The organism is Methylococcus capsulatus str. Texas = ATCC 19069, assembly GCF_000424685.1.
GTDB classification, from domain to species: Bacteria; Pseudomonadota; Gammaproteobacteria; order Methylococcales; family Methylococcaceae; genus Methylococcus; species Methylococcus capsulatus.
In genome coordinates this window covers 1-57671 of record NZ_KE384225.1, presented here as the reverse complement: position 1 = coordinate 57671, position 57671 = coordinate 1, and the positions used below count along the sequence as shown (strand labels likewise).

Here is a 57671-nt window from a genome sequence, read left to right as displayed (position 1 = left end):
ACAAGCCGACATGCCCGGTCAAAATGTTTGATTTAGCACAGTCCATGGGATTCCTTATGGGCATCAAAAACCTTATCCTCGGCTCTTTCTCAAGCAACTCGAAGAGTTCAACACCACTCGACCGGATATGATTCGATATCCGCAAAGAGTCCTTCCAGAACAAGCTCTCGATATTTTCTTTCACTAGACCAAGAGCAGCTTCCCTGAAAAGGGTTGACGTATTGTATTTCTCATCAAAGGCATACGAGTGAACTATGGACCCGCCATACTGCCCTCGCCTCCCGCCTTTCGATATATAGATAGAGTAACGCAAGAAATTCTCGAACACCTTGTCATCATAATGCGCAATCCAGTCTAGCCTGCTATCACCAAATACTCTCTGGCCACCATGATTCAGCACCTGACATTTAGGATGGAGAAATAGAACTGATGCGGTCAACGTCGTCAGATTGCGGTAAGGACCCAAGACCATACATACCGTCCGCACCGAATCCGTATTGATCGCTCTTGATCTCACCAAATCCCATTCCTTGCGAAATCTTTCTACCAAAAACCCAAAGTCAATCACCATAAAAAAAACCCAAGTCAGTATGAAGACTAAAATTTCATTATCACCGCATTCAGGACACCACGCCAATGCCTTAAGATCTGCGAAACGCTGCGTATCTCAAAAATACCTTTAGTCAGACCCAAGCCGCCGCAGGCCGAGCAGAGTCGAAGCTGGCGACAGATCGCTTCGCCCCCCATCAACTTCGTTCAGGGCTAGCCGCTCGGCGGACAGCACAACTTGACGGGATCGTGGGACAGCCTCCATTATCAAAACGCAGTTCCTAAGCCTGCTACGGTTCCACTCTCTCCTCGGACCGAAAATATGCCGAACCGATCGAATCAGCATCAAAGCGGCTTGTCGCGCCCTAAAAGCAAGCCGCTCGAACGATCCGACACCCATTCCGACGAGCCCGGCGCCTAGGCGTGGTCTCCTCATCTTCGATCCATACGCTGCCGCGCATGCGGTAATCAGCGAATCTTGGACGCCCCTCGGCATTTGCTGGTAAAATTTGCTTCCGATAGACGCCTGCGATGCCGCATCCAGAGCGCAAGGGCGTGGTGGCGAGGCACAACGGGTATCATCGGCACGTCCCGCAGGTTACACACTGGTACGTTACCGTTGATTTCATCCTCATTATATTACGATCAGGAATCATCAGCACCAGAAAAATAGCAACAATCACCGAAATCAGATCACCAGAAACACCCCAGCTTAAAGACGCGCAAAAACTTTACGTTCACTACGAATCCAATCTCCGTGCCCAGCCATCCAGAAATCATCATAGAAGCAGGAAAAAGCGAACACCATTACTGGAGAGATGTCTGGCGTTACCGTGAGCTGTTTTATTTTCTGGCCTGGCGCGACATTCTGGTCAGGTACAAACAGACGGCGATCGGTCTGGCCTGGGCGCTCGTCCGGCCCCTGTTCACCATCATCGTGTTCACCCTGATTTTCGGGCGTTTGGCGCGGCTTCCCTCAGAGGGAGCACCCTATTCAGCACTGGTATTGGTCGGCATGATCCCCTGGCAGTTTTTCGCAAGCGCCGTCAATGAGGCGAGCCTCGGTCTCGCCAACAAGGAGAACATCATCACCAAGGTCTACTTTCCGCGCATCATCATTCCGATCAGCGGGGTCATCGTCAACTTGGTCGAACTCGCCGTCGGACTGGCCATGCTGGCCGTGTTGCTGGCCTGGCAGCAGGTCGCCGTGACCCTGAACATGCTTTTCCTCCCGCTCATCCTTCTGCCGGCCCTGCTGCTGACTTTCGGCTGCGCCGTGTGGGTTTCCGCATTGAGCGTACGCTTCCGCGATTTCCGCCAGGTCGTGCCGTTCGCCTTGCAGATGGGCCTCTATATTTCGCCCATCGCCTACAGCGCAGCGATCATCCCCGAGCGCTGGCGCGTGTGGTACGCGCTCAACCCTTTCACCGGGATCATCGAGGGACTGCGCTGGTCGGTCTTTGCCAGTTCGCCGACGCCGCCGCTCCAGGAGCTCGCGATATCGCTGGGCATCGCCACCCTCGCCACCGCCAGCGGCATCGCCTATTTCCGCAGCATCGAAAAGCGTTTCGCCGAACTGCTCTGAACATGTCTTACGCCATTCAGGCCGAATCCGTCGGCAAGTCCTTCATCCTCCACCATCAGCGCAACCGCCCCAACGACAGTCTACGGGACGCCCTGGCCGGCTCGTTGTCTCACCTCGGCCGGTCGCTCCTCCGTCGGGAGGAGACCGACCAGACGGAAGAATTCTGGGCACTGAAAGACATCTCTTTTGAAATCCGCCCAGGCGAGAGAATCGGGCTCCTGGGCCGGAACGGCGCGGGCAAATCGACCCTCCTCAAAATCCTCTCCCGCACGCTGGAACCTTCCACCGGAAGGATCAGAATCCGGGGACGCATCGCCAGCCTGCTCGAGGTGGGCACCGGCTTCCATCCGGAATTGACAGGGCGGGAAAACATCTACTTCAATGGCGCCATGCTGGGCATGTCGAAGGCCGAAATCGGCAGGAAATTCGACGAAATCGTCGACTTCGCCGAGGTCGAACAGTTCCTCGATACCCCGGTCAAGCATTACTCGTCCGGCATGTATGTCCGCCTCGGTTTTGCCGTCGCGGCCCATATCGATCCCGAGATTTTGATCGTCGACGAAGTCCTCGCCGTTGGCGATGCCCGCTTTCAGAAAAAATGCATTGGAAAGATGCATGAAATCAGTGAGGAAGGACGAACCTTGCTGTTCGTCAGCCATAACATGCACTCCATCATGCAATTGACACAGCGGGCACTGGTGCTCGACCGGGGCCAAATGGTTTGTGATGCAGATACTCGCGATGCCGTCACCAAATATTTGAGCGCCGACGCCGGAGAAGATATCAGTTTGCCACTGAGAGCCAAGGTAGACTGGATTGACGATGTAAATTTCCGTTGGTTACGCCAGGAAACCGATATCGGCTTCAACAAGCCGCTCAATTTCCAATTTTGCTTCACCACTGAACAGCACACCTCACGGCTCGTTGTCACTATCGGCTTCATCAATACCATTGGAGCGCTGGTATTGACTTGCAAAGCCGAACTGGACCATCTCCAAGCTGGACCACAACAATTCAGACTCAGCATCAGCGACCACCACCTGACACCAGGAACCTATTTCGTCCGACTGGATTTATGGGGTTCGGACGAACATCTCCTAGAGCAGGATAACGTTTGTACAGTCGATCTGTTTTCAGCAAGTACGGACGATCGTCTTATCCAGCGCATCGCGCGCCGCAGGGGTGACAAATTCGGATGCTACGCCCCCATTACGCTTCAAATTCTCCACGCGTCAGAAAGCCATCAACACGATTAACGAATAGCCATGCGATTGCCCCGTGTTATTTTTACACGTCTTTCGGTAGATACTCGCTATCCATTCGAAGGCCAACTGCCTCTTTCGGACAGCATGCCACGCCCGGCCAGAGCATCTTTGCGTAATATAGAAACAAATGTTTCGCTCACCGAAAATACCGGTAACATGCTTATCGGCGAGTCATTAAGTCGAATCCTGGAACTCAACCGACCCCGTTCCTGCCATCTGAATCTCACACGGCTACTGGCGCTAGGATGGAGTGCCGAACGCATACGGGATGAAATCCACAAACACTTCGATTTAGTTGTGTTTCTGATGGCAAATGCTATCAGGAAGGATTTCGACCTAGGCAACCTTGCCGATGCTGTAAGCGCGCTCGAAACCGACTTCATGGTTTTCGGTATAGGCATGCAGGATTCTTTACCCCCTACCCTCTCGACCTTACCCGAAGGTTCGCAGCGACTGTTACGCATGTTTGATCAAAAGGCGCTCATCTTCGGTGTACGAGGAAAAGAAACGGAAAACTGGCTTCACCAGGTCGGATTGAACCGTGCAAAGGCACTTGGATGCCCCAGCCTTTATGTATATCCACAGAACCTGCTCGCTGTCTCTCCTCCCTCAGGAGGAAGCAACGCCATGGCAATTGCTTCTGGACATCTCACCAACCCGTCGATAAGGAGCCAGAAACTCATATCACTGTTTCGCGACGCGGATAGCCATTACATCATGCAGGATGAATTCCTAGCTATTGCCAGAACCTGCAAGGATGACGAAAGATTATATAATGATGCGACTGGTAGAGTCCGGACTGAGCTTTGCAGACCGATATTCGAACGCATTCTGGGCAGCAGGATTCCATTCAAAAATTTCTGGTATTTTCAGAATCTCGACGCCTGGCGAGTTTTCTGCGCCCAAGCAGATTTCTATCTGGGAGACCGGTTCCACGGCGGCATTGTCGCCATGCAGGCCGGTATACCAAGTATCTTTATCTGGAACGATCAACGTGCTCGCGAATTGACCGATTTTTTTGCACTCCCGAACATCTCAGTCGCCGACATCGGCGACGCCAAAGCGCACGATCTGGTCGACAGTTTGCTCACCAAGCAGGCATTCACGGAGTTCCGAGACACCTATCGGCAACGGCTGGATGTCTTCGTACGCACTCTCGGCGAACATGGAATACGCCTGGATATTGATAGCCAATACTACACATCAAAGAGGGAGGATATGCGGCAAATCGTCTATAAGACGTACAGGAAATTTTTCCGCGGATTCAATTGAATTCCGCATCCACCTCCATTCCCATAGACCCCAGAAAGCAGTATGGCTTTTCATAAAAATTTGACCCGCGTTGAACGTGCTCGGCTCGCGGCCACCAAACTCATCTGCCCGATAACCCGCGACGCCCTGCGCGTGATCCCGCTCACGGATTTCATTTTTGGAATTTATATTTCGAGCCGCTATCGCTACGTATACATAGACAACCCGAAGACGGGCTGCACCTCGCTGAAATCCGCCATGGCCGAATTGGAACTTCGGGGGAGGAAGAGTGACCTCGATCCGCTGAACCTCGAAGTCATTCACTATGACTCCTCCCCCCTCAAATCTTTCGTGCCGATCTTTCCAAAGCCGACCCTAAGCAACCTGATCAAGAATAACTACCGCTTCGTAACTTTCGTCAGAAACCCTTATCAGCGCTTGCTATCCTGTTACCTCAACAAATTCGACAACAGTACCGCAAAGGATAACCCCCAAGCTCGAAGAATGCCCCGCGGTGCGGCTCCCGGCAGTTTTTCGGAGTTCATCGATGCCATCATAGGCCAGACCGACCACGACATGGATCCGCATTGGCGGAGCCAGTCCATCAACATTCATTACAGCAGGGTTCCATATGCCTACATCGGTCGATTTGAAAACTATGCGGCAGACTATGTGACTACGTTTCATAAACTGGGTATCCCAGCAGATGAAATCCCGACGCTGCGGCATCTCAACAAGACGGGAGCCGGACGCGCCAGCCTCCATGAATTCTATGACAAGAAGAGCCAGGATGCAGTTTACGCCAGATATCAGGATGATTTCGTGAACTTCGGCTATCCCTACGAACTTCCGGATTAGCCCGCCGTGGCATACAACACGATCGAATCAATCGATTCCGGCCGCAAACTCCAAAGTCGTGACAACTCCCGCACCCGTGCCAAGAATTACCGTCTTGTTGCCGGTATATAACGGTGAACAGTATCTGCGCGAAGCGCTGGACAGTCTTCTGACGCAGACCTACCGTAATTTCTCACTGCTCGCGGTCGATGATGGTTCGACGGATTCCAGCTTGGAGATCCTTCGATCCATCAAGGACCCTCGGCTTTCCGTGAAGGTCAACCCCAGGAACCGAGGGCTGATCAATACCTTGAATGAAAGCCTGGATCTCATTCAGTCCGAGTATGTCGCCCGCATGGATGCAGACGACATCGCGACACCTTATCGGCTGGAAGAGCAATTGGCGTTCATGGATGCCCACCCGGACGTCGGTTTATGCGGGGGGTACTACGAGCGCTTCACGGATACAGAAAGCATCGTGGTGCGCCCTCCAACCACTCATGAAGACATCAGTTACGCGCTGATTTTCGACAACGTGATGGCTCACAATACCGTCATGTTCAGGCGCAGCGTGCTGGAGCGTTACCGGCTCAGATACGATCCGGCATTCGCCTACGCCGAGGATTATGAATTATGGGTCCGTTTCGCGCGCTACAGCCGTCTAGCCAACCTGCCCCGCGTGCTGGTCCGGTACCGCTTTCATCCGGCCAATACCAGTTCCCGCTTCAGGCACGAGCAGCAGATCGCCGCGGCGAAGATAAGGCATATCCACCGGACCAATCTCGGACTCGAGCCCCGGCCCGGCGATGCCGCATTGCATCGCCAGTTGTTCGACATGCGCTTCGAGGGGGATTTACCGGAGCTGACGGCGGCAGGCATCTGGCTTTCGAAACTCTATCGTGTCGGCGTCCGGCGTTGCCGCCAGAATCCCGTGAGCACCTTCCTCGAATTCAACAAACTGTGGTATTCAGCCTGCGGCAGGCTTGCCGATCACGGACTGAAAGTATTCGCTCAGTTCCTGCGGCAGCCCTTCGGTTTTCTGGGAAATCCGGCCTATACACTCAAGTTGGCCTACCGTTGCTGGAGACGTATCAGGATCGCGTGAGACACGAAGGCGCCAACTTGGTATCCTTAGCTTCACCCGCAGCAATGGCATTGTTTGGTTGCCGGTTTCACAGTGCATAGTGGCCCCCACCATGTCCCTCACCGCGACATGACACATCATTCCCGCCCTCCCGGCCACGCCCCGCGCGTGACCATCCTCATGCCGGTCTATAACGGCGAGAAGTATCTCGCCGCTGCCATGGAGAGCATTCTCGACCAGACCTTTCGGGATTTCATCCTGCTGATCATCGACGACGGATCGAGCGATTCCAGCCTCGCCATCGCCCGGTCCTTCGGCGATCCCCGTGTGCAGGTGGAGCGAAATCCAAAGAACCTGGGACTGGTGAAGACGCTGAACCGGGGGCTCGACCTGGTGCAGACCGAGTTCGTGGCCCGGATGGATTGCGACGACATCGCACTTCCAGACCGTCTCGAGAAGCAGATCGCTTTCCTGGACGAGAATCCCGACATCGGCATGTGTGGAACCGCCTATGAGCTGTTCCACGAATCGCTCCGGCAAACGATCCGGCCGCCATGCCGGCACGAGGAGATCGTCTACGGGCTGCTCGACGACAACGTCTTCCTTCACAGTTCGGTGATCGTCCGTATGGAAGTGCTGAACCGGCACGGCCTCCGCTACCGGGAGGACTACAGGCTTGCGGAAGACTACGAGCTCTGGGCAAGGCTCGCCCGCTATACGCACATCGGCAACCTGCCCCAAGTCCTGGTGCGTTACCGCTCCCATCCCGAGAACGTCAGCAACACCAACAAGGGAGAACAGATAGCCACCCGCGACCGGGTCAGGCTCGAACATCTGGAATCATTCGGATTGGCGCCTGCCGCCGACCAAAAGACGCTCCACATCGACCTGTTTTCCCTCGCCTTTCAGGGCTCCCCGGACCAGCTGGCCGACGCCCGCCGCTGGCTGGAAGCGCTGGCACGGGCGGTGTCCACCCGATGCGGCCTTCCGCTGGGACGGCTCCATCGCGATTTCGCCCTGCTGTGGTATTCAGCCTGCGGACGCTCCGCTCACCATGGCCTCACCGTCCTGTTCTCCTATCTGAAGTCGGCGATGGCCTGGAAAGGCCCCAAAAGCTATATACTCAAGCTGCTTTTTCGCTGCCTGATGCGTGACCCCATCCCGGCCGTCACGAAGTAGCCCGATTCCCTCTTTATCGCCCCCCGATGCGTACCGTCCGTTTCCGGATCAACCCGACGATCCCTCGCCATACCCTGCTGCCAGGATTCCTGACGCGCTCGCGCGTGGTGAAAACCTTGCGCTATACCGCGCTGTCGGTGTTCGGCCTGCCGTTCATTCCCGTCTATCGGCACCCGCTGGGACACGCCTTGAAGCGCGCGCTTGGCATGCTGCTGGCCGGGGAAATCAAAAAGGCGGCCATGCTGCTCCTGGGTACCTTGAATCACACGGTGTTTTACGCCCTTTGGGTCCGGCATCCCTGGGGCGAGGCGAAGATCCGTTCCAAGGTGGAGACCTCTCACCTCCACACACTGGACATCGCGTTCGTCGTCGGGTCCACCGGTTCGGCGTCTCCGGACGACATCGAGGTGACGCTGGAATCGATCCGCACCCAGGATTTCCAGGGGCTCGTCAGCCATGTCGCCGTCATGGAGCCGGACTTGCCTCCGCTCAGCTTCCGGCCGGTCGTGCCGGAAGGCTCGGAATTCGTGTGTTTCCTGCAGGCGGGAGACAGACTGACCCCCGATGCGATCAGCCGGGTCGCGGCGTGCATCGACGGCTATCCGAAATTCAAGCTGATCTACAGCGATCACGATTACTTGATCAAAGGGAAGCACCGCTGTTTCGCCGAGTTCAAACCGGACTGGAACTACGAGCTTTCACTGGCCCGGTTCTATCTCCAGACGCCGGTTTTCTTCAGTGCCGCCAGTCTGGAAAAGCTCGGCTTCTCGGCGCTTTCCGGGAACTGCGCTCTCCCCGATGTCATATTCAAGATTTACGAAAACCATGGCAGCGAGAGTATCGCCCACATTCCGGCGATCCTCTGCCATCGCCCGTATTCTCGCCGCGAGGATTGCGGGGAGGAGCTCGAAATCTACGGCAGGGCGGTCGCGGCCCATCTGGGGCGGCGGGGGGAGCCTGCCAGGATCGAACGTAGCCGGGAAGCGACCCGCGGCCTCTCGGTCCATTTCCCACCGGCCCCGGAACGTCCCCTGGTCTCCATCATCATCCCCACCCGGAACCGGGCCGACCTTCTGCGCAATTGCATCGAAAGCATCGAAGCGCGCACGGCGTACGACCACTACGAGATCCTGGTCATCGACAACGGCAGCGACGAAGCGCAGACGCTGGACTATTTCCGCGAGATCGCAGCCCGGGGGGTGCGGGTGATTCCAGACCCCTCCCCGTTCAATTTTTCGGCCATCAACAACCGGGCGGCCGAGCATGCCCGGGGGCAGTATCTGGCCTTCCTGAACAACGACATCGAGGTGATCACCCCCGACTGGCTGGGCGAGATGCTCGGCCTCGCGGCCCGGCCCGGCATCGGCGCCGTGGGCGCGCGTCTGTGGTATACAAACGACCGCCTGCAGCATGCCGGCGTGATCCTGGTTGGCGGGGTGGCCGGACATGCCCACAAGTTCCTGCCGCGCGGCTTGCCCGGCTACTGCGACCGGGCGGTGCTGCTGCAGGAGTTCTCCGCCGTCACCGCCGCCTGCATGGTGATCCGCAAAGCGAGCTTCGTGGACGTCGGCGGCTTCGACCCGGACCTGGCCGTGGCATTCAACGATGTGGACCTCTGCCTGCGCCTGAAAGCCGCCGGCTACCGGAACGTCTGGACGCCCGCCGCGGAACTCTACCATCACGAGTCCTTGAGCCGCGGCAACGACACCGCGCCGGACAAGATCGAACGATTCCGTCGGGAATGCGCCTACATGCGCGAGCGCTGGGGCGATTTCCTGCGCAACGACCCGGCCTACAGTCCCAACCTGGCCTGGGACAACTACGACTTCTCGCTGAGCTGGGAACGGCCGAAGTTCTGAACGCCCACCGCCCTCCGCAAGACTTCGAACATGCCAGGCATCGACATCGTCATCGTCAACTGGAATTCCGGAAACCAGCTCCGCGAATGCCTGCGGTCGATCGGAAATCTCGTCGGCGAGGCGGAACCACTCACGGTGACCGTGGTCGACAACACATCCTGCGACGGCTCGGCGGACGGTTTGCCGGAGCCGTCCTGCCCTTTGCGCGTGATCCGCAATCGGGCCAACCTCGGCTTCGGCCGGGCCAGCAATCTCGGCGCCCGCGAAGGAAGCGCCGACTATCTGCTGTTCCTGAACCCGGACACCCGGCTCCATCCGGGCGCCCTGAGCACCCCTCTAGGGTTCATGGAATCGGAAACGGGAAGGCACGTTGGCATCTGCGGCGTCCAGTGTCTGGACGAGACCGGCGGCGTCGCCCGCTGCTGCGCCCGCTTCCCCACCGCCTGGCGGCTCGTCGGCCAGGCGCTCGGGCTGGACCGCCTGTTTCCGCGCTGGATCCCTCCCCACTTCCTCGGCGAATGGCCCCACGACAGCGACCGTGACGTCGACCAGGTGATCGGCGCCTTCTTTTTCGTGCGGCGTGCCGTGTTCGAGCAACTCGGCGGTTTCGACGAACGCTTCTTCGTCTATTACGAAGATCTGGACTTCGCCCTGCGCGCCCGCCGGGCTGGCTGGGGCAGCCGCTATCTGGCGGGAGCCAGGATATTCCACCGGGGCGGCGGCGTGTCCCGTCAGATCAGCGCGCGCCGGCTCCATTACCTCACTCACAGCAAACTGCGCTACGCCCGGAAGCACTTTGCCGGGATCGATGCCTTTCTGGTCTCGGCCGCCGTATTGCTGCTGGAACCACTGGCACGTTCGGCCTATGCCTTGGGGCGGGGCAGGCCGGGCGAGTTTGCCGATACCTGGAAGGCTTTCGGCGGGCTTTACGCCTCGCTCTGCCGGCCCGGGGAAAACGGCCGATGAGGATTCTCGCTCTCACCCGTTACGATACGCTGGGTGCCAGCAGCCGCGTGCGGTTTTATCAGTATTTCCCGTATCTGGCCGAAGACGGTATCGAAATCGAGACTTCTGCCTTCCTGTCCAACGCCTACCTGGTGACCCTGTACGAACGGCATGACCGCCAGCTTCGCCACATCGTCCCGGCCTATTTCCGCCGCCTGCAAGCGCTCGTCGGGGTTCGGCATTTCGACCTGCTGTGGATCGAAAAGGAACTGTTCCCCTGGCTCCCGGCGGCGGCGGAAGCCGTGCTGAAATGGCTGGGCATCCCGTACGTGGCCGATTACGACGATGCCGTTTTCCACAACTACGACGGGCACCGGAATCCGCTGTTCCGGACCTTGCTGGGCCGCAAGATCGACGAGGTGATGCGCAATGCCGGGGTCGTGGTCGCCGGCAACCCCTATCTGGCAGAGCGGGCGCGGCAGGCGGGCGCGGCGAAGGTGGAAATCGTTCCCAGCGTCATCGATCTCAACCGCTATCCCGAACCTGAAACCGCCCGGCCGCGGGACCCGGCCAGGCCAGTCCGGATCGGCTGGATCGGTACGCCCTCGACCGCACCTTTTCTCCGGCGCGTGCGCATGCCTTTGCAGCGGGTCGCCGATGCGCCGGATCTGCGCCTGGTCCTCATCGGCACGGGCGACACGGATGTCGGGATTTCCGGGGCCGAGCGCCTCGCCTGGTCCGAGGAGCGGGAATACGAGCTGCTGGAGACGCTGGACATCGGCATCATGCCCCTGGCCGATCTCCCCTGGGAACGCGGGAAATGCGGCTACAAGCTGATCCAGTACATGGCCTGCGGCAAACCCGTCATCGCGTCCCCCGTGGGCGTGAACGCCGAGATCGTCGAACACGGCGTCAATGGATTCCTCGCCTCCAGCGACGGCGAATGGACGGAGGCCATCACGGCGCTGGCCAATGATGCCGCGCTGCGGGAGCGCATGGGCAGGGCCGCCCGCGAAAAGGTCGTGCGCACCTATTCCGTCCAGAGCCAGCTACCCCGGATGCGGGAGATACTGGCATCTGCCTGCCGGCCCCCGGGCTGCCGAAGGAGCCATTCATGAACCCGGACCACGGCGGATTCACGCGAGCCGGGCTCTCCGAGTGTCGCAAACCTCAGCCAGATCGGCCGCCATCATCCCTGGCGAAACACCACCGGCAAGCGCCATGCCCTCACCGCAATCTGGAAACCGCCGACATACTGGACCCCGCCATCACTTCGCCCGGGAACCGATGGGGCAGATCGCCACCCCTGCGGGCCAGGAAAACCGCCAGCCATACCTTCGTGAGTCGGGAATCAAATCCTGCCGGGCAATGAAGCGGGCTGGATTCACCGGGCCACCGGTGGTTCCGGCCGAAACCGCCTGCGACGAGTGCTCCGGTTTTTCGAGTCCTATTCCGGCATATCTGGACACCATACCCATGCGATGGAAGCGGCCATCGCCACGCGGCATTGTGACTTCCCATCGAGCCGGTTTCTGCATCCCTTTTCCAAAAAAAAGCTCTCCTGCCTGGACCGCGCCTTCGCCCCCCAAAGCGATGGACCATGCCGCGTCTGCATCAAGTTTCTGGCGTGGTTTTCCGCCCAAGGGATCCGGGCGCTCATTTCGGCCCACCGCCTCGACGACGCGCCGATGCCCCGAAGACCGGGTGATCCCGGTCGATTCCTTCGACTCGCCGCGGACGATCGCCTTGCTCCGCCATTTCGTCCCCGGGGTCGTCGTCAACGGCACGCGAATCTTCACGCACGAAAATTCCCGGTGCGATCGATGCGCCCTTCATCGACACACCCATCTCCGTGACCGGGGCAGGCACGGGATCCTGGGGCGATTGCGACCGACGCCAACGAAAACTGCGGCGTGCCCCCCGCTGAGATCGGCATTGGAAGACCTGCGTACACACCCCTTCTGGACCGTCGCGCCCGCGACACCATCCGACTCCGGCGGCAAAAAGCTGCGGACACGGTCACCGCGCCGCCATCTTTTTCATCTCTCCCGAGATGACTTCGCCCAGGACCCGATACCCTTTCGTACTGACATGGGTATCGTCCGGCAGATAGAAATCGACTTCTTTTTCCGCATGCCCACGGAACGGCGCCAACATATCGACTGTGGCCACTCCCGCATCACCCAGCCTCCGGATCACGGTGGTATACCGGTCCGCATCCGGTCTGCCGACGATGAAACGGGCGTAGACACTCGACTTGTTTGGCACCAGCACGAAAATAAACCGCCCCTCCGCCGCCTCGATACGGCGCTGGATGGCTGATATAGAGTAGACGGCTTTGCCGATCTGCTCATCGCTCCAGCTGCCCTCCGCATCGTCTTCGTAGTAATAAAGAATCCGGTCCGAACGACGGTTGGAAAAAAGATCGCGGGACGTCAGCGGCGCGTTGACTGCCACGCCATGGATCGTGGCGTCACTGCCCAGCAATGCCTCCAAAACAGCGTTCTTGAGCACTTTGAGCAAGTACACGACGTCGGTAGGGATTTCTCCCCCTGTTCTCCTGGAGGTTGGAATCTCGCCATGAGTAAAAGCCTCGAACGGCTTCACCGCCGATTTGTCTCGGGACTTCGATTTGCGGCAGGTTCCGATATTCCCGAAACGGCTGGGAAAGAAACGCTCCAGGCTCTCCACGATGACCGTCCTGCCGGCCAGAACGCCGTTCGACTCCAGCATTTCCAGCCACTGCTCGATGCAGACGAATTGCTCATAGTTGTGCGATGCAACGTTCAAACCCCGCTCCCGCCCGACCATGGTCTGCCAGATGTTGGCTAGCGAGAACGAATCGCCCAGCACCAGGATTCCGGCTGCTTTCATGTCCGGAAAATTGCCATCGATGGGCATTTCCGGCAGCGGCTCCGTCCAGCCGAATTCACGCTCCGTCCATCCGCCGACGCGCGTCAGGTCACCGCTCAATGGCTCGGCATAGAATCCGGCACCGAAGATGACGAGCAGCCCCGCCGCCGTTGCGCCGAAAAAGCGCAGCAAATAGCGTTTATCGTATGACATCGACGATCAGAATTGGTAATACAAGAAGGCGCTTATTTTGCTGATGCTGGACAGTGCCACGGCCGCCATGCAACCGGAAGCGAGTGCGAGCCAGAACGTGAAGCGCGGATGGGATAGAACACGATGGTCTTTCCTGCACTCGGGCAGTATCAAAGTCTGACTGTTGGGAAACCCCCAAATCAGCAGAAATCCGGTAAGCGCCAGCAAAGTGATTTTCACGCCCCCCAGAAGATTCAGCGCGGCATTGCCTTCGAACCAGCCCGTGAATACGAGCCCGTTTGCGGTATTCACCCCGTGGCTCCGCAATATCTCTCCAATGCCCTCCAGCTTTTGCGATACTGCCAGTCCGGACAAACCCACGCAGCCCTTGGCTACGAGAAGGCCGGAAGTCAGGGAGTCCGCTCGGAACATGACCCACGCGATGACCACGCAGAAAAACGTGACCAGAACTCCTGCCACCCTTGCCATCCCGACCGGCTCGCCCGGGGGAAATCCGAACCTCCTGCGCAGCGCGTGCCAGGCATGATTCACGACCAGGAACGAGCCATGTAATCCGCCCCAGACGACGAACGTCCAATTGGCGCCGTGCCACAATCCGCCCAGCAGCATCGTGATCATCAGGTTCACATGGCGTCTCGCCGGTCCCAGACGGTTGCCTCCCAGCGGAATGTACAAATAATCCCGCAGAAAGGCCGACAATGTCATGTGCCAGCGCCGCCAGAACTCGATGACGTTCCAGGCCTTGTAGGGCGAATTGAAATTCAGGGGGAGCTGGACGCCGAACATCCGCGACAGACCAACCGCCATGTCGGAATATCCTGAAAAATCGAAATACAACTGGAACGTGTAAGCCAACGCCCCGGTCCAGGCCATGATGAATTTCGGCTCGAAGCCGTCCTTTGCCGCGGCGAATACGGGGTCGGCATACTCCCCGAAGGAGTCGGCCAGCAGGACTTTCTTGGCCAGACCGATCGTGAACAGGGTCAGCCCTATCCCAACGTTCGAATACTGCGGCCGATAGATGGAGGCCGATGCGAACTGCGGCATCATCTGTTTGTGATGCAATATGGGCCCCGCGATGAGATGGGGAAAATAGGTTACGAACAGTACATAGTGGATGAAATCATACTCTTTGGCGATACCGCGAAATACATCGACGAGATAAGCAATCTGAGTGAACGTAAAAAATGATATTCCTAGGGGCAGGACAATCTTTGCCAGCTCGATGTTCAGACCAAAAAGATCGTTGATGCTGTCGATAAAGAAATTGGCGTACTTGAATACGCCAAGCAGCATCAAGTCCGCGAGGATACCGGCGGCCAGCAGATACCTCGCCGTCCTGGGATCGCGCGCATGCCCGATGGCATAGCCCGTTGCGTAATTGAATGCGATCGACGCGAGCAGCAGCGGAACGAATTTGACATTCCACCAGCCATAAAAGAACAGCGATGCCGCGGCGAGCCACAAAGCGGCCAGCTTACGGCTGTGTCTTGCGACAAGGAAAAAACCGCCCCACACGAGGGGCAGATATCCAAGAATGAATCCGTAGGAATTGAACAGCATGAGATCATTGCCGATAAATGGTTTTGCCGGCGCAGCTGCCCGAATCGGTTTCTATGCTGGCGGGACGAGGAGGATGAATTCTAGCGATACCCGGCTGACGGACGCAAATCAAACGGGGGAAAGCGGCACATTCGGGCTTACATCCCACAACGGTGGTTTTGCCGTGTAGAATCGCACCGGCCTTCATTCGCGGCGTTCGGCCCGCCGTGCCTGGCGTCTTCATCGAATATTCTGAAAGCGCATTCCCATGCCCCAGCCGCACCTCCTGTTCGTCGTCACCGAGGACTGGTTCTTCTGCCTGCATCGCCTGTCGCTGGCGGTCGCGGCCAAACGAGCCGGCTTCGAAGTGAGCGTGGCGACCCGCGTCGCCGAGCACGGACACATCATCGAATCCGCCGGACTCCGCCTGATCCCGCTGCAGCTGTCGCGGCGCAGCAGGAATCCTTTGACCGAAGCCCGGCTGATCGCGGACCTGGTGGGATTGTACCGGCGCGAGCGTCCGGACATCGTCCACCATGTCGCCATGAAGCCGGTGATCTATGGCTCGCTCGCCGCGCGCCTGACCGGCCGGCGCGCCGTGGTCAATGCGCTGACCGGCCTCGGCTTCCTGTTCACTTCGGACCGCCCGAGCGCGAGGCTCCTGCGCCCGCTGGTCGAGGCCGCCTTCCGGGGCCTGCTGAATGCCCCGGTCTGCCGGACCATCGTGGAAAATCCCGACGACCTGCGTCAGCTCACTGACGACGGCGTGGTCGAACCCGAACGCATTCGCCTGATCCGCGGCTCGGGCGTGGATTTGGCGAAATTCACGCCGAGCCCCGAGCCGGAAGGTCCGCCGCTCGTGGTGCTGCCGGCCCGGATGCTGTGGGACAAGGGCGTGGGCGAATTCGTGGAAGCCGCCCGGCGGCTGCGCGAGGCAGGGATACGGGCCCGCTTCGCCCTGGTGGGTCAGCGCGACGCAGAAAACCCTTCGGCCATAGCGGAAGCGCAGTTACGGGAGTGGGAACGGTCGGGCGTGGTCGAGTATTGGGGATTTCGGAGCGACATGCCGCAAGTGCTCGCGCAGTGCAACATCGTCTGCCTGCCGTCCTACCGGGAAGGACTCCCGGTATCCCTGCTCGAAGCCGCCGCCTGCACGCGGGCCATCGTCACCACCGACGTGCCCGGCTGCCGGGAGGCGGTCCGCCACGAGTACAACGGACTGCTGGTTCCACGCGGCGATCCGGCGGCGCTCGCCGCCGCCCTCAGCCGCCTCATCGCCGACCCGGCAACGCGCCGCGTAATGGGCACACGCGGCAGGGCCCGGGCGGAAGAAGAATTTTCCCTGGAGAGCGTCGTGACCCAGACGCTGTCCCTGTACCACGAGATGCTGGCACGATGAGAATTCTGGTCACGGGCGCCAACGGCTTCGTCGGACGCCACCTGACGGCCCTGCTCGTCGACCAGGGACATTGGGTCACCGCCGCGGTCCGGCGTGAAGGCGCAGCGCTGCCGACGAGTATCGCCGAGATGCGGGTCGTCGGCGACATCGGACCGGACACCGATTGGGATGGCCTGCTCGAGGGCGTCGACGCGGTGATCCATCTCGCCGCCCGGGTCCATGTCATGCGCGAAACCGGTCCCGCCCCCCTGAGCCGGTTCCGCCAAGTCAACGTGCTCGGCACGGAGCGCCTCGCCCGGGCCGCCGCGCGCACCGGCGTCAGACATCTCGTCTACCTCAGCTCCGTCAAGGTCCATGGCGAAACCAGCCCGAGCGGGGCTCCCTTCACCGAAACCATGGCACCGGCGCCGGAAGACGCTTACGGGATCTCCAAATGGGAGGCCGAACGGGCGCTCGCCGAAATCGCGGCAGAAACCGGGCTGGGCGTGACGGTGTTCCGGCCGCCGCTGGTCTATGGTCCCGGCGTCCGGGCCAATTTCGGGCGGCTGGTCGAAGCGGTGCGGCGCGGCGTTCCGCTGCCCTTCGGCGCCGTGCAGAACCGCCGCAGCCTGGTCTACGTCGGCAACCTGGCCGATGCGGTCGCCACCAGCCTGCTGAGGGCCGATGCCATCGGCCAGACCTTCCTGATCAGCGACGGCCCGCCCCTTTCCACGGCGGAACTGGTCCGGAGCATCGCCCGGGCAATGCACCGCAAACCCAGGCTGCTGTCCATTCCGCCGGCTCTGCTGCGGGTGACCGGCGCACTGACCGGGAAGCGCGCCGAAATCGGCCGTCTGCTGGGCGATCTCGCCGTCGACGACTCTCTTCTGCGCAGCCGCCTCGCCTGGCAGCCGGCCTACGGGCTGGAGGAAGGGCTCGCAGCGACGGTTCGGAAGACGCCCGCACGCTCCCGCGGGGTGCATCGGATATAATCGCGGAATTCCGGGACGACCCGGCCATCCCTCTCATCTCGCACGGAGACCACCATGGCTACCATCCAGCTTCAAGTTACGGGCATGAAATGCGGCGGCTGCGAAAACACCGTCGTCAAGACCGTGGCCGCGCTAGCCGGCGTCACCTCGGTCACGGCCTCGCACAAGGAAAACCGTGTCGATGTCGAATACGATCCAGACCGGATCGATCCCGATGCCATCCGCAAGGCGATTGCCGGCCAGGGATACACGGTCGCCTGAGCCATTCCGGCGCGGCGGCGAAACATGCGCCGGGAATATTGATTTTCAAGGCGGAATGCCTTCCAATAGCCGGCCACCGCGTGAACCTTGGCGGTGCCTGTGCCTTCGCCGGACATCCATCCCGAGTGTCCGATCCGCATCGGCTACCCGTGCAGCAGGGCGACATTGAATGAGGGCGGCCCCCTAAGTACAGAATTCGGAAGGTGATGGAATGAAAACGCCGGTGCACGTCGCGGTCACGGGAGCCGCGGGACAGATCGCCTATTCCCTGCTGTTCCGGATCGCCGTGGGCGATCTGTTCGGGCCGCATCAGCCGGTCATCCTGAAACTGCTCGACGTTCCCTCGGCCGAGCGTGTCCTGGAGGGCGTGGCCATGGAGCTGGACGACTGCGCCTCGCCGCTCCTTCAAGAAATCGAGGTGTCCAGTGATCCCGCCGAGGTTTTCGACGGCGCCGAGGCCGTCTTCATGCTCGGCGCCACACCGCGCGGCCCCGGCATGGAAAGACGGGACCTGCTGCAGGTGAATGCGGACATCTTTTCGGCCCAGGGGCGCGCGCTGAACGAATCGGCCAGCCGCCGGGTGAAGATTCTGGTCGTGGGCAACCCGGCCAATACCAATGCCCTGATCGCGCAGCGCAACGCGCCGGACCTCGCCCCGGGATGCTTCTCCGCCATGACCCGGCTCGACCACAACCGGGCCACCAGCCTGCTGGCCAGACATTGCGGCTGCAACGTCGCGGAAATCTCCCGGGTCGTCATCTGGGGAAATCACTCGCCCACCCAATACCCCGATCTCCATCACGCCCGGGTCAAGGGCAAACCGGCGCTGTCCCTGGTGGATCCAGCCTGGTACGTGGAAACATTCATCCCCACGGTGCAGCAGCGGGGGGCATCGGTCATAGCGATCCGGGGCAAATCCAGTGCTGCGTCGGCAGCCAACGCGGCGCTGGACCACATGCGGAGCTGGTTTCTGGGAACGCCGAAAGACGACTGGGTCAGCATGACCGTCAGCAGCGACGGCAGCTACGGAATCGCCGAAGGACTGATGTTCTCTTTCCCGGTCACCATCGAAAACGGCCGTTTCCGGATCGTGCAGGACCTGCCGCTCGATACCTTCAGCCGCGAACGGCTGCGGCTCACCGAGGTGGAACTTCTGGAGGAGCGCGCCATGGTGAGCCACCTCCTCTGAGGCGGACTCACGACGCTTCCGCCGCCCGCGCTTCCAGCGCCTCCCAGCGCCGATACCCTTCCTCCAAGGATGCCTGCAGGGTCTCCAGCTCCTGCAGAACCCGTTTGATTTCAGCGGCATCGCGGCGATAGAAATCCGGCTCGTTCACCCGGGCCGTCAGCTCCGCCTGCCGGCTTTCCCAGTTTTCGATCGCCGCTGGAAGACTCTCGAGCTCCCGCTGCTCCTTGTAGCTGAGGCGCGTGCGCGAACCGGCGGGCTTCGGCGCGGACGGCCTGACGGCAGCCGGCTGAGCCACCGGCGTCTGCTCGACCCCGGAGGGACGCTGGACCAACCAGTCGGAATAACCGCCGACGTATTCGGCGACCACGCCATCGCCTTCGAACACCCAGACACTGGTCACCACGTTGTCCACGAATGCCCGGTCATGACTGACCAGGAGCACCGTGCCCTCGAACTCACCCAGCAGCTCTTCCAGCAGCTCCAGTGTTTCCAGGTCGAGGTCGTTGGTGGGCTCGTCCAGCACCAGGATGTTACAAGGCTGGCTGAACAGGCGGGCCAGCAGCACCCGGTTCTTCTCCCCGCCGGAGAGACTGCGCACGGGTGTGCGGGCGCGTTCCGGGGAAAACAGGAAATTGCCGAGGTAGGACATGACGTGGATCTGCTGGCCATTCAGGCTGATCCATTCTTTGCCGTCGCCTACCGCCTCGACGATGGTCTGGTCGGGATCGAGCTGGGCGCGCAACTGATCGAAATAAGCGACCTTGAGATGGGTGCCGGTCCTGACCGTTCCCGCATCGGGCTGCAGCTCCCCCAGCAGCAGCCTCAGCAGGGTCGACTTGCCGGCACCGTTCGGGCCGATGAGGCCCACCCGGTCGCCGCGCAGCACCAGAGCGGAAAAATCCTTGACCACCGGCACACCACCGAAGGCGATGGAGAGATGTTCGATCTCGAACACCAGCTTACCGCTGCGCTCGGCCTGTTCCAGCTCGAGCCTGGCGATACCCTGCCGCGAGCGGCGCTCTGCACGCTCGCTGCGCATCCGCTTCAGCGCCCGCACCCGGCCTTCGTTGCGGGTCCGCCTCGCCTTGATGCCCTGGCGGATCCATGCCTCCTCGATCGCCAGCTTGCGGTCGAACTCGGCATTGCGCTTCTCTTCTTCCTCCAGCGCCGCCGCCTTCTTCGCCAGGTAGTCCCGGTAATCACCGGGCCAGGAGGTCAGCTTGCCGCGGTCCAGATCGACGATGCGGGTGGCCACCCGCTGCAGGAAGGCGCGGTCATGGGTGATGAGCACGACGGCGCCGGCGAACTGGAGCAGCTGCTGCTCCAACCAGACGATGGTTTCGAGGTCGAGATGGTTGGTGGGCTCGTCCAAGAGCAGCAGATCCGGCTCGATGACCAGGGCGCGGGCCAGCGCGACCCGGCGTTGCCAGCCCCCGGACAACCCTTCGACCGGTTTTTCACCCGGCAGAGCGAGACGGCCGAGCACGAATTCCACCCGCCGGCGCAGACTCCAGCCATCTGCGGCTTCCAGCGCCTGCTGCAAGACGCCGAGCCGGTCCAGACAAGAGGTGTCACCGTCCGCGAGCCGTTCGGACAGGTGGTGGTATTCGGCGATCCGCCGGCCGGTCTCGCCCAGACCATCGGCCACGGCGTCGTAGATCGTCGCGGAGGCCGGCAGCGCCGGCATCTGCTCGAGGAAGCCGATCCGCAGCCCGGGCTGCTGCCAGACTTCGCCGCCGTCGGGCGTGAGCTGCCCCGCCAGGACTTTCAGCAGAGTCGACTTACCTTCGCCGTTGCGGCCGATGATACCGATCCGCTCGCCCGGATCGACCTGAAAATGGGCAGCTTCGAGCAGGGGTTTGACGCCGAAGGCGATACCGACATCCGAGAGTCGAACGAGAGGCATGACAGCGATTGTGCGAAGGAGGAAAGACCGCCTAGTATAACCGCCCACCATTCCGTCAGGAGGTTTCCGCCCCCATGCCCTTCTCCCGCCCCAGCGAAGACAATGCATTTCTGGCCGACCACATCGCTCTCCTGCGCCGCAGCTTCCGCCACTGCACCGGAAGGGATCTGGTGCCCGCCCGCATGACCGCCCCGGAAGCGGCGCGCTACTTGTTCCGGGCGCCACTGGCGCTGCTTTCGCACGACACCGCTCCTGATCCCATTTTCAACTACGCCAACGAGACGGCAATGGCGCTGTTCGGCCTGAATTGGGAGGAAATCACCGCCCTGCCTTCCCGGCTCTCCGCCGAGGCCGGTGATCAGGAAGGGCGGGAGGCGCTATTGGCAAGAGTGGAGGCGCAAGGCTATGTCGACGGCTATTCCGGCGTCCGGATCAGCCGTCAGGGACGCAGGTTCCGCATCCAGGATGCCGTGGTCTGGAACCTGCTCGACGAGCTGGGCGCCCCGGCCGGACAGGCGGCGATGTTCGAGCACTGGCAGTGGCTATAGACCTCGTTGTCAGCAAACGGATGCCTCGGCTCCCGTCAGGCCGTGCCGGGCATCGCGGCTTTTTTCGACGGGAATGAGCCGAAAGGGGGGCTTTCCGCAGCCCCCGGGGGCCTTCCCTTCGGTTATACCATGTCCCCGCGCGGCGTTTCGTCACCGGATCTCATGGATCGATCATTGTTTCGGAAACCGAAGCGGCCCTCCCGCCGCTTCGGCCTTTCGCCCTGCGAATCAGGTCATGACGCTGGGCTGGGCCATGCCCGTGCGCTTTTTGACCTGGCACAGATCCTCGGCGATCGCGATCAAGTCCGCCAGCGCCTCCTGGGTCGGCAGATTGTGCAGGTTCGGATCACGCTCGTAGCGCTCCATGTAAACGCGCAGGGTGGCGCCCTCGGTGCCGGTCCCCGAGAGGCGGAACACGATACGGGACGAATTGTCGAAGGCGATCCGGATACCCTGGTGCTCACTGACGCTGCCGTCGACCGGGTCGACGTAGCGGAAGTCGTCGGCCAGCGTCACCCGGTAGTCACCGAAGGCGCGGCCGGGAAGCTCGGCCAGCAGATCCTGCAGACGCCCCATGATCCCCTCGGCTACGGGCACCTCGATGCCTTCATAATCGTGCCGCGAATAATAATCACGCCCGAACCGGCGCCAGTGGTCGGCCACGATGGCGGCCACCGACTGCTTGCGCAGGGCGATCAGATTCAGCCAGAACAACACGGCCCACAGGCCGTCCTTTTCCCGGACGTGGTCGGAGCCGGTGCCGAAACTCTCCTCGCCGCACAACGTGATCCTGCGGGCATCGAGCAGATTGCCGAAAAACTTCCAGCCGGTCGGCGTCTCGTAGCACTCGATCCCCATCGCCGCCGCCACCCTGTCGACCGCGCGGCCGGTGGGCATGGACCGGGCCACGCCGCGCAAGCCATCCTTGTAACCCGGCACCAGATGGGCGTTGGCTGCGAGGATCGCCAGGCTGTCACTGGGCGTGACGAAACAGTTGGCACCCATGATCATGTTGCGGTCGCCGTCACCGTCGGAGGCAGCCCCCAGGGTCGGCGGCCGGCCGCTGTACATCACCGCCGCCAGCTCACGGGCGTGCACCAGGTTCGGATCGGGATGGCCGCCGCCGAAATCCTCCAGCGGCACGGCGTTGACCACCGATCCAGGCGCCGCGCTGAGCGTCTCTTCGAGGATGCGCTTCGCATAAGGGCCGGTGACCGCATGCATCGCATCGAAGCGCAGGGTCAGCGCGCCGGAGCGGAAACCCGAGCGGATCAACCCGAAATCGAACAGGTGCTCCATCAGCTCGGCATAATCGGCCACCGGATCGATGACTTCGATCTCCATGTCACCGATGCGGGAGCGGCCCGGGGTGTCGATGTCCAGATCAGGAGCGGACACGATGCGGTAGGCATCGATGACCCGGCTGCGCTGGTACACCCGGTCGGTGAAACTCTCCGGGGCGGGACCGCCGTTGGCGACGTTGAACTTGATGCCGAAGTCTTCCTCCGGACCGCCGGGATTGTGACTGGCCGACAGCACGAAACCGCCCAGTGCCCTGTGTTTACGGATTACGCAGGAGGCCGCCGGTGTCGACAGCAAGCCCCCCCGCCCCACCAGAACCCGCCCCACGCCATTGGCGGCCGCCATGCGCAGGATGATCTGGATCGCCTGGCGGTTGAAATAGCGGCCATCGCCCCCCACCACCAGAGTGGCGCCGTCTGCCGTTTCAACGGTATCGAATACCGACTGGACGAAATTTTCGAGATAGTTCCCCTGGAGAAAAACCTTCACCTTCTTGCGTAGACCCGAGGTGCCCGGTTTCTGGTCCGGATAGGGCGTCGTTTTGCGGATTTCCACTGCCATCGTGATGTTTTTTGACCTTTCAATTCGGAATTGTTGTTATTACCGGCCGCCAAGGCATTCTCCGGGAACGCGAAACACATTTCGATTCCTGAGCTTTTTCGCTAGTATTCTACCGTCTGCTTCACAGAGGAGAACAGAAAAGGTGTTCAAGCGTTTTCATCCATCGATGCTTTTCCTGTTACTGTCATCGGTCGCCCCTGCGGCGCAGAGCGAAAATCCGGATCCCTGGCTGCTGGTGGAAACCAAGCCCCACGTCCTGAAGGTGATGCAGGGCGACACGCCGGTGGAGGTGTTCACCAAGATCGCCATCGGGCAGCACGGTGCGGGCGTGGACAAACGCCGCAACGACAACAAGACGCCGCTGGGCGAATACCGCATCGGCTGGATCAACGAAAACAGCAAGTTCCACCGTTTCTTCGGACTGACCTACCCGAATCCCGAGATCGCCAAGCGCGGCTTCATCCGCGGTCTCATCGACGAGCAGCTGGTGCGGCACATCCTCCGTGCCCATCTGGTGGAAGCGACTCCGCCTCAGGATACCCCACTGGGCGGACAGATCGGCATACACGGTGTCGGCGCCGGCAACCGGCAGGTGCACGAGATGTTCGACTGGACCCACGGCTGTGTCGCCCTGACCAACGAACAGATCGACCAGCTTACCCCATGGGTCAGAAAAGGCACCCTGGTAGTCATTCGTTGATACGAATGCAAGACCCGGAAAAACTCAAAAAACACTGGAAAGGCTCGCGATTTCGCGGCAAACTACGCCGCGGGATCACTCCCTCCGGAATGGATACTTGTGTAGTAAATTTCGTTCACCGCAAAAGAAGGAAAGCGACATGATGAAAGCAACCAAGTTCGCAGTGGTTCTGATGGCCGCCGGTCTGACCGTCGGGTGCGCTTCGAAGTCTGACATCACCAACCTGCAGACCCAGATCGACGGTCTGAAGGCCGAGCAGGCTTCCATCAAGAGCACGGCTGACGAGGCTCTTTCCGCTGCTCAGGCAGCTGAATCCAAGGCCGGTGCCGCAGAAGCCGCTGCTCGCCGTGCTGCAGCCGCAGCAGAAGAAACCAACAGCAAGCTGGACCGCATGTTCAAGAAGTCGATGATGAAATAATCATCGATGTCCTGAAGACATACGACCGAATAAAACCCCGGCGGCGTCCGCTTCCGGGGTTTTGTCATGCCCGCAGGGAATGCGAGCGGATGCGTCGCGCCTTTACGGATTCAACTGCCGGCTCAGGCCGACATAATCGGCCAACGACAACTCCTCGGCACGTGCGCCGGGATCGATTCCGGCACGGACCATCGCGGTTTCATCCAGTAATCCCTTGAGCGCATTCCGCAGCGTCTTCCGGCGCTGACCGAACGCTGCCACGACCACCGCCGACACCCGCTTCACCATTCCCGCATCCGGCGGAACCGCATGCGGCACCAGCCGCACCACCGCCGATACCACCTTGGGCTGGGGGTGAAAGCACTCGGGCCCCACATCGAACAAATGCTGCGCCTGGCAATAGAGCGCGGCCATGACGCTCAACCGGCCGTACTGGTCGTCACCCGCCCCCGCGCACAGGCGGTCGACCACTTCTTTCTGCAGCATGAAGTGCATGTCTTCGATCACGTCGATCTGGTCGAACAAATGGAACAGCAGCGGGGTGGAGATGTTGTAGGGCAGATTGCCCACGACCCGGAGTTTCGCCCCGGTGGCGATGGTCCGAAGATCGAACTTCATGGCATCGCCCTCGTGAATCCGCAGCCGTCCGACACCGGCAAACCGCCGTTTCAGTGCCGCGACCAGATCGCGGTCCAGCTCGATCGCCTCCAGGCAGGCACCGGACTGCAGCAGTTCGCGGGTCAGCACCCCTTCGCCAGGGCCGATCTCCACCAGCCGGTCCGACGGGGCGGGGCCGACGGCCGCGACGATCTCCTGGATGACGCCGGGATCACGCAGAAAATTCTGGCCGAAACGCTTGCGCGGGACGTGTCTCACGGCGGCTCCGTCGGGCGGCCCGTCGCCATTTCCATCGCGACCCGGACGGCCTCCTCCAGGCTGCCGGTGTCGATCTGGCCGGTACCGGCCCGGTCCAGCGCCGTGCCATGGTCCACCGAGGTGCGGATAATGGGGAGCCCCAGGGTGATGTTCACAGCCCGGCTGAATCCCGCATATTTGAGCACCGGCAGCCCCTGGTCGTGATACATCGCCAACACCGCGTCGGCGCGATCGAGATTGTGAGGCAGAAACAGGGTGTCGGCCGGCAACGGCCCAGTCAGGTCCATCCCTTCCTGCCGCAGCCGCGCTAACACCGGCTCGATCACGGTGATCTCCTCGCCTCCCAGATGTCCTCCCTCGCCCGCATGCGGATTGAGCCCGCAGACCAGGATGCGCGGCCTCGGAAAACCGAAACGGCGGACCAGATCCTCGTGGAGGACCCCCAGCACCCCCGTCAGACGCTCGACGGTGATGGCCCGGCTCACCTCGGCCAAAGGCAGATGGGTGGTGGCCAGTGCCACCCGAAAACCTTCGGCCGCCAGCATCATCACCGGGCTGCCGCCGGTGATCCCGGCAATGAATTCGGTGTGACCGGTGAAGGCAATGCCGGCCTCATTGATGACCGACTTCTGCACCGGGGCCGTCACCAGCGCATCGTAATGCCCCGCCAGACAGGCTCGCGCCCCGTCGGCGATGGTTTCGAGCACGTAGGCGGCATTGGCCGGATCGAGCTTTCCGGGTGCGGTGCCCGGCTGCCGGCGGGTCGGCAGGACGTGCAGCACGCCCGGTTCATGCGGCGGCACGACATCGCCGGAGACGACCCGGCGCAGTTCGATGGGGACGCCGAGCAGGCGCGCCCGGCTTTCCAACAGATCGGGATCACCCAGCACAGTGATGCCGCAGGGGAACGGACGCCGGCTCAGCAGCACGCACAGGTCCGGACCGATACCGGCCGGCTCTCCGCTGGTCAGTAGCAAACGGGGAGGCATGAAAAACGCCGTTTCAACGCATGAAGGTTTCGGGCGAATCTTCACCGGCGGGCGCGTCTTCGCCCGGGGATGCCGGCGTCTCGTCGAGGCGGATTTCGACATAGGCCTCGTCGCGGATCTTCCGCAGCCACAGTTCCGTTTCCTCATCCACCTTGCGCTTGAACAGCTCATCGCGCGCCCGGTTTTTCAGCACCTCATTGGTGTCGCTCGACTCCTGCCGCTCGAGCACCTGGATCAGATGCCAGCCGAACTGGGTCTGGACAGGATCACTGAGCTGGTTTTCGTCCAGCGCGTTCATCGCCTCCTCGAACGGCGGCACCAGGGCGCCCGGCTTGACCCACCCCAGATCGCCGCCCTTGATCGCCGAGCCCTTGTCGTCGGAGTGGCCGCGCGCCAGCTCCGCGAAGTCGTCACCGTTCTCGATCCGGGTCTTCAGGGCCAGCAGTTTGTTCTTGGCATCCTCGTCCGACAGCACTTCGTTCGGCCTGATCAGGATGTGCCGGACGTGGGTCTTGGTCAGCTTGGCCTCGCCCACGCCCCGCATCGCCAACATCTTGACGATGTGGTAACCACCGGGACTGCGGATGGGATCGCTCACCTCACCGTCCTTCATGCCGCCCACCACCTCGGCGATATGGCTGGGAATCTCGCTGAGCTTGCGCCAGCCGAGATCGCCGCCTTCCAGCGCCTGCGGATCGTCCGAGTAGCGGATCGAAGCATCCTTGAAATCGAGGCCGGCCTTCAATTCCTTGACGACCCTGTCGGCCCGCTCCCTGGCTTTCTTGACCTCGTCCGGTGACGCTTCGCGCGGGGTGGCGATGAGAATGTGGCCCAGCCGATATTCGCGGTCCGCAACCGCCCCCGAACCGCCCTGAGCCTCCAGGTAATGCTCGACCTCCCGGTCGCTGATCTTGATCTGGTTGTTGATCTGGCTGGCGCGGAGCCGGCCCATGGCGATTTCGCTCCGCACCTGATCCAGGAAGTCGCCGTAATCGATGCCCTCCCGGGCGAGGGAACGGCGGAACTGATCGGGCGTGAGGTTGTTGCGCTGGGCGATCTGGCTCACCGCCATGCGCAAGGTATCGTCGTCCACCTGGATACCCATCTTTTCGGCCATCTGGATCTGGATCTTGTCGACGATCATGCGCTCGAGCACCTGCCGGACCAGGACCGAATCCGGCGGCAGGGAAGCGCGGCTGGCGCGGAGACTGCGTTTGATCTCGTCGACCTTGCGGACCAGCTCGCTCTCCAGGATGACACCGTCGTCCACCACGGCCACGATACGGTCGACGGCGGCATCCGCCATCGACCAGCAAACCACGGCAAACAGGGCGAGGGCGCCCAGCCACCGCCCTTTTCTGAAACTAGAAATCTTCATTCGGCATCCGGTAACCGTTGATGGCGCGATACAGGAAGCGGTCGACCTGATCACCCAGGCGGGTCAAACCCTTGAGTTCCATCTGGACGAAAATCGCGGTATTGGTCGTGGGAGCGTTGGATTGATTGACGCCGTTGAGATATTCACGGCCCAGCACCGTAAAGCGCCAGCAACAGGTTTCATGTTCGAGCCCGACCAGACTCTCGAGCGTCCGATTGTAGAGCAGCGAATACTGCCAGCGGCCGATCACATGCCAGTCCTTCAAGAAGGGGATACGGAAGGATATGTCCGTATTGTTGAGGGCCGTCGTGTTCTGACCTATCGTGGCTGCCTGTTCGATGGCCGGCTGGTTGGGAAGCGGCTCACGGTAACGGTAGCTCAGATTCATCAGGTTGTTCTGCCGGTCGTTGTATTGCAAGCCGACCGAACCGCGCTCGAAGCGGCCGGTATAAGGCGAGAGCTGGGCCTCCCCGCCGAGGAAGAAGGCCTCCGTCAGCCGGGTATCGACTTTCCCGATGACGTTGGCGTAACTCTTGTTGTAGTTTCCGTAGACGAACTGTCCCTGATCCGGCCCCAACACCACTCCCAGCGGGTTGGCACCGTAAGGATTGACCAGCGTCACCGAAGGGTCGGTGATGAAAAATACCTTGCCCAGACTCGCCGTCAGGCGCTCCCAGCCGGTGTCGCGGTCGATGAAACGGGAAGTCAGACCGAGTGTCACCTGATTCATGTCCGCCAGCCGGTCGGCGCCTGCGAAACGGTTGGTACGGAACAGCTGGTAATACGTGAAGTCGTAGTAATTGCTGTCGAAGATCGGATAGTCGTTCTGGTTGATCTTCGGCACATAGGTGTAGAACACGCGGGGTTCGAGCGTCTGCCGCAACGAGGCGGATCCCAGCTCGAAATCCCGGTCGAAAACCAGACCGCTGTCCACCGAGAAGATGGGAGCGACGCGATTCAGGCTGCTGCCAGTCCCCGCCGCCTGGTTCTGCAGCATATAGGTCGTGTTCTGCAAAGCGACGCTGGGAACGAGGAAACTGCCCGGGGACTGGATGGGATAGGAGATTTGCGGACGGATGTTCAGGCGCTGACCTTTGACGTTGTTGCCGCCGTGGCCGAAATTCACGACCTCTGCATTGGCCTGGAATCGGAACCCGGAATCGCCGATCTGCTCGTTGTAATTTCCCCGAAGGCTCGGCAGACGGTAATACGGGGTCTGTTCGGTAGGAATCGAGGGATCGATGTTCTGGTAATAGTCGCCCAGCAGCCGGACCGACCCGTTCGAATACGTGTAATCGGCATACGCTTGACTCTGGACGAAGGTATTAGAGACCAGCCCGAGCGTATTGTTCAGCTGGTTCAGATACTTGCTGTCGGAAACATAGTTCAAATCGACCAGGGTGAAGAGACTGTCGGTCCACCGCCCCATGGCATCGAAGCCGGCCTGGCCACGGGTCGTTTTCGTCTGACTGTCTTCCGGGATGACTTCCCCCAACAGGCGGATGCGCTGGTGCTCCGTCAGCCAGCGGAAGTCCCCGCCGAACAGCGGCCCGCGACTGGTCATCTCCCGCGCCTGCAGCGTCAGGTCGTAATCGGGCGCGAGATTGAAATAGTATGGGACCGAGAGGTTGAAACCGTTGACCTTCGACTGGCCGAAGGTCGGTGACAGAAATCCCGATTGCCGACGGTCGTCCACCGGGAAATCCATGTAAGGGGTATAGAATATCGGCACCCCCTTGAACTCCATCCAGGCATGGCTGGCATCCCCCCGCCCTGTCTCCTTGTCGATCGTGACTTCGTCGGCGTGCAGCATCCAGTCCGTATTGCCCGGCGGGCAGGTGGTATAGGTGGCGGTCTCATAGTGCGAATGGGTATCGCTGTCCATGTGCGCAACCCGGGCGACGCCGCGCGAAGGCATGGTCTCGACGATGAACTGACTGTTGCGCAGCACGCCCTTGTCTTCTTCCATCCGCATGAAGGCAGTGTCGCTCGCAAAGGCCAGTCCTTTTTCACGGTAGAACACACTGCCGCGGGCGTTCACGGTGTCGGCCTCGGTGTTGAGACTCAGGAAATCGCCCTTGACATGCTGGTCGTAACGTGTCACCTCAGCGTCGCCCGTGAAGGTCGCAACCTCCTGGTCGTCCATTTCGCCGTAATTGCCATGGACTTCCACCGGTGCCCGTTTACGGGCGAGCCGGTCTTTCGAGGTGAGAAGGAAATCCTTGGCGGCATCGGATTCGCGTTTTCCGCGGGCGCAGGTTCCCGCCCACGGGTTGCTCGGCATCATACCGAGCAGGCGGTCGAAGCGTTGTTCGTCGTATTCCGTGATCGTCGCCGCCTGAGCCCAGTCCTCGGGAGGCTCGCCCGCGGCACCGACCGGCCGCGCCACCCCCCGGGGGTCCGGCCCCACCAGATTGCAGTCCCAGCTCCTGCTCTCCTTCTGAGGTCTGCAGGTCCAACCGGCCGGTGCGCCCGGAGCATGAGCGGCGACGGACTGGGGCGAGGCGGCCTCCTTACGCACCGACACGGTACCGGAGGGGACGAAACGCGAAGCGGCCAGCGGCGTCTCCGGACGGGGCGCCCTGGCCGGAGGCGTCCCACCCGGCTCACCGGCGGATCCGCCTTCAGCGACCTGGGGCGCCGCTGTCGATTCCGCCTTTTCAGACTCCGCCGACTCGCTTTCCTCGTCCTCCTCGTCCTCGGTGGGACCGCCCGCCATCGTAGAGGGCGATGGCGGCGCGGCGGAAGGTACCGGCGGTGGCGGCCTGAGCCCGGTTCCGGCCACCGGCGCCGCCCCGGTCGGCGGAGAGACGGCGGTCGAAGGCGCGGCACGGTTGGACTGCGACAAAGCGGTCTCCCCCAGCGCCGTCGGCGGAGCCTTCGGCCCCGGGGCGGCGGGTGTGTCCGCACCTCCGTCCTTTCGCTTGGCTACGCACTCCCATTGCTTGTCGTCGGTGCTGCGGGCGCAATTCCAGTTGCCTACCGCGACGGCCGGTTGCTGCCAGCTTGCCGCCAGCGCCAGGAACACCGCGGTGCGCAGCGGGGCGGCCGCATGGGCGGCAGTGGGCGGGCCTTCCATGTCGGGGGAAGCCGGTCCCGGCCCGCGCACGGTCAAACCGTCACTCCAGTGACGGAGCCGGACCAGAAGGCATGAACGACGACGGAGAACCACCGGATCATGGATGCGGAAAAAGCGGGGGAGAGATGGTCCAGGAAATGCTTGTATCCAGCTCGACGGAACGGACAGCCATGCGACGCGCAAATCCTATATCATTAAGAACCATGAAAAATCGGATCATTGTAACCCAAGGTTTGCACATTTGATTAACTCTTCCGGCATTGCCACCGACGACCGTTCCGAAACGCTTCTGCACTGGCTTCCCACCGTCCTGGGCCGTATTCCCGACGACGTCCGGCCGATCTCGGGAGACGCCAGTTTTCGCCGTTATTTCCGGGTCAGCACCGGCGAGTCCAGTCTCATCGCGATGGACGCGCCGCCGGGCAGGGAAAAGCTCCGTCCTTTCATTCACGCCGCCGGGCTGCTGGAAAAAGCCGGGGTCAACGTTCCCCGCATCTTTGCCGTCGACGAGACGCGAGGCTTCCTGCTGATGTCCGATTTCGGCGACGTCAGCTACCTGCAGCAGCTGGCAGCGGGGGACACCGAAGCCCTCTACGCCGATGCGCTGGAAGCGCTGGTAAGGATGCAACGCGGAATCGACGCCGCCGGCTGTGGCCTGCCTGCCTACGACGAGACTCTGCTCCAGCGGGAACTGGAACTTTTCCCCGTATGGTTCCTCGCGGGACTGCTGGGACTGGAACTGAACGCGGCGGAGGAGTCGCTGTACCGGCGACTCTCCCTGAGCCTCACGGAATCGGCCCTGCAGCAGCCTGCCGTCGTGGTCCACCGCGACTTCCATTCCCGCAATCTCATGGTCACCGGCGAACGCAATCCCGGTGTACTCGACTTCCAGGACGCCGTCGTGGGCCCTGTCACCTACGACCTCGTGTCCCTGCTCCGGGACTGCTACATCGCCTGGCCCGAGGCCCGCGTCAGACGCTGGCTGGACGACTACCGGCAACGCTTCGCCGAGGGCGGAGCACACGCCGAGACCGACGGCGAAACCTTCCAGCGCTGGTTCGACTTGATGGGCCTGCAGCGCCATCTCAAGGCCATAGGCATCTTCGCCCGGCTGCATCTGCGCGACGGCAAGAGCGGCTACCTGCCGGACATTCCACGAACCCTCCGCTACGTCCTGGACGTCGCCGGCAGATACCCGGAGACGGCTGAATTCCGCCGTTTTCTCGACGTCCGGGTCTGCCCGTTCCTGAACGAGGCCGCCGCGTGAAAGCCATGATCCTCGCAGCAGGCCGCGGCGAGCGCCTGCGCCCCTTGACCGACCATACCCCGAAACCGCTCCTGCCCGCAGGCGGCCGCCCGCTGATCGAACATACCTTGGAAGCGCTGGTGCAGGCCGGATTCAAGGATATCGTCGTCAACCTCGCCCATCTCGGCTGGCAGATCCGCGAGCGGTTGGGCGACGGCGCGCGTTTCGGCGCCCGCATCCGCTATTCCGATGAAGGCGACCATGCGCTGGAAACCGCCGGTGGCATCCGCCAGGCCCTGGCGCTGCTCGGCCCGGCGCCGTTCATCGTCGTCAACGGCGACATCGGCACGGATTACGACTTCGCCCGCCTGCGCCGCGCACCGAGCGGCGACGCCCATCTCGTGCTGGTACCCAACCCGCCCCATCATCCGCAAGGCGATTTCGTACTGACGGAAGAGCAGGTGACACCTCCTGGCGACGGCGCCCGCACCTGGACGTTCGCCGGGATCGGTCTGTACCGCACGGAACTGTTCGCTTCGCTTCCGCCGGGCCGGGCCCCGCTGGCACCGCTGCTCAGACAGGCCATGGACGCCGGCCGTGTCAGCGGCGAGCTGCACCCGGGCTTCTGGCTCGACATCGGCACGGTGGAGCGGCTCAAAAGCTACGACCGCTGGCTCCACGAACGACGACCGGCACGGTCCGTGCTGGCCGTTTGACATGCGCAGCCCCGATCGGTAACGTTGAGTGTTTTTTCCGGATTCCAGATCGGCTTGCCACAACCGGTCCCGATTCGAGGCACACCCCCAGCCAGGCCCCAGGATGGAAGAATTTCAGCGTATCAAACGCCTGCCCCCCTATGTCTTCAACATCGTCAACGAGCTCAAGGCGAAGGAACGGGCGCAGGGCAAAGACGTCATTGATTTCGGCATGGGCAATCCGGACCAGCCCACGCCGCAGCACATCGTCGACAAACTGATCGAATCTTCGCGTAAAGGCACCAACCACCGTTATTCGGTATCCAAAGGCATTCCCCGTCTGCGGCGCGCCATCTGCCACTGGTACCTGAACCGCTACGGCGTCGAACTCGACCCGGACTCCCAGGCCATCGTGACGATCGGCTCGAAGGAAGGCCTGGCGCATCTGGCGCTCGCCACAGTGGGCCCGGGCGATGCCGTACTGGTGCCGAACCCGGCCTATCCGATCCACCCTTACGGCTTCGTCCTGGCCGGCGCCGACGTCCGCCACGTCCCCCTGTTGCCGGGCGTCGATTTCTTTGCGGAACTGGAAATGGCGATCAAGACTTCCTGGCCCAAGCCCAAGATGCTGGTCCTGAATTTCCCGGCCAATCCCACGGCGCAATGCGTGGATCTGGAATTTTTCGAGAAGGTCGTGGAAATCGCCCGTGAGTACAAGATCTGGGTGGTGCACGACCTGGCATATGCCGATCTGGTGTTCGATGGCTATGTCGCCCCTTCGATCCTGCAGGTACCGGGTGCGGAGGACATCGCCGTGGAGTTCTTCACGCTGTCCAAGAGCTATAACATGCCCGGCTGGCGGGTGGGCTTCATGTGCGGCAACCGCGAGCTGGTCTCGGCCTTGGGACGCATCAAGTCCTACCTGGACTACGGTACTTTCACGCCGATCCAGGTGGCCGCGATCACGGCCCTGGAAGGTCCGCAGGACTGTGTGGAGAACATCCGGCTGATGTACCAGAACCGCCGCGACGTCCTGTGCAAGGGCCTCAACGACATCGGCTGGCCGGTAGAGAAACCCAAGGGGACCATGTTCGTCTGGGCCAGGATTCCCGAACGGTACCAGAGCCTGGGTTCGCTGGAATTCGCCAAGAAGATGCTGCTCGACGCCCATGTCGCGGTTTCTCCCGGCATCGGCTTCGGCGAATTCGGCGACGACCACGTGCGCTTCGGACTGATCGAAAACGAGCACCGCACCCGCCAGGCCATCCGCGGCGTCCGCGATATGATGCGCAAGGACAACGCCGTATAATCCCTGCCTTTTCCCAAGTCTTGAGGAACGCAGCTTGAACCCGGTAAAAATCGGCATCCTCGGCCTCGGCACGGTCGGCGGCGGCACGGTCAACGTGTTGCGGCGCAATGCCGACGAAATCACCCGCCGCGCCGGCCGCGAGATCCAGGTCTGCCGCGCCTCGACCCGCGACCTGACGCGCTCCCGCATCTGCGACACCACCGGCATCGCCCTGACCGACGATCCCTACGAGATCGTCTCCGACCCCGACATCCAGATCGTGGTCGAGACCATCGGCGGCGAGACGCCGGCGCGGGATCTGGTCATGAAGGCGCTGGCAAACGGCAAGCACGTCGTCACCGCCAACAAGATGCTGATCGCCCTGCACGGCAACGAAATCTTCGCCGCCGCCCGCGAACGCGGCCTGATGGTCGCCTTCGAAGCCGCCGTGGCCGGGGGCATCCCCATCATCAAGACCATCCGCGAGGGACTGGCGGGCAACAAGGTCGAATGGCTGGCCGGCATCATCAACGGCACCAGCAACTTCATCCTCACCGAAATGTGGGAAAAGGGCCGCGACTTCGCCGACGTCCTGCAGGAAGCCCAGCGGCTGGGCTACGCCGAAGCCGATCCGACCTTCGACATCGAGGGGGTGGACGCCGCCCACAAGCTCACCATCCTGGCATCGATCGCCTTCGGCATCCCGCTCCAGTTCGGCAAGGTCTACATCGAGGGCATCACCGGCATCACCGCGGCCGACGTCAAATACGCCGAGGCACTGGGTTACCGCATCAAACTGCTCGGGATCGCCCGCCGCACCCCCAAGGGCATTGAACTGCGGGTCCACCCCACCTTGATTCCGGCGCGCCGGCTGATCGCCAACGTCAACGGTGTGATGAACGCCGTACTGATCAAGGGCGACGCCGTGGGGCCCACCCTGCACTACGGCGCGGGCGCCGGGGCCGAACCGACCGCCTCCGCGGTGGTCGCCGATATCGTCGACGTGGTCCGCACCCTGACCTCCGATCCCGAAAACCGGGTGCCACACCTGGCCTTCCAGCCCGCCGCGATCTCCGAGATCCCGATCCTGCCGATCGAAGCGATCGAGACCGCCTATTACCTGCGGCTCTCTGCCGAGGACAAGCCCGGGGTGCTGGCCGACGTGACCCGCATCCTCGCCGCCCACCACATCAGCATCGAAGCCGTGCTGCAGAAGGAGATGCCGGAGGGCGAGAGCCATCTGCCAGTGATCATGCTGACGCAGAAGGTCACCGAGCGCGAACTTAACGCCGCCGTGCGGGAAATCGAGGCGCTACCGACGATCAAGGGCGCGGTCAAACGCATCCGGCTCGAAACGCTGGGTTGACGATCACCCCGACCCGCTCGCGGGAGAGGGGGACAAAGAAACGCTTCGCGTTGTTTCACGTTGAGAAACCATGACCATGACGACACGCTACACCGGCCTCATCGAACGCTACCGAGACCGCCTCCCGGTCAGTGCGGAGACCCGCATCATCAGTCTGGGTGAAGGCGACACGCCGTTGATCCGTCTGGAAAACATCCCCCGCCTGCTGGGCAGGCGCGTCGAGCTCTACGTGAAGTACGAGGGGCTCAACCCGACCGGCTCGTTCAAGGACCGTGGCATGACCATGGCCGTCACCCGGGCGGTCGAGGAAGGCAGCCGCGCCATCATCTGCGCATCCACCGGCAACACCAGCGCCGCCGCTGCCGCCTATGCCGCCCGCGCCGGCATCACCGCCTTCGTACTGATCCCGGACGGCAAGATCGCCATGGGCAAGCTGGCCCAGGCCATGATGTACGGTTCGGTGGTGATCCAGATCAAGGGCAATTTCGACGACGGCATGCGGCTGGTCAAGGAAGTGGCCGGGGAAGCGCCCGTCACCATCGTCAACTCGATCAATCCCTACCGGCTGCAGGGCCAGAAGACCGCGGCCTTCGAGATCGTCGACGAACTCGGCCGGGCCCCGGACTACCACTGCCTGCCGGTCGGCAACGCCGGCAACATCACGGCGCATTGGATCGGCTACAGCGAATACGCCTGCGGCGGGCGCGACTGCGTGACCGAGGCCTGCGCCTTCTGCAGCGGCGAATGCCGTTTCGTGAGCGGCGGGCCGGTCTCGACCAGCCGGCCGAAGATGGTCGGCTATCAGGCCAGCGGCTCGGCGCCGTTCCTGCGCGGCCACATGGTGGACCATCCGGAGACGGTGGCAACCGCCATCCGCATCGGCCATCCGCAAAGCTGGGAGCAGGCCTGGCAGGTCAGCCGCGAATCCGGCGGCTGGTTCGACGAATGCAGCGACGAGGAGATCCTGGCCGCCCAGAAGCTGCTGACCGAACGCGAAGGCGTCTTCTGCGAGCCGGCCTCGGCGACTTCCCTGGCCGGCGCCCTGCGCGACATCCGGAGCGGCAAGATCCCCGAAGGCAGCACCGTGGTGCTGACCTTGACGGGCAACGGCCTCAAGGACCCCGATACCGCCATCGCCCAGTGCACCCAGAAGCCCGTCACCATCGAAGCCGAGCTGGACTCGGTCAAGCGCGCCATTCTCGACGCCCTCTGAATGGGCAAAACGCTGCTGACCCGACCGACGCCCAGCGCGAAGGGCCGGACCAGCGGCGTCTCGCGGCAGTCCTTCAGGGAATTTCGAACGCCCGTTCATCCTCCGACACGCCGGATCCCTGAAAAAACTCCGGACCGAGTTCGGAAACGGGTGCGCCCTTGCAGCGGAAATTCGCGATGAGCTTGCCGCCCTTGTCGACGACGACGCCATCCTTTTTCCAGCCTCTGCCGCTGCCGGTATAGACCACATAGTCGTACTGGCCCTTGCTGAAGCGCAGAAAGGCGCCACCGCCCCCGGAATACATCAGGGTTGCGCCTTTGGCGGCAGCCGCCGGATGAGCGGCCGGCTCGGGCAGCCTGATTTCCGGATGGCCTTCCGGGCCGAACCGGTACTGGATGGAACCCGCCGTCGGCGACAGCTCCTTCGAGGCGCAAACCGACACGGTCTTCTCGCCCACACTGCAGGAGAACACCGTTTTCTCCTCGGCGGTGCAGTGGCTGGGCGCGGCGCGTGAAACAGCCGGAACCAGGCCGAGCGCCAATAAAGCCACGATTCTTTTCATTCGAACCTCCTTACGAGCCGGAAAGCCGATCTTACTCCAAGACCGCAGCGTCCTTCCTCTGCCTCATTTCGAGGCACAGTGTTCCGCAATGGCGCCCGAATCATTCGAAAACATCTCGCCATCCCTCTTCCCATGATCTCTTCGTTCAATTTTATCAATACGTTAAGCGCAAATACCTGCGTATGGCACAGGTAGTGCTTCACTCGTATTGAAACCTGCGCCAACGGCGGCGCGGCACCAGGACAAAGGCGTCTTGGGCTTTTGCGGAATGCCCTCCGCGAAGCCCGGACGCTTTTTTTTGCGTCAAGACTTACCCCGATGCGGCACCGCAAGGCCGAAAACCCGGAGCAACCGTCATGAACCTAAAAGAATTCAAGCAGGCCGGACATTGGCCGACCCTGCTCTCCGCCTTTCTCTATTTCGACGTGTCCTTCATGGTCTGGGTGATGCTCGGACCGCTTTCCCTCTATATCACCAAGGACCTGACGCTGCCGCTCGAAGAGAAGTTCACCATCGTCGCCATACCCATCCTCTCCGGCGCGGTGTTCCGCATCATCCTGGGCTCCATGGCCGACCATGTCGGCCCCAAGCCGACCGGCATCCTGGCCCAGCTGCTGGTGATCCTGGGCCTCGCCTATGTGTTCGGGTTCGGTCTGCACTCCAAGCTGGAAGTGGAGCTGCTCGGCCTGCTGCTGGGCGTGGCCGGCGCCAGCTTCGCCGTGGCCCTGCCGCAGGCCAGCCGCTGGTATCCGCCCAAGTTCCAGGGGGTGGTGATGGGCATCGCCGGGGCCGGCAACATGGGCGTGGTGCTCGACTCCATGATCGTGCCATGGCTGGCCGAGAAGTTCGGCTGGCAGGCGGTGTTCGGCTTCCTGCTCATTCCCTTGGTGATCGTCCTGACCGTCTACGCGGTGCTGGTGAAGGATGCCCCGGACAAGCGGACGCCGGTCACCCTGGCGAACTATGCCGCGGTCATGAAAGACCCGGACGCCTGGTGGTTCATGTTCTTCTACTCCATCACCTTCGGAGGCTTCGTCGGTCTCGGCAACGCCCTGCCGCTGTACTTCACCCACTGGTATCACGTCTCCGGCATCGCGGCCGGCATGATGGTCGCCATCGTGGTGTTCGCCGGCTCGATGTTCCGTCCGGTCGGTGGCTATCTCGCCGACCGCATCGGCGGCATCCGCGCCCTCCAGATCCTGTTCGTGGTGGTGTCGCTGGCTTACCTGGCGATCTCGTTCATGCCCGAAGGCCCGGCACCTGAAGCGCTGGGCACCGCCAAGGTGGCCGGCTGGGGCTTGGGGGAACTGCCGGCACAAGGCTGGGGAGCGGTCGCCGTCTTCTTCGCCGGTACCCTGGCGCTGGGAATGGGCAACGGCTCGGTGTTCCAACTGGTGCCGCTGCGCTTCCGCAAGGAAATCGGGGTGGTCACCGGCCTGGTCGGCTGCGCCGGCGGCGTGGGCGGCTTCTTCCTGGCGAAAACCCTCGGCCTGTCATGGGAAATACAGCACGGCTTCGCACTCGGATTCAGCGTATTCGCCGTCCTTCCGCTGCTCGGCCTGGGCGGGCTGATGCTGGTGAGGAAACGCTGGCGCACGACCTGGGGCGCGGTCTCCGGGGCGCGGGTCTGACCGCGGGCCGGATCCCGACAGCGCCATGAGCGTTTCCGGCCAACCCGTCCTCCGCGCCGCCGTCGTCACCCTGCAAGGGCGGCGCGAAGACAACCAGGACTTTGCCGCCATCGCCGAACCATCGCCGCGGGATGCCGCTGCGCGCGGCTTCGTGGCGGCCGTGGCCGACGGCATCGGCGGTGCCCGCGGCGGCCGGGTCGCCGCGGAAGTGTCGGTGCGCAGTTTCATGGAAGCCTACTACGGCCTGTCCGAAACCTTGGGCATGCAACAGTTGCTGGACCGTTGCCTGGGCTCGGCCAACCGCTGGGTGCACGCCATGGGCCGGCTCGATCCCGAGCTGGCACACATGGGCACGACTTTCAGCGGATTGATCTTCCGCGGCCGCCGCGCCTATCTGGTGCATGTGGGCGATTCCCGGATTTACCGCCTGCGCGGCGACGAACCCGAGCTGCTGACCTCGGATCACACCCTGAGCGGACCGGGGCTGGATCATGTGCTGTACCGCGCGGTCGGACTCGATCCCGGCCTCCGGATCGATTACAGCGTGTACCCGCTGGAGCCGCACGACCGCTTTCTGCTGTGCAGCGACGGCCTGCACGGCAGCCTCCAACAGGAACAGATCAGGGAGATCCTGCAGGAGCGGGCCACCCCCGAAACCACGGCCGAGGCGCTGGCGCGCCTGGCATTCGAGCAGGGCAGCCAGGACAACATCACCGCCCTGGTGGTGGACGTCATCGCCCTGCCGCCCGCGGACAAGCAGTCGCTGCGCCTCGCCATCGAATCCCTGCCGCTGCTGGATCTGCCGGAGGTGGGCGACGAGGTGGACGGTTTCAGGCTGGAGCGCCTGCTGTCCTCGGGGCGCTACAGCGCGCTGTTCCTCGCTGCCGACACTCTGGGCCAGGACAAGCCGGTGGTGGTGAAGTTTCCGCATCCCCGGGTCGCCAGCGAACGGGAATACTACGACGCCTTCGTGCGCGAAGCCTGGATCGGCGCCCGGGTGAAAAGCCCCTGGGTCGGCGAGATCCTCGAACAGACTCCCGGACGCCAGAGCCGGCTCTATTCGGTCATGCCTTTCTATCCCGGCGCCTCCCTGGAGCACGAGCTGGCGCGCCGGCCACGCATCGGCCTGGAAGCCGGGATCGATCTCGCCTTGAAGCTGTGCAAGGCGGTGCATGCGCTGCACCGCCAGCAGATCGTCCACCGCGACATCAAGCCGGACAACGTCCTGCTGGACCCGGAAGGCGGCCTCAAGCTGCTGGACCTCGGCATCGCCCGGCTGCCGGCCTGGGACGAGGATCAGGCCGACCCCATCCCGGGCACCCCCAGCTACATGGCGCCGGAAATGTTCCAGGGCGAACGCGGCAGCATCGCCACCGACGTGTTCGCGCTCGGCGTGACCCTCTACCGGACGTTCGCCGGCGGCGCCTACCCCTATGGCGAGGTCGAACCCTTCAGCACACCCCGTTTCGGCAGCCCCAGACCGTTGACCGCCCACCGCCCGGACCTCCCGGCCTGGCTGGACGCGGTGCTGGCCCGTGCCATCGCGGCCGATCCGGCGCAGCGCCCGGCCGATGCCGTCGAACTGGCTTACGAGCTGGAAGCCGGGCTGGAAAAAGGTGGCGGCAGGCGTCCCCCCCGCCGCCCCCTGCCGCTGTATGAGCGCAATCCCCTGCAGTTCTGGAAGGCCGTCGCGGCGCTGCTGCTGGCCCTGCTGGCCATGGCCGGCCTGCGCCTCTCACTGTCCTGCCGCCCGCCTTCGGAAGCGGCATCCCGCAACAACCCCTTGATTCACGATAACGGAGACTCGCGATGAGCAAGCCCAAACTCGTCCTCGTCGGCAACGGCATGGCCGGCGTCCGCACGCTGGAGGAGCTGCTGAAGCTGGCGCCCGGCAAGTACGACATCACCGTGTTCGGCGCCGAACCCCATCCCAACTACAACCGCATCCTGCTCTCGCCGGTCCTTGCCGGCGAAAAGAAGCTGGACGACATCATCCTCAACGACGAGGACTGGTATGCCGGACACGGCATCACTTTGCACAAGGGCAAGACAGTCGTCGCCATCGACCGGGGCCGCCGCCGCGTCCGCACCGAAGACGGAACCGTAGCGGGCTATGATCGCCTGCTGCTGGCGACCGGCTCGATGCCCTTCATCCTGCCGGTGCCGGGCAGGGACCTGGAAGGCGTGGTCGGCTTCCGCGACATCCGCGACGTCGAGCGGATGCTGGAAGCCTCGGAAAAGCACCGCCATGCCGTGGTCATCGGCGGCGGGCTGCTGGGACTGGAAGCCGCCAACGGCCTCAAGAAGCGCGGCATGAACGTCACCGTGGTGCACCTGCTCGACACCCTGATGGAGCGGCAGCTCGACAAACCGGCAGCGGCCCTGCTGCAACGGGCCCTGGAAAACAGCGGCCTCAGCTTCAAGCTGGAAGCCCAGACCGAGGCCTTGCTGGGCGAAGGCCGGGTCCGCGCCGTCCGCTTCAAGGACGGCTCGGAAATCCCCGCCGATCTGGTGGTCATGGCAGTGGGCATCCGTCCCAACATAGAACTGGCCAAAGCCGCCGGCATCCATTGCGAGCGCGGCATCCTGGTCAGCGACACGATGCAGACCTTCGATCCCCAGGTCTATGCGGTCGGTGAATGCGTGCAGCACCGCGGTGAACTGTTCGGCCTGGTCGCGCCGCTGTTCGAACAGGCCAAGGTCTGCGCCAACCATCTGGCCGAATTCGGCATCGCCCGCTATCGAGGATCGGTCACCTCGACCAAGCTCAAAGTGACCGGCATCGACCTCTTCTCCGCCGGGGAATACCAGGGCGGACCCGGTTTCGAGGAACTGCTGTTCCAGGACCCTTCGCGCGGCGTCTACAAGAAACTGGTGGTCCGCGACAACAAAGTCGCCGGCGCGGTGCTGTACGGCGACACCGTGGACGGTGCCTGGTATTTCCAGATGATGCGCGACGGTACCGACATCTCCGCGTTCCGCGAACACATCCTGTTCGGCCAGGCCCACGTGGGCGATTCCGGCCATGGCGCCGAAAGCCATGCCGCCCGGCTGGCGGAGGACGCCGAGGTCTGCGGCTGCAACGGCGTCTGCAAAAAGACCATCGTCGATGCCATAATCCAGAAGAAACTGTTCACGTTGGACGAAGTGCGCGCCCATACCAAGGCCTCGGCCTCTTGCGGTTCCTGCACCGGCCTGGTCGAACAGCTCCTGCAGAGCACCCTGGGCAGCGATTACTCGGTCAGTCCCGCCAAAAAGCCCTTGTGCAGATGCACGGATCTCACCCACGAGGAGGTGCGGGAAGCCGTGCGTACCCATGGTCCCAAAACCATCCCGCAACTCATGGGTGCGCTGGGCTGGCGAACACCAGACGGCTGCCACACCTGCCGCCCGGCGCTCAATTACTACCTGCTGTGCCAATGGCCGGGCGAATACCGGGACGACCCGCAATCCCGCTTCATCAACGAACGGGTCCATGCCAACATCCAGAAGGATGGCACCTACTCCGTGGTTCCCCGGATCTGGGGCGGCGTGACCAATCCGCGCGAACTGCGGGCCATCGCCGACGTGGCCGAGAAATTCCGGGTCCCCTGCGTCAAGATCACCGGCGGCCAGCGCATCGACCTGCTGGGTGTGCCCAAGGCACGCCTGCCGGCCATTTGGGCGGAGCTGGGCAAGCATGGCCTGGTGTCCGGCCATGCCTACGGCAAGTCGCTGCGGACGGTGAAGACCTGCGTCGGCAAGGAATGGTGCCGCTTCGGCACACAGGATTCGACCACCCTGGGCATCGAGCTGGAGAAGATGACCTGGGGCTCCTGGACGCCGGCCAAGGTCAAGATGGCGGTGTCCGGCTGTCCCCGCAACTGCGCCGAGGCCACGATCAAGGATTTCGGAGTGGTGGCGGTCGACTCCGGCTGGGAACTGCATGTCGGCGGCAACGGCGGCGTGAAAGTGCGGGCGACCGATTTCCTGTGCAAGGTACAGACGGATGAGGAGGTCATGGAATACGCCGCGGCCTACCTGCAACTGTACCGGGAAGAAGCCCGCTACCTGGAACGCACCGCGCACTGGATCGAAAGGGTGGGATTGCCGTACGTGCACAGCCGCATCGTCGACGACGCCGAAGGCCGCGAGGCGCTGCGCGCCCGCTTCCTGGAATCGCAGCGGAAAGCGCAGATCGATCCCTGGGCCGAGCGCGCGCAGGGGGCGGAAAGACACGAGTTCGAGCCTCTGACACTCCGGGAGCGGAACAACCATGCCTGCATCGCCTGAGGAAAGCGCCATGACCCCGTGGACTCCAATCGCCCGCCTGGAAGAGATTCCCCGCCAGGGCGCCCGCGTCGTCGCGACGCCGGAAGGCGCCATTGCCGTCTTCCGCACCCTCGACGACCGGGTCTTCGCCCTGCTCGACCGCTGTCCGCACAAGGGTGGACCGCTGTCCCAGGGCATCGTGCACGGCGCGCGCGTCGCCTGCCCCTTGCACAACTGGGTGATCGAGCTGGATTCCGGCCAGGCGGTCGCACCGGATGAAGGCTGCGTCCGCCGTTTCGAAACCCGTCTCGAGAATGGCATGGTGGCCATCGCCCTCCCGGATTCACTGGTGGGACCCTGACATGAGCCCCCAGTTCCGGCGGACCGTCCACACCACCTGTCCCTACTGCGGCGTAGGCTGCGGCGTGCTGGCCACGGTCACGGATGCGGGTGTGAAAATCCAGGGTGACCCGGACCACCCGTCCAACTTCGGCCGCTTGTGTTCGAAAGGTTCGGCCCTGGGGGAGACCCTGTCGCTCGGCACCCGCCTGCTCCATCCCGAAATCGGCGGCATCCGGACGGGCTGGGACGAAGCCCTGGACACGGTCGCCGGCCGGTTCCGCGAAACCCTCGAGCGGTACGGCCCCGATTCGGTCGCGTTCTACGTGTCCGGCCAGTTGCTGACCGAAGACTACTACGTCGCCAACAAACTGATGAAGGGCTTCATCGGCTCGGCCAACATCGACACCAACTCCCGGCTGTGCATGTCCTCCACCGTCGCGGGCCACAAGCGCGCCTTCGGCGAGGACCTGGTGCCGGGCTGCTATGAGGACCTGGAACTGGCCGATCTGGTGGTGCTGGTCGGCTCGAACACGGCCTGGTGTCATCCCGTGTTGTTCCAGCGCATCCTGGCGGCGCGGCGCGCCGACCCGAAACGCCGCATCGTCTGCATCGACCCGCGCCGAACGGCGACCGCGGAAGCGGCCGACCTCCACCTCCCCATCCGGCCGGGCACCGACGTGCTGCTGTTCAACGGGCTGCTGCACTATCTGCGGCACAACGACTGCCTCGACTTCGAATTCATCGAACGGCATACCGAAGGCTATGCCGCAGCCTTGAACATGGCGAAGGAAACCGCGCCCACCGTTCCGTCCGTCGCCGCCGGCTGCGGGCTTGCGGAGAGCGAGGTGGCGCAGTTCTACCGGCTGTTCGCTGCGAACGAACGGACGGTGACCCTGTGGTCGCAGGGCGTCAACCAGTCGACCCAAGGCACCGACAAGGTCAACGCCATCCTCAACGTGCATCTCGCCACCGGTCGCATTGGCAAGCCGGGGGCCGGCCCCTTCTCGCTGACCGGCCAGCCCAACGCCATGGGCGGCCGCGAGGTCGGCGGACTGGCCAACCAGCTCGCCGCCCATCTCGACCTCGACGACCCCCGCCACCGCCGGCAAGTACAGGAATTCTGGCGATCCCCGCGCATCGCCGACCGGCCCGGCTACCTGGCCGTCGATCTGTTCCGGGCCATCGGCGAAGGCAGGATACGCGCGGTCTGGATCATGGCCACCAACCCGGCGGTCAGCCTTCCAGATGTCCATGCCGTACGCCGCGCCTTGAGCGCCTGTCCCTTCGTCGTGGTGTCCGACTGCGAACGCGACACCGATCTGTCCCGCTTTGCCCATGTCCAGCTGCCGGCGCTGGCCTGGGGCGAGAAAGACGGTACGGTCACCAATTCGGAACGGCGCATCTCACGCCAGCGCGCCTTTCTCGATGCCCCCGGCGAGGCGCGGCCGGACTGGTGGATCATCGCCGAGGTGGCCAGACGCATGGGTTTCGGCGCCGCATTCGACTACCGGAGCGCCGCCGACATTTTTGCCGAACACATCGCTCTCTCCAGGATCGCCGGCGCCGAAAAACGCCGCTTCGACCTGTCCGGGCTGCAAACCGCATACGACGAGCTGGCGCCGACCCAGTGGCCGGTCGACGCCGGGAATCCGCAAGGCACGCCGCGGCTCAGCTTCGACGGCCGGCTCACCTTCGTCGCCGTCCGGCCGCAGGCCCCGGCCCATGCACCCGATGCCGGTTATCCCCTGATCCTCAACACCGGCCGCATTCGCGACCAATGGCATACCATGACCCGGACCGGCAAGACCCCGCGCCTCACCGGACACCTGCCCGAGCCTTTCGCCGAGGTCCACCCCATCGACGGCAGCCGGCTGGAACTCACCGACGGCGCCCTGGCCCGGCTGGAAAGCCGCTACGGCAGCGCCCTGGTGCGGGTCCGGTTCAGCGCCGGCCAGCAGCCGGGTACGGTGTTCACCCCCATGCATTGGAGCGAGAGCAACAGCCGGCAGGGCTTGGTCAACGCCCTGGTGAATCCGGCGGTCGACCCCGTTTCCGGCGAACCCGAGTTCAAGCACACACCGGTAAGGGTCATGCCCTACCGGCCCCGATGGTACGGATTCGCCATCGCCCGGCGGCGGATCGAATTCCCGGACGCGGCCTACCGGGTGGTGATTCCCGCCCGCCACTGCTGGCGCCACGAGCTGGCCGGCGAAGTCCTCTCGGAAGACTGGCAGCGCTGGGCGCGGGAACGGCTCGGCCCGGAAGGCGATGGCTGGGACGACTGGCTGGAATTCGCCGACCCGCGCGCCGGCCGCTACCGCTGCGCCTGGATCGTGCAGGGGCGGATCGAGTTCGCCTTGTTCGTGAGCCCCAGCCATGAACTGCCGCCGCGCGACTGGCTCGTGAGCCTGTTCGGCCAGGACGCGCTGTCCGAGACGGCGCGCGCCGGTCTGCTGGCGGGACGGCCGCTTTCGGCCGATGACGATCGGGGCAGGATCGTCTGCGCCTGTTTCGCCGTAGGGGAAAACACCCTGCGCCGGACCATCGCGTCAGAGACCCTGACCACCGCTGAACAGGTCGGAACGAGCTTGAAAGCCGGAACCAATTGCGGTTCCTGCCTGCCGGAAATCCACGCACTCCTTGCGGAAGCGCAGCACTGACGGGCAGGATATCCGCAGACTCCGCTTCGATCGAATCGTATGGACAACGCCCAGGAAACCGCCGTCGGCAACGGTATCGAGAAACCCCGGCTGACACTGGGTTTCATTCCTCTCACGGACTGCGCTCCGCTGGTCATCGCCCTGGAAAAAGGTTACTTCCGGCGACACGGCCTGGACGTCACACTGTCGCGCCAGCCGTCCTGGGCGGCCATCCGCGACAAGGTCGCGACCGGCCTGCTGGACGGCGCCCACATGCTCGCGCCGATGCCGATCGCCACTACCCTCGGCCTGGGGGGGGTACGGAAGGCTACCATTGCGCCGATGTCGCTGGATCTGAACGGGAACGCCGTGACGGTGTCCAACGCCCTGTACCGGCGGCTCACGGCCGTGGCCGGTGTCGAGCCTGCCCAGCGGCCGGTTTCGGCCCGCTGCCTCCGGCGTTTGCTGGACAGGGACGGCGAGGTCCTGCGGTTCGCCACGGTATTCCCCTTCTCCTCGCACAACTACCTGCTGCGTCATTGGCTGGCGTGCGCCGGGGTGGATCCCGACCGCCACGTCGGCATGACGGTCATTCCGCCGCCGCAGATGCCACGTTGCCTGGCGGCGGGGGAGATTTCCGGCTACTGCGCGGGTGAACCCTGGAATGCCCATGCCGTGGCCCAGGGGATCGGCCGTGTACTGATCACCGGTCATGAAATCTGGAACAACAGTCCCGAAAAAGTGCTGGGCGTCAACCAGGACTGGGCCGAACACCATCCCAATACCTTGCGAGCCCTCCTCATGGCCCTGCTGGAAGCCGCGCAATGGCTCGATCGGCCCGAAAACCGGCCGGAAGCCGCCGCCCTCCTCGCGAATCCCGACTATGTCGGCGTGCCGGCGGAGATCCTCCAGATGTCGATGACGGGTTCGTTTCAATATGCGGCGGGCGAGCCGGCCGTATCCCTCCCCGACTTCAACGTGTTTCACCGCTATGCCGCGACCTTCCCCTGGCGTTCCCACGCCCTGTGGTTCTTGACCCAGATGCTGCGCTGGGGGCAGATCGCCGAACCCCTCGACCTGCACGCGGTTGCGGCACGGGTGTATCGCCCCGACCTCTACCGGGAGGCCGCGACGGCCCTGGGTCTGCCCTGCCCGTCCGGAGATTACAAGCGCGAGGGCATCCATGCCGCGCCCTGGACCCTGGATACCGGCACCTCGTTCCTGGTCATGGGACCGGACCTGTTCTGCGACGGAATCGCCTTCGACCCGGCCGATCCCATCGCCTATCTCGCCGGCTTCGGACTTCACCGCCTGAGGGTGAGGCTCGACGATCTCCGCAGGGAAGGGAATCCGCCGTGAGCCTGCGCATCATGCTGGTCGACGAGGACGACGAGCGCGGCGCCGTGCTGCAGGAGGCGCTGGCCGAAGCCGGCTACCGCGTCGTGGCCCGCCTGCGAAACGAGGAGAACCTGGCGGTCGCGGTGCGCGAATACAAACCGGATATGGTGATCATCGACATGGAAGCCCCGGGCCGCGATACCCTGGAACAGATGCGCGAGGTCAGCCGGGACAACCCCAAACCCATCGTGCTGTTTTCCAACAACCGCGACAGCGAATACATCCGCCAGGCGGTACGGGCGGGCGTCAGCGCCTACGTCGTCGACGGACTGAGCCGCGATCGGATACTGCCCATCGTCGAGGTCGCCATGGCCCGCTTCAGCGAATTCCAGGTGCTGCGACGCGAACTCGAAGACACCCGCGCCCGGCTCGCCGACCGCAAGCTGGTGGAGAAAGCCAAGGGCCTGCTCATGAAGCACCGCGGCCTCAGTGAAGACGAGGCCTATCAGTCGCTGCGCAAGACCGCGATGGCCAGGAACCAGCGTATCGTCGACGTCGCCCGCATGCTGCTGGCGCTGGAAGAATTTCTCTGACACGTACGAGCGTTCGTGTATCCGGCAGCCGGCTCCGGAACCGCCCCATGATAGACTGCGGTTTTCGAATCCCCAGGCGCGACCCTGAGCGTGGCGCCAGGACTCTGCGAACAACCGACCGGGGCGGGCGAGGACAAGACGCGCCAGACTGATGGCCGAAGCCTTCGAGCATCTGGAGGACCGCCATCCCCCGTCGAAGGACGTGGCGACCGCCGGTCGGGTGCGTGACACCGGATTGCGGCTGCAGAAGGAGATCGAGGAAGTCGAAGCGACGCTTCGTCTCGAGATCGGAAAGACCCGACTGGAAATCCGCGAGGTGGAAGTGCGATCGACACAAGCCATCCATCGCCAGCCCCTCTGGATAATCGGGGCCGTTGGCGCCGTGGCAAGCCTCATCCGGCTGCTGGAATGGTTCCTCACCCATCTTGCCGACCCCCTAGCGCAGATGCCTCTCCGCGCTTCCACCCGCGCCGAACCGGCACCGCCGATCGACCGTTCCCAGTCCGGCGGACGGTGACCGCCACAAATTGCGGCACGACGCCCCGATATCGTGCTCCAGTCGCGCACGGCGATTCACCCCTGCCACTCTCACCCCATTGGAAACAGATGGTTGTATCTATTCGACTCCATTGGCATCGATAGTGCTTGGGCGATGACTGGATAAAGCGGTATCCCGCGCCAGCGGCGGCGCGGACTTTTGAGACAAAGGCGTCTCGCGGTTTCCGGAACGTTCCGGGAACGGCGGACGCCTTTTTTTGTGCGGATTTTGTGCGAACGTAAAGCAAAGTATTCCGGGGGACACGAAAATGGCTCAGACGAATTCGAACCAGACCACGGCATCGCCCGTATCTTCCGGCGCCATCGACCGCCGGTCCAAGAGCGTCGGCACCGCCCTGTTCAGTACCCTGCTGGCTTTGTCCCAGGCCACCTGGGGAGCGGACAGACAGACCGAGCCTCCCAGCGCCTCGCCCACCGAATGGGCCGGGCCGGCGGACACCAAGATCACTCTGGAAGCATTCGACCGTGCCCGTGGCGAATTCGCCGACTGGTTCGGCAATCCCTTGGTCAAGGGAAAACCACTCCCCAAGGATTACAACTACAGTTTCGTAGGCAACAAGTTCCAGCTGGGCCTGCGGATGACCGGCCAACCGTTCGAGGCCTTCGCCCAGTTCCAGGACACCTACATCGGCGGCCTGCCGACCAACGGCGTCGGCATCGGCGCCGCCTACTATGCCAGCACGCCGTTGAGCACCCAGAACGGCGCCTTCCTGCGGCAGGGCTGGCTGCGGCTGAAGGATATGTTCGGCGTCGACGGCCTGTATCTCAACGGCGGCCGCCAACTGTTCTACGACGGCCAGCAGGGGCCCGCCCGCCACAAGAACCTGCGCTGGATCCAGGACTATCGCATCGCCCAGCGCCTGATCGGCCCGTTCGAGTACACCCACGCCGGCCGCAGCTTCGACGGCGGCAGCATCGGCTATCTGACGGATGACCTGGAGGCGGTCGGTTTCGGCTTCATGCCCACCTTCGGCGGCTTCGAGTCCAACGGCATGCCGACCATTGGCAAGGTCAATGTGGCGGGCGCGAGTCTCAGCCTCCGGGATTCGGAAAACGTCGGCAACACCATCGGACGCCTGTCCTGGTACTACTACTCGGACGACCGGAACATCCTGTTCGTCGACAACCGCCCCCTCGCGGCACGCGAAAAAGCGGTGGGCCGAGGCTCGGCGATCCACACCATCGGCGGCCACCTGGCGCATGTCGAGGAAATCGGCCCCGGCGTGGCGGACGGGACGGTCTATGCCTTCGGCCAGGTCGGCAACTGGCAGGGCCAGAATCAGCGTGCCTGGGCCTTCGGCGTCGAAGCCGGCTACCAGTTCAAGGAAGTATGGGCGGCTCCCTGGCTGCGGGCGGGCATCAACAGCGGCTCGGGCGACGACAACCCGAACGACGACACCCACGGCACCTTCTTCCAGATGCTGCCCACGGCCTGGCTGTATGCCCAGTTCCCGTTCTACAACATGATGAACAACCAGGACGTCTTCGTGCAGGGCATGCTGACCCCCGACCCCAAGCTCAGCCTGCGGCTGGACTTCCACGCATTGCGGGTCAATGCCCCCCAGGACTTCGTGTATTCGGGCTCGGGCGCGACCAACGACACCGTGTTCGGCTACGTCGGCACGCCGACGGGCGGTGCCAGCAACCTGGCCTATCTCACCCACATGATGATCAACATAAAGCCGATCGACCATCTGGCCTTCAACCTGTTTTACGGCCATGCCTTCGGCCAGAGCATCATCAACAACCAGTACGACGGCAAGCAGGGCAACTACGGTTTTCTGGAGGCCATCGTCTCGTTCTGAGCATCGGCACCAATGGCTCTGGAATCCGTCCCGACCCGCCCACGCCGCGCTTTGCCAGACGGAAAACCATGCCGACCCGATGCCTGCCCGTCCTGCTGCACCCTGTTGCGCCGAGCCGGGCGACCGCCGCATGCCCGGTTCCCACGGTTCGGGCGAATGCCCGCCGGTGCAGGAGCGTGCGGTTGTGGCTCAGGCGCCCGACACGTCCACCTGCACCATGCCGTTCTCGATCCGCATCGGATATTCCTGCATACACCAGCCGGTCGGCTGCAGGCACCGGCCGCTGCGGCCGTCGAAAACCCAGCCGTGGGCGATGCAATAAAGAATCCGGCCATTGAAATCCCCGCGCCCCAGCGACACCCCCTCGTGGGGGCAGCGGGCGTCGTAAGCCTTCGGCTCCCCGCCGTCTGGCCACAGAATGACGATTTCCTTCTTGCCCACGGTCAAGGGCACCAGTTCGCCTTCGCCGAGCAGGCTTTGTTTGCAGACGTCTTCGAAAGCCATGCGTGTTTCCTTTTTGCCAGGGGTTGGTCAGAAATCCAGGACGAGCCGACGTCCAGCAGCGATGCCTGGCCTGCGCTGCCCGGTCTCACGAGGAACAACTCACCTCGATGTTGCGCATGTAGTCCGGCGGCTCGGCGGCGTAGGCTTCCATGTCGGGCTGCTCGTCGTACGGGCGGCGCAGCAGCTCGGCCAGCCTCGCGACCTCCGAATAGTCTCCCAGCATCGCTTTGTCGATGGCGATCTGCGCCAGATGATTGCGCAGTACGTATTTCGGATTCACCCGGTTCATCCGCCCTGCCCGCGCTTCGTCGTCGACATTCTGCTCGCTGCGCAGCCGGGTCCTGTAGTCGGCGACCCAGGCGTCGAAGGCATTGATGTCGGCGAACGCCTCCCGTACCCCCCTGGCGGGCGCGTCGCTGTCGGCATGGATCCGGCCGAGCAGCCGGAAGCTGCGGGTGAAATCGCCCCGGCCTCTTTGCAGCAGCCCCAGAAACTCGTCGATCAGTCCGGCATCGGTTTCGCGGACCTCCCTGAGCCCCAGCTTGTCGGCCCAACCGCGCATCACCGCGCGGTGATAGACGGACGCGTAGCGCCGTAGCAGATCCTGACCGATTTCCGCCGCTCGGCCCGGAGCGTCCGCCAACAACGGCGACACTGCCTGCAGCAGGCGCTCGCAGTTCCAGCGGCCGACCTCGGGCTGGGCACGGTAGGCATAGCGCCCCTCATAATCGGAATGGTTGCACACGTGGTACCAGCGGAACCGGTCCATGAAACCGAACGGGCCGTAATCCAGAGTGAGACCGAGCACCGAGAAGTTGTCGGTGTTCATCACCCCATGGCAGAAGCCCAGCAACTGCCATTGCGCGATGAGGCGGGCGGTGCGTTCGATCACCTCGCCCAGCCAGGCGGCATGGCGTTCCGGGTGGCCTTGCAGATGCGGGAAGTGCTCGGCGATCACGTGGTCCGCCAGCCTGGCCATCGGTTCCGTCTGTCCCCGCCCGGCGAAGTATTCGAACTGGCCGAAGCGCACGAAACTGGCGGCGGCACGGCAGACCACGGCGGCGCTCTCCACGGTTTCCCGCACTACCGGTTGCGGCGACGCCACCAGGCTCAGACAGCGGGTGGTCGGCACCCCCAAGGCGTGCATGGACTCCGATGCCAGGTATTCCCGGATCGACGAACGCAGCACGGCGCGACCGTCCAGCCCGCGCGAATAGGGCGTCGGCCCCGCACCCTTGAGCTGCAGTTCCACCCGCTCCCGGGCTGGCGTGCGCACTTCCGCGATCAGCAAGGCGCGGCCGTCGCCCAACTGCGGCACCCAAGCGCCGAACTGATGGCCGGCGTAGACCGAAGCCGACGATGCGTATCCCGGCCAGGGGCGGTTGCCGGCCAGGATTTCGAGGAGCTGCGGCCCCGCCTCCGGGCCGAAACCCAGTTCACCGGCCAGCGCGGCATTGAAGTGCACCATCCTCGGCTCCGGCAGGGACGTGGCCGCGACCGGTTGGTGAAAGGGTCTTCCAAGCCGCGAATAGACGGGACAAAGCGGCAGATCGGCCAGACCGCGCGGCGGGGAGAAGGCTCCTGGCATCGCCGTGGACATACGTTCAATCCCCGGCGCCGCCAGAAAATACCGCGCCCACCGCCCAGGCGGGGCGATCATGGTACGCATCGGGAGCGGTGACCGGCGCCCGGTGGAACTCGGGGCAGGCGTCCCGAGCGGTTGCAGCCATGCTCATCGTCTATTCGCTTCCGGAGCAAAGATGAAAAGAGTTCCTCATCCGAAGCAATTCGCACGCCAACAAGCGCGAACGATGAGTCATTGATTTAACGAGGAAATCGGAAGGCGGGCTTGTCTCGAACCGGACAAAAGGCCGATCCCGTACAGCCGGCCGGATCCTCCGTGCTCACACGGCGACGCCTTCGAGCCGCAGCATCCGTACCTTGGTGGCGACGCCGCCATGCGCGGAAAATCCGCCCAGTTTCCCGCCTGCCCCCAGAATCCGGTGGCAGGGAATGATGAGGGGAACGGGGTTGCGTCCGAGCGCCTGGCCGACCGCACGGGCCGCGGCAGGCCGATTCAAGGCGCGGGCCAGTTCGCCATAAGTGCGGACCTGACCGGCGGGTACGTCCCGTGCGGCCGAGTAGACGGCCCTGGCGAACGGACCCGCGCCGTCCGGTTCCACCCGAACCCTGCTGAAGTCCTGGAGATCACCCCGGAAGTGCCGCCGGACTTTCTCGATCACCTCCGCGATCGCCGGCGGCGGCACCGTCGGCGATCCCCCGCACCGCCGGGCCATCGCCGCAGCGGTTCCTGCCGCCGTCGCCTCGGGAAGCAGGAACAGGGTGACCACCGGCGCCTCGTCCTTTCCCTCGAACGCGCGCCAAGCGATCCCGCAGACACCGAAACCGGTATCGAACAGGCAATGGCCCAGGGACTCTGCGTCTGTCAACCCGAGGTCAGGCATGCTGTTTCGTTTAGTGCAGACGGCTCTCTCAAGCGCTGCGCGCCTGCTCCTCCCTTCCCTTTTCCCGCGCCAGCAGCCTGGCCAGTTCCCCCAGTTCGCCGGCAAGGATCTCGAGATAATCGTCGGCGCTGATGATCCCCACCAGCAGCCCCCGCTCGTCGACCACGGGAATGCGCCGCACGCCATGGGCGCGCATGCGTTGCAGGGTCTCCCACAAGCCGTCCTGTTCCCGCGCCGTGACGAGTTCGAAACTCATCACGTCGCCGACCGTCACGGCATCGGGGGCGACTTCCTCCGCCAGAATCTCGACCACCAGATCCCGGTCGGTCAGGATGCCGAGGGGTTTGCAACCGCCCTCCGCCTCTTCCACCACCACCACGCTGCCGACATGATGCGCGCGCATCACCTTGGCTGCCTCCACGATCGTATCGTCCTTGTCGACGATGACGGTGTCCCGAATACAAAACTGACCGATGGACATGCTTGCTCCTCGCTGAGTCGCCGTTGTGAAACTGCCTGAAAAATAAAGAGGAGGCAACCGCTCCTTTCCGAAACCGATTGTCGGCGATTCCCATCCGGAGGGGCAACCGTCGGATTCGGAAAAATTCGGCACGCATCCTGCATCGACGCCGTCATGCCGGACACCCGGACAGACAACCGAAGGTACGATATGGACTCAGTCAGAACAGCAACTTACATCATCGGCCGGTCGGCGGGACGAAGCGCATCGCCCGTCGACGATGCGGCAAATGACCCTTCAACCACACCCGGCAATACCGCAGGCAACGGTCATGACCTGTCGCAAGTCATCCAGGATTCCCTGTCTGATCTGACCGAAGCGATCAATCCGCCTGCCCAGGTGCCAGCAGCCGCCGGAGCTGCCATGCCTGCCGACTCCGACCGGCGACACCCGCGACCGCGAAGCCGGTGAAACTGGCCGGCAGGTACGGGCGAATCCGGGCGGTTCGTACTTCCTGGACCGGCCCCTCGTCCATGAAAGGGTTGCAAGATCAGAGGCCGCCTCATCCGTAAGGGCAACAGGGTGAAAGCCCTCGTGCCCGCGGTGTTCAACCGTGCCAACCAGGAAGGCATCACCGACCGGCCCAATCCGGCAGTTGCACTCAAGTGCAAATTGATCCAGAGCCGGGAGCGGTTCCCAGAGCCTGCCGAGTCGCCGCAGTTCTTTGCAGCCGTAGCCGATTCGCCGCTTGCGGACTTCTTCCTTCTTGCGATACTGATCGGGGCACGGCGCTCAAACGTTCAAGAAATGCGCCGGCAAGACATAGACGCCGCCGGGGGCGTCAAGGCGGGGGCGCAGATTGTCCCACTCAAGAAGAAGGCAAAGGCATGAACGCACGACTGCACGATGAAGACTTCTACACTTGGACCCACACCCAAGCCGGATTACTGCGGGAAGGGCGGCTTGCCGAACTGGACACGGAGCATTTGATCGAGGAGCTTGAAGCGATGGGAGCACGCGAGCGGCGCGAACTGGTAAACCGGCTAACCGTTCTGCTGGCGCACCTGCTGAAATGGGCCCACCAACCCGACCGGCGCGGCAATAGCTGGCGGCGGACGATCCAGATTCAACGGGGCGACGTGGCGGACGTGCTGGACGACAACCCCGGCCTGCGTCCGGAGCTGGGAGCGATATTCGGCAAGGCCTACGCCAAGGCCCGGCTACTGGCAGCCAACGAAACCGGCCTTGACGAACACGCCTTTCCGGCTGATCCGCCTTTCAGCGTAGACCAGACCATGAGTATGGATTACTGGCCGGAGTGACTGGGCATCGGTGCCCTAGGTGTCAAGTCCCGCCTGTTTATAAACCTTTTTGCGAAAGAGATGGGGATGGGATGTATGCCAGTTTTTGAGCGCTTGAACGGGAGTGATATGACCCAAGGCCCGCTGGGGGATATGCTGATTGTAGAGAGCGACGTAGCAGTGCAAAGTGGTTTCCAGATCGGCCGTGGAGTCGAAGCGATGGGTTTGCAGGACCTCCTCGATGCGGCCGTTGAAACGCTCGACCATGCCGTTGGTTTGGGGCCTTCGGGGCGGAATCAGGCGGTGTTCGATGGCCTGTTCGGCGCAGAGGCGGTCGAAGTCATGCGTGCCCGAAGGCTGCCGGGTTCGGGTCAGGAAGCGATCGGTGAACTCCGACCCGTTGTCGGTCAGGCACTTCTGGATACGGAAGGGGGCCGCCTCAATCGCCGCTTTAAGGAAAGCCTTGGCGCTTTGGGCTGTGCGGTTGGGCTTAAGAGCGACATACACCCACCGGGTGGCGCGGTCGATGGCGACAAACAGGTAGCGGCGCGGCTCACTGGCGATGGCCGGCAGATACTTCACGTCCACCTGGACAAAGCCGGGTTCATAGGCCTTGAAAGGTTTAACCGGGGCCTTCTCCGCCGGCGGGAGCAGGGCCTCGAGGGACGCCACCCCGTGGCGGCGCAAGCAGCGGTCCAGCCCGGAACGGGACACCGCGGAATTGAGAAACTCCCGCGTCACCGCCAGGAGATCATCCAAAGGCGGCCCGCAGGGACTTCCGCAAAATAGACCACGATGGCTTCCTGGGCCGGCGTCAGCGTGGTGTGGTATGGAGGCGGTGCGAGGCATCTTCGACCGAATCGCGGCGTTTCCATTTACGGGCGGTCGTACGGCTGATGCCATGCTTTTGGGCCAAGGCGCGCTCGCTCAGGTCGGAGGCTCGAATCGCTTGCCTTACGGCGGGCGTGGTGCGGGCATTCTTAATGAAGGCGAATCTGCATGGTGACGAGCCTGACCGGGTTGACCCAAAACCTCCCGGAGAAGACTCCGGGCCTCGAAAAGAGGATAACTCCTCCTCGGCAAATAATCACACGGGACCTGACAATTAGCTTACCACCAGGGTTTTTTCAGAGGTTCCTTAACGAGCGTAATACCTCAGCCAAGCGGAAAGCAGCACCCGAACTGGCAACCGTGCAAATAACTGCACCGGGATTGTCATGGGTCCCATGGGAAAAGCCGTAACCTAGAATAAAGGGGCGGTTTCATGCCCCACCCGACCTACAAGCCCTGTAGAAACAAACTTCGGTCTGAGACCGCCATAAAACGGACGTAGAGTTTTCCTAAAAGAGCCTCTCGTGAACTCAGTAATTTGTTCCGAATGTGGTACGATTAGACCAGTCGAAATAACGCAGCAAACCGTGCGCACCCCATGCCCCAACTGCGGGGGAACAGCCTTGACCATTAGTGTGTCAATAAACGAGCGTTTATACGCTGTCAGGGTTGTTCAACGCTAAATACCGTCATAGGCCAAGAGCCGGTGGAGGCAGATGGCGTTGTCGTAAAGGGCGGAGCGGATGTTGGCTTGTCCATTATGTCGCAAGAGGTTCAAGGCGAAGTGGCGCAGCAGGGCAAAGACGCCGGGATTTCGGCGGATGCGGCTGGAGTCCTCGCCGAGGGAGACATCGAGCACATGATGAAGGCGGTTTTCGATGGCCCAATGGCCGCGGATGACCTGAGCTAAAGTGGCCGCCGAGGCGGTGCAGGTCGCCAAGTAATAAGCAGGGGATTCCTGGCGGGGCTCGAAGCGGCGGTGGTAGGGATTGAAAACTTCGATCTGGCGCTGCCCCTCGATCACGGTCTGGGAGTGGTCATGCCAGGGGTCGGTGCCGCTGCCCGGCGGGAGCGGCCACAGGCGCACGGTGCGCTGTTCGATGCGGTTGCGCCGGCCCAGGTCGACGGTGTAGTGCTGTTCGGCGTGAGGTTGGCTCTGGCATAGCGTCCGCACCGCGGCCAGCAGCTTGGGATGATTGCCTTTGAGCTGCACCAGGAGGTGATTGCCGGTGGCGAGCACGGTTTCAACCGTTTTTTTGAAGGTGGAGGGCATTGAGCGTATAGAGCCGCCCGCTCAGCCCCAAGGTTTCGATGAGGCGCTGGGCCGCCTGGATTTCATGGTCCTTGTCCGCCTCCTCGATCAGGGTCTGGCCCAGCACGATCCGCTCTTCGGTGGCGAAGGCGCTGAGCACCTGGGCGGCCTTGCGGTCCTCGAAACGGTCCAGGCTGCCGCGCAAGGTCTTGCCGTCGAGCGCGATCACCGCCGCCCCTTCGGCCAAGCGCGCGGCATGGGCGCGAAAATGCGGCGCCAGGGCTTGCACGTCCAAGCCCTGCAAGGCATAGCGGATCGAACTGTAAGCCGGCGTGCGGCGCCACCGGCAACCGAAGGCCGCGTTCAAAGCCGCCTGATGGGTGTGCAGGAACTGATGAATGCGCCGGTAGGACGTCGCGCCGCTCATGATCGCCAAGATGCTGAACAGCAGCATATGGGGCAGGTCGAACAGCCGCCCCTGGGCACGGCGATGATCCGGAATGGCCAGCAGGCCCTGTTTCAGGGCGGACAACGGGAACCTCTTTGAAAATCTTGACTTCTTACATCAATTTTTCAGCATTGAACAGCCCTG

General features: G+C 63.0%; 47 protein-coding genes and 2 pseudogenes (1 of these 49 running past the window's edge). 32 read left to right on the top strand and 17 right to left on the bottom strand.

Translation table 11 applies throughout. The annotated features are described in order from the left end of the window. A protein-coding gene (locus H156_RS0115315) for a hypothetical protein (protein ID WP_154656761.1) crosses the window boundary here: on the bottom strand, positions 1-571 show its 5' portion. It extends 341 nt beyond the left edge of the window; the window shows 571 of its 912 coding nt (coding positions 1-571); it begins with the start codon at positions 569-571; its stop codon lies off the left edge, out of view. Positions 572-1306: 735 nt separating this feature from the next. On the opposite strand from H156_RS0115315, the gene H156_RS0115310 reads away from it, so the two are divergent. From H156_RS0115310 to H156_RS0115270, 9 genes are all read left to right on the top strand, one after another. Continuing rightward, on the top strand, positions 1307-2134 hold the full coding sequence (locus H156_RS0115310; protein WP_017365035.1) for an ABC transporter permease: 828 nt from the start codon (positions 1307-1309) through the stop codon (positions 2132-2134). 2 nt (positions 2135-2136) lie between these two features. Beyond that, positions 2137-3390: an ABC transporter ATP-binding protein gene (locus H156_RS0115305; protein WP_017365034.1), complete on the top strand. Its 1254-nt coding sequence runs from the start codon at positions 2137-2139 to the stop codon at positions 3388-3390. 9 nt (positions 3391-3399) lie between these two features. Further along, a complete protein-coding gene (locus H156_RS0115300; RefSeq protein ID WP_036246731.1) occupies positions 3400-4671 on the top strand; it encodes a polysaccharide pyruvyl transferase family protein in 1272 nt (423 codons plus the stop codon). 42 nt (positions 4672-4713) lie between these two features. Further along, entirely contained in the window at positions 4714-5508 is a 795-nt protein-coding gene (locus H156_RS0115295; protein ID WP_017365032.1) for a sulfotransferase family protein, read from the top strand. Between the two features lie 58 nt (positions 5509-5566). Beyond that, positions 5567-6592, top strand: coding sequence for a glycosyltransferase family 2 protein (locus H156_RS16350; protein ID WP_010959967.1), 1026 nt, complete (start codon positions 5567-5569; stop codon positions 6590-6592). 108 nt (positions 6593-6700) lie between these two features. Beyond that, entirely contained in the window at positions 6701-7750 is a 1050-nt protein-coding gene (locus H156_RS0115285; protein ID WP_143708451.1) for a glycosyltransferase family 2 protein, read from the top strand. 26 nt (positions 7751-7776) lie between these two features. Next, positions 7777-9609 (top strand): glycosyltransferase family 2 protein, encoded by a 1833-nt coding sequence (locus H156_RS0115280; protein ID WP_017365029.1) that lies wholly within the window; start codon positions 7777-7779, stop codon positions 9607-9609. A 30-nt stretch (positions 9610-9639) separates the two neighbouring features. Beyond that, a complete protein-coding gene (locus tag H156_RS0115275) occupies positions 9640-10575 on the top strand; it encodes a glycosyltransferase family 2 protein (protein WP_017365028.1) in 936 nt (311 codons plus the stop codon). Next, positions 10572-11672, top strand: coding sequence for a glycosyltransferase family 4 protein (locus H156_RS0115270; protein WP_017365027.1), 1101 nt, complete (start codon positions 10572-10574; stop codon positions 11670-11672). Before H156_RS0115275 ends, H156_RS0115270 begins: the two co-directional genes overlap by 4 nt. Positions 11673-11822: 150 nt before the next feature. Here the strand turns inward: H156_RS0115270 and H156_RS17820 are convergent, their stop codons facing one another. The 3 genes from H156_RS17820 to H156_RS0115255 form a co-directional block, all read right to left on the bottom strand. Further along, positions 11823-12353 carry a hypothetical protein gene (locus H156_RS17820; protein WP_017365026.1) on the bottom strand — a complete coding sequence of 177 codons (531 nt, stop codon included), beginning with the start codon at positions 12351-12353 and terminating at the stop codon, positions 11823-11825. Between the two features lie 220 nt (positions 12354-12573). Further along, on the bottom strand, positions 12574-13620 hold the full coding sequence (locus H156_RS0115260) for an alginate O-acetyltransferase AlgX-related protein (RefSeq protein ID WP_238536835.1): 1047 nt from the start codon (positions 13618-13620) through the stop codon (positions 12574-12576). Positions 13621-13626: 6 nt separating this feature from the next. After that, positions 13627-15183: an MBOAT family O-acyltransferase gene (locus tag H156_RS0115255; RefSeq protein ID WP_017365024.1), complete on the bottom strand. Its 1557-nt coding sequence runs from the start codon at positions 15181-15183 to the stop codon at positions 13627-13629. Positions 15184-15430: 247 nt separating this feature from the next. Here H156_RS0115255 and H156_RS0115250 point away from each other — a divergent pair, with 247 nt between their 5' ends. From H156_RS0115250 to H156_RS0115235, 4 genes are all read left to right on the top strand, one after another. Further along, positions 15431-16561 (top strand): glycosyltransferase family 4 protein, encoded by a 1131-nt coding sequence (locus H156_RS0115250; protein WP_017365023.1) that lies wholly within the window; start codon positions 15431-15433, stop codon positions 16559-16561. Continuing rightward, a complete protein-coding gene (locus H156_RS0115245; protein WP_017365022.1) occupies positions 16558-17532 on the top strand; it encodes a UDP-glucose 4-epimerase family protein in 975 nt (324 codons plus the stop codon). The genes H156_RS0115250 and H156_RS0115245 overlap by 4 nt, the downstream gene beginning before the upstream one ends. 54 nt (positions 17533-17586) lie before the next feature. Further along, positions 17587-17793 carry a heavy-metal-associated domain-containing protein gene (locus tag H156_RS0115240; RefSeq protein ID WP_010959956.1) on the top strand — a complete coding sequence of 69 codons (207 nt, stop codon included), beginning with the start codon at positions 17587-17589 and terminating at the stop codon, positions 17791-17793. Positions 17794-18004: 211 nt separating this feature from the next. Beyond that, complete coding sequence (locus H156_RS0115235) at positions 18005-18982, top strand: malate dehydrogenase (protein WP_010959955.1); 978 nt, start codon at positions 18005-18007, stop codon at positions 18980-18982. 7 nt (positions 18983-18989) lie between these two features. Here the strand turns inward: H156_RS0115235 and H156_RS0115230 are convergent, their stop codons facing one another. Continuing rightward, positions 18990-20888 (bottom strand): ATP-binding cassette domain-containing protein, encoded by a 1899-nt coding sequence (locus H156_RS0115230; RefSeq protein WP_017365021.1) that lies wholly within the window; start codon positions 20886-20888, stop codon positions 18990-18992. A gap of 74 nt (positions 20889-20962) precedes the next feature. On the opposite strand from H156_RS0115230, the gene H156_RS0115225 reads away from it, so the two are divergent. Beyond that, positions 20963-21436, top strand: a complete 474-nt coding sequence (locus H156_RS0115225; RefSeq protein ID WP_010959953.1) for an MEKHLA domain-containing protein — start codon at positions 20963-20965, stop codon at positions 21434-21436. Between the two features lie 228 nt (positions 21437-21664). On the opposite strand, the gene H156_RS0115220 is transcribed toward H156_RS0115225, so the two are convergent. Beyond that, positions 21665-23299, bottom strand: a complete 1635-nt coding sequence (locus H156_RS0115220; protein ID WP_010959952.1) for an alpha-D-glucose phosphate-specific phosphoglucomutase — start codon at positions 23297-23299, stop codon at positions 21665-21667. 142 nt (positions 23300-23441) lie between these two features. Between H156_RS0115220 and H156_RS0115215 the strand changes: the two genes are divergently transcribed. Both H156_RS0115215 and H156_RS0115210 read left to right on the top strand, forming a co-directional pair. Beyond that, positions 23442-23999, top strand: a complete 558-nt coding sequence (locus H156_RS0115215; RefSeq protein WP_017365020.1) for a L,D-transpeptidase family protein — start codon at positions 23442-23444, stop codon at positions 23997-23999. A gap of 139 nt (positions 24000-24138) precedes the next feature. Beyond that, positions 24139-24417 carry an Lpp/OprI family alanine-zipper lipoprotein gene (locus H156_RS0115210; protein ID WP_026045896.1) on the top strand — a complete coding sequence of 93 codons (279 nt, stop codon included), beginning with the start codon at positions 24139-24141 and terminating at the stop codon, positions 24415-24417. 102 nt (positions 24418-24519) lie between these two features. Here H156_RS0115210 and rsmA read toward each other — a convergent pair whose 3' ends face one another. From rsmA to H156_RS0115190, 4 genes are read right to left on the bottom strand one after another with little or no spacing between them, the layout of a single operon-like run. Continuing rightward, positions 24520-25293 (bottom strand): 16S rRNA (adenine(1518)-N(6)/adenine(1519)-N(6))-dimethyltransferase RsmA, encoded by a 774-nt coding sequence (gene rsmA / locus H156_RS0115205; protein WP_017365019.1) that lies wholly within the window; start codon positions 25291-25293, stop codon positions 24520-24522. Then, a complete protein-coding gene (pdxA, locus tag H156_RS0115200; RefSeq protein WP_017365018.1) occupies positions 25290-26282 on the bottom strand; it encodes a 4-hydroxythreonine-4-phosphate dehydrogenase PdxA in 993 nt (330 codons plus the stop codon). The genes rsmA and pdxA overlap by 4 nt, the downstream gene beginning before the upstream one ends. 13 nt (positions 26283-26295) lie before the next feature. Then, positions 26296-27660, bottom strand: a complete 1365-nt coding sequence (locus tag H156_RS0115195) for a peptidylprolyl isomerase (RefSeq protein WP_010959947.1) — start codon at positions 27658-27660, stop codon at positions 26296-26298. Further along, on the bottom strand, positions 27647-30769 hold the full coding sequence (locus H156_RS0115190) for an LPS assembly protein LptD (RefSeq protein WP_238536838.1): 3123 nt from the start codon (positions 30767-30769) through the stop codon (positions 27647-27649). The genes H156_RS0115195 and H156_RS0115190 overlap by 14 nt, the downstream gene beginning before the upstream one ends. A gap of 211 nt (positions 30770-30980) precedes the next feature. Here H156_RS0115190 and H156_RS0115185 point away from each other — a divergent pair, with 211 nt between their 5' ends. The 5 genes from H156_RS0115185 to thrC all read left to right on the top strand — a co-directional run bounded on the left by H156_RS0115185 (position 30981) and on the right by thrC (position 36547). Then, the gene (locus H156_RS0115185) at positions 30981-32006 is read left to right on the top strand and encodes an aminoglycoside phosphotransferase family protein (RefSeq protein ID WP_017365016.1); all 1026 of its coding nucleotides are present in this window, start codon (positions 30981-30983) and stop codon (positions 32004-32006) included. After that, complete coding sequence (gene murU, locus H156_RS0115180) at positions 32003-32701, top strand: N-acetylmuramate alpha-1-phosphate uridylyltransferase MurU (RefSeq protein ID WP_017365015.1); 699 nt, start codon at positions 32003-32005, stop codon at positions 32699-32701. Before H156_RS0115185 ends, murU begins: the two co-directional genes overlap by 4 nt. 103 nt (positions 32702-32804) lie before the next feature. Further along, the gene (gene alaC, locus H156_RS0115175) at positions 32805-33989 is read left to right on the top strand and encodes an alanine transaminase (RefSeq protein ID WP_010959943.1); all 1185 of its coding nucleotides are present in this window, start codon (positions 32805-32807) and stop codon (positions 33987-33989) included. Positions 33990-34023: 34 nt separating this feature from the next. Beyond that, positions 34024-35334 (top strand): homoserine dehydrogenase, encoded by a 1311-nt coding sequence (locus tag H156_RS0115170; protein WP_010959942.1) that lies wholly within the window; start codon positions 34024-34026, stop codon positions 35332-35334. A 70-nt stretch (positions 35335-35404) separates the two neighbouring features. Then, entirely contained in the window at positions 35405-36547 is a 1143-nt protein-coding gene (thrC, locus tag H156_RS0115165; protein ID WP_017365014.1) for a threonine synthase, read from the top strand. 73 nt (positions 36548-36620) lie between these two features. Here thrC and H156_RS0115160 read toward each other — a convergent pair whose 3' ends face one another. Further along, positions 36621-37109 carry a hypothetical protein gene (locus H156_RS0115160; RefSeq protein ID WP_017365013.1) on the bottom strand — a complete coding sequence of 163 codons (489 nt, stop codon included), beginning with the start codon at positions 37107-37109 and terminating at the stop codon, positions 36621-36623. Positions 37110-37465: 356 nt separating this feature from the next. On the opposite strand from H156_RS0115160, the gene H156_RS0115155 reads away from it, so the two are divergent. From H156_RS0115155 to H156_RS0115115, 9 genes are all read left to right on the top strand, one after another. Beyond that, positions 37466-38740 carry an MFS transporter gene (locus H156_RS0115155; protein WP_017365012.1) on the top strand — a complete coding sequence of 425 codons (1275 nt, stop codon included), beginning with the start codon at positions 37466-37468 and terminating at the stop codon, positions 38738-38740. 25 nt (positions 38741-38765) lie between these two features. Then, positions 38766-40553, top strand: coding sequence for a bifunctional protein-serine/threonine kinase/phosphatase (locus tag H156_RS0115150; RefSeq protein WP_017365011.1), 1788 nt, complete (start codon positions 38766-38768; stop codon positions 40551-40553). Continuing rightward, positions 40550-43012, top strand: coding sequence for a nitrite reductase large subunit NirB (gene nirB, locus H156_RS0115145; RefSeq protein WP_017365010.1), 2463 nt, complete (start codon positions 40550-40552; stop codon positions 43010-43012). Before H156_RS0115150 ends, nirB begins: the two co-directional genes overlap by 4 nt. Positions 43013-43022: 10 nt before the next feature. Continuing rightward, a complete protein-coding gene (nirD, locus tag H156_RS0115140; protein ID WP_036246724.1) occupies positions 43023-43352 on the top strand; it encodes a nitrite reductase small subunit NirD in 330 nt (109 codons plus the stop codon). 1 nt (position 43353) lies between these two features. Beyond that, positions 43354-45993, top strand: coding sequence for a nitrate reductase (locus tag H156_RS0115135; RefSeq protein ID WP_017365008.1), 2640 nt, complete (start codon positions 43354-43356; stop codon positions 45991-45993). Between the two features lie 39 nt (positions 45994-46032). Further along, a complete protein-coding gene (locus tag H156_RS0115130) occupies positions 46033-47331 on the top strand; it encodes a CmpA/NrtA family ABC transporter substrate-binding protein (RefSeq protein ID WP_017365007.1) in 1299 nt (432 codons plus the stop codon). Continuing rightward, positions 47328-47903 (top strand): ANTAR domain-containing response regulator, encoded by a 576-nt coding sequence (locus tag H156_RS0115125; RefSeq protein ID WP_010959933.1) that lies wholly within the window; start codon positions 47328-47330, stop codon positions 47901-47903. Before H156_RS0115130 ends, H156_RS0115125 begins: the two co-directional genes overlap by 4 nt. A gap of 151 nt (positions 47904-48054) precedes the next feature. Next, positions 48055-48420 carry a hypothetical protein gene (locus H156_RS16495; RefSeq protein ID WP_017365006.1) on the top strand — a complete coding sequence of 122 codons (366 nt, stop codon included), beginning with the start codon at positions 48055-48057 and terminating at the stop codon, positions 48418-48420. Between the two features lie 289 nt (positions 48421-48709). After that, a complete protein-coding gene (locus H156_RS0115115) occupies positions 48710-50266 on the top strand; it encodes an alginate export family protein (RefSeq protein WP_017365005.1) in 1557 nt (518 codons plus the stop codon). A gap of 189 nt (positions 50267-50455) precedes the next feature. On the opposite strand, the gene H156_RS0115110 is transcribed toward H156_RS0115115, so the two are convergent. The 4 genes from H156_RS0115110 to H156_RS0115095 form a co-directional block, all read right to left on the bottom strand. Beyond that, positions 50456-50770, bottom strand: a complete 315-nt coding sequence (locus H156_RS0115110) for a Rieske (2Fe-2S) protein (RefSeq protein ID WP_010959931.1) — start codon at positions 50768-50770, stop codon at positions 50456-50458. An 85-nt stretch (positions 50771-50855) separates the two neighbouring features. Beyond that, complete coding sequence (locus H156_RS0115105) at positions 50856-52358, bottom strand: protein adenylyltransferase SelO (RefSeq protein WP_238536837.1); 1503 nt, start codon at positions 52356-52358, stop codon at positions 50856-50858. A gap of 316 nt (positions 52359-52674) precedes the next feature. Then, positions 52675-53235: a methylated-DNA--[protein]-cysteine S-methyltransferase gene (locus tag H156_RS0115100; RefSeq protein ID WP_017365003.1), complete on the bottom strand. Its 561-nt coding sequence runs from the start codon at positions 53233-53235 to the stop codon at positions 52675-52677. Between the two features lie 28 nt (positions 53236-53263). Continuing rightward, on the bottom strand, positions 53264-53716 hold the full coding sequence (locus H156_RS0115095; RefSeq protein WP_017365002.1) for a CBS domain-containing protein: 453 nt from the start codon (positions 53714-53716) through the stop codon (positions 53264-53266). Between the two features lie 561 nt (positions 53717-54277). Between H156_RS0115095 and H156_RS0115085 the strand changes: the two genes are divergently transcribed. Together H156_RS0115085 and H156_RS0115080 are read left to right on the top strand one after the other, a co-directional pair. Beyond that, positions 54278-54586 (top strand): site-specific integrase, encoded by a 309-nt coding sequence (locus H156_RS0115085; RefSeq protein WP_010959927.1) that lies wholly within the window; start codon positions 54278-54280, stop codon positions 54584-54586. Further along, on the top strand, positions 54583-55017 hold the full coding sequence (locus tag H156_RS0115080) for a DUF29 domain-containing protein (protein WP_017365000.1): 435 nt from the start codon (positions 54583-54585) through the stop codon (positions 55015-55017). The genes H156_RS0115085 and H156_RS0115080 overlap by 4 nt, the downstream gene beginning before the upstream one ends. A 15-nt stretch (positions 55018-55032) precedes the next feature. Here the strand turns inward: H156_RS0115080 and H156_RS16340 are convergent. After that, positions 55033-55981, bottom strand: a pseudogene (locus H156_RS16340) (IS481 family transposase). 528 nt (positions 55982-56509) lie between these two features. Continuing rightward, positions 56510-57581 (bottom strand): annotated as a pseudogene (locus H156_RS17605) (ISAs1 family transposase); the annotation flags it as partial. Positions 57582-57671: the final 90 nt, after the last annotated feature.

What these genes read in the sequence shown, in the direction of transcription:
- nirB (WP_017365010.1), top strand. Translation starts at nt 40,550, where the DNA reads ATGAGCAAGCCCAAACTCGTCCTCGTCGGCAACGGCATGGCCGGCGTC.
- H156_RS0115240 (WP_010959956.1), top strand. Translation starts at nt 17,587, where the DNA reads ATGGCTACCATCCAGCTTCAAGTTACGGGCATGAAATGCGGCGGCTGC.
- H156_RS0115135 (WP_017365008.1), top strand. Translation starts at nt 43,354, where the DNA reads ATGAGCCCCCAGTTCCGGCGGACCGTCCACACCACCTGTCCCTACTGC.
- H156_RS0115250 (WP_017365023.1), top strand. Translation starts at nt 15,431, where the DNA reads ATGCCCCAGCCGCACCTCCTGTTCGTCGTCACCGAGGACTGGTTCTTC.
- H156_RS0115245 (WP_017365022.1), top strand. Translation starts at nt 16,558, where the DNA reads ATGAGAATTCTGGTCACGGGCGCCAACGGCTTCGTCGGACGCCACCTG.
- pdxA (WP_017365018.1), bottom strand. Translation starts at nt 26,282, where the DNA reads ATGCCTCCCCGTTTGCTACTGACCAGCGGAGAGCCGGCCGGTATCGGT.
- H156_RS0115285 (WP_143708451.1), top strand. Translation starts at nt 6,701, where the DNA reads ATGACACATCATTCCCGCCCTCCCGGCCACGCCCCGCGCGTGACCATC.
- alaC (WP_010959943.1), top strand. Translation starts at nt 32,805, where the DNA reads ATGGAAGAATTTCAGCGTATCAAACGCCTGCCCCCCTATGTCTTCAAC.
- H156_RS0115220 (WP_010959952.1), bottom strand. Translation starts at nt 23,299, where the DNA reads ATGGCAGTGGAAATCCGCAAAACGACGCCCTATCCGGACCAGAAACCG.
- H156_RS0115260 (WP_238536835.1), bottom strand. Translation starts at nt 13,620, where the DNA reads ATGTCATACGATAAACGCTATTTGCTGCGCTTTTTCGGCGCAACGGCG.
- H156_RS0115150 (WP_017365011.1), top strand. Translation starts at nt 38,766, where the DNA reads ATGAGCGTTTCCGGCCAACCCGTCCTCCGCGCCGCCGTCGTCACCCTG.
- H156_RS0115295 (WP_017365032.1), top strand. Translation starts at nt 4,714, where the DNA reads ATGGCTTTTCATAAAAATTTGACCCGCGTTGAACGTGCTCGGCTCGCG.
- H156_RS0115095 (WP_017365002.1), bottom strand. Translation starts at nt 53,716, where the DNA reads ATGTCCATCGGTCAGTTTTGTATTCGGGACACCGTCATCGTCGACAAG.
- H156_RS0115225 (WP_010959953.1), top strand. Translation starts at nt 20,963, where the DNA reads ATGCCCTTCTCCCGCCCCAGCGAAGACAATGCATTTCTGGCCGACCAC.
- H156_RS0115305 (WP_017365034.1), top strand. Translation starts at nt 2,137, where the DNA reads ATGTCTTACGCCATTCAGGCCGAATCCGTCGGCAAGTCCTTCATCCTC.
- H156_RS0115155 (WP_017365012.1), top strand. Translation starts at nt 37,466, where the DNA reads ATGAACCTAAAAGAATTCAAGCAGGCCGGACATTGGCCGACCCTGCTC.
- H156_RS0115110 (WP_010959931.1), bottom strand. Translation starts at nt 50,770, where the DNA reads ATGGCTTTCGAAGACGTCTGCAAACAAAGCCTGCTCGGCGAAGGCGAA.
- H156_RS0115255 (WP_017365024.1), bottom strand. Translation starts at nt 15,183, where the DNA reads ATGCTGTTCAATTCCTACGGATTCATTCTTGGATATCTGCCCCTCGTG.
- H156_RS0115195 (WP_010959947.1), bottom strand. Translation starts at nt 27,660, where the DNA reads ATGAAGATTTCTAGTTTCAGAAAAGGGCGGTGGCTGGGCGCCCTCGCC.
- H156_RS0115080 (WP_017365000.1), top strand. Translation starts at nt 54,583, where the DNA reads ATGAACGCACGACTGCACGATGAAGACTTCTACACTTGGACCCACACC.
- H156_RS0115280 (WP_017365029.1), top strand. Translation starts at nt 7,777, where the DNA reads ATGCGTACCGTCCGTTTCCGGATCAACCCGACGATCCCTCGCCATACC.
- H156_RS0115115 (WP_017365005.1), top strand. Translation starts at nt 48,710, where the DNA reads ATGGCTCAGACGAATTCGAACCAGACCACGGCATCGCCCGTATCTTCC.
- H156_RS0115300 (WP_036246731.1), top strand. Translation starts at nt 3,400, where the DNA reads ATGCGATTGCCCCGTGTTATTTTTACACGTCTTTCGGTAGATACTCGC.
- H156_RS0115235 (WP_010959955.1), top strand. Translation starts at nt 18,005, where the DNA reads ATGAAAACGCCGGTGCACGTCGCGGTCACGGGAGCCGCGGGACAGATC.
- H156_RS0115105 (WP_238536837.1), bottom strand. Translation starts at nt 52,358, where the DNA reads ATGCCAGGAGCCTTCTCCCCGCCGCGCGGTCTGGCCGATCTGCCGCTT.
- H156_RS0115100 (WP_017365003.1), bottom strand. Translation starts at nt 53,235, where the DNA reads ATGCCTGACCTCGGGTTGACAGACGCAGAGTCCCTGGGCCATTGCCTG.
- nirD (WP_036246724.1), top strand. Translation starts at nt 43,023, where the DNA reads ATGACCCCGTGGACTCCAATCGCCCGCCTGGAAGAGATTCCCCGCCAG.
- H156_RS0115160 (WP_017365013.1), bottom strand. Translation starts at nt 37,109, where the DNA reads ATGAAAAGAATCGTGGCTTTATTGGCGCTCGGCCTGGTTCCGGCTGTT.
- H156_RS0115130 (WP_017365007.1), top strand. Translation starts at nt 46,033, where the DNA reads ATGGACAACGCCCAGGAAACCGCCGTCGGCAACGGTATCGAGAAACCC.
- H156_RS0115275 (WP_017365028.1), top strand. Translation starts at nt 9,640, where the DNA reads ATGCCAGGCATCGACATCGTCATCGTCAACTGGAATTCCGGAAACCAG.
- H156_RS16495 (WP_017365006.1), top strand. Translation starts at nt 48,055, where the DNA reads ATGGCCGAAGCCTTCGAGCATCTGGAGGACCGCCATCCCCCGTCGAAG.
- H156_RS0115210 (WP_026045896.1), top strand. Translation starts at nt 24,139, where the DNA reads ATGATGAAAGCAACCAAGTTCGCAGTGGTTCTGATGGCCGCCGGTCTG.
- H156_RS0115230 (WP_017365021.1), bottom strand. Translation starts at nt 20,888, where the DNA reads ATGCCTCTCGTTCGACTCTCGGATGTCGGTATCGCCTTCGGCGTCAAA.
- thrC (WP_017365014.1), top strand. Translation starts at nt 35,405, where the DNA reads ATGACCATGACGACACGCTACACCGGCCTCATCGAACGCTACCGAGAC.
- H156_RS0115270 (WP_017365027.1), top strand. Translation starts at nt 10,572, where the DNA reads ATGAGGATTCTCGCTCTCACCCGTTACGATACGCTGGGTGCCAGCAGC.